Annotated in this window: 59 protein-coding genes (1 of these 59 cut by a window edge); 30 read left to right on the top strand and 29 right to left on the bottom strand. The window is 66.8% G+C overall.

Annotation, left to right across the window (positions count from 1 at the left end):
• Window positions 1-2,086, top strand: the 3' portion of a protein-coding gene (locus EXQ71_08365; protein ID MSO87520.1) for a methylmalonyl-CoA mutase. Its footprint begins 1,070 nt before the window's first position; the window shows 2,086 of its 3,156 coding nt (coding positions 1,071-3,156); the start codon falls outside the window, past its left edge; its stop codon occupies window positions 2,084-2,086.
• Between the two features lie 7 nt (window positions 2,087-2,093).
• Here the strand turns inward: EXQ71_08365 and EXQ71_08360 are convergent, their stop codons facing one another.
• Window positions 2,094-2,372, bottom strand: coding sequence for a hypothetical protein (locus EXQ71_08360; GenBank protein MSO87519.1), 279 nt, complete (start codon window positions 2,370-2,372; stop codon window positions 2,094-2,096).
• Window positions 2,373-2,457: 85 nt separating this feature from the next.
• Window positions 2,458-2,658 (bottom strand): cold-shock protein, encoded by a 201-nt coding sequence (locus tag EXQ71_08355; GenBank protein MSO87518.1) that lies wholly within the window; start codon window positions 2,656-2,658, stop codon window positions 2,458-2,460.
• 115 nt (window positions 2,659-2,773) lie between these two features.
• On the opposite strand from EXQ71_08355, the gene EXQ71_08350 reads away from it, so the two are divergent.
• Genes EXQ71_08350 through EXQ71_08330 form a run of 5 tightly spaced genes read left to right on the top strand, consistent with a single transcriptional unit; the run spans window position 2,774 to window position 7,956 of the window.
• Window positions 2,774-3,694 carry an ABC transporter ATP-binding protein gene (locus EXQ71_08350; protein ID MSO87517.1) on the top strand — a complete coding sequence of 307 codons (921 nt, stop codon included), beginning with the start codon at window positions 2,774-2,776 and terminating at the stop codon, window positions 3,692-3,694.
• Window positions 3,691-4,689 carry a hypothetical protein gene (locus EXQ71_08345; protein ID MSO87516.1) on the top strand — a complete coding sequence of 333 codons (999 nt, stop codon included), beginning with the start codon at window positions 3,691-3,693 and terminating at the stop codon, window positions 4,687-4,689. Before EXQ71_08350 ends, EXQ71_08345 begins: the two co-directional genes overlap by 4 nt.
• Entirely contained in the window at window positions 4,686-5,660 is a 975-nt protein-coding gene (locus EXQ71_08340; GenBank protein ID MSO87515.1) for an ABC transporter ATP-binding protein, read from the top strand. Before EXQ71_08345 ends, EXQ71_08340 begins: the two co-directional genes overlap by 4 nt.
• Window positions 5,657-6,415 carry a hypothetical protein gene (locus tag EXQ71_08335; GenBank protein MSO87514.1) on the top strand — a complete coding sequence of 253 codons (759 nt, stop codon included), beginning with the start codon at window positions 5,657-5,659 and terminating at the stop codon, window positions 6,413-6,415. The genes EXQ71_08340 and EXQ71_08335 overlap by 4 nt, the downstream gene beginning before the upstream one ends.
• Window positions 6,416-6,459: 44 nt before the next feature.
• Window positions 6,460-7,956, top strand: a complete 1,497-nt coding sequence (locus EXQ71_08330; GenBank protein MSO87513.1) for a carboxylesterase/lipase family protein — start codon at window positions 6,460-6,462, stop codon at window positions 7,954-7,956.
• 7 nt (window positions 7,957-7,963) lie between these two features.
• Here EXQ71_08330 and EXQ71_08325 read toward each other — a convergent pair whose 3' ends face one another.
• The 4 genes from EXQ71_08325 to EXQ71_08310 all read right to left on the bottom strand — a co-directional run bounded on the left by EXQ71_08325 (window position 7,964) and on the right by EXQ71_08310 (window position 13,558).
• Window positions 7,964-9,175 (bottom strand): alpha/beta fold hydrolase, encoded by a 1,212-nt coding sequence (locus tag EXQ71_08325; protein ID MSO87512.1) that lies wholly within the window; start codon window positions 9,173-9,175, stop codon window positions 7,964-7,966.
• A gap of 123 nt (window positions 9,176-9,298) precedes the next feature.
• The gene (locus EXQ71_08320; protein ID MSO87511.1) at window positions 9,299-9,787 is read right to left on the bottom strand and encodes a carboxymuconolactone decarboxylase family protein; all 489 of its coding nucleotides are present in this window, start codon (window positions 9,785-9,787) and stop codon (window positions 9,299-9,301) included.
• A 9-nt stretch (window positions 9,788-9,796) separates the two neighbouring features.
• Window positions 9,797-11,029: an MFS transporter gene (locus EXQ71_08315; GenBank protein ID MSO87510.1), complete on the bottom strand. Its 1,233-nt coding sequence runs from the start codon at window positions 11,027-11,029 to the stop codon at window positions 9,797-9,799.
• 39 nt (window positions 11,030-11,068) lie between these two features.
• Complete coding sequence (locus EXQ71_08310; protein MSO87509.1) at window positions 11,069-13,558, bottom strand: MMPL family transporter; 2,490 nt, start codon at window positions 13,556-13,558, stop codon at window positions 11,069-11,071.
• Between the two features lie 71 nt (window positions 13,559-13,629).
• Here EXQ71_08310 and EXQ71_08305 point away from each other — a divergent pair, with 71 nt between their 5' ends.
• The 4 genes from EXQ71_08305 (at window position 13,630) to EXQ71_08290 (ending at window position 15,637) form a co-directional block, all read left to right on the top strand.
• On the top strand, window positions 13,630-14,418 hold the full coding sequence (locus tag EXQ71_08305; GenBank protein MSO87508.1) for an SDR family oxidoreductase: 789 nt from the start codon (window positions 13,630-13,632) through the stop codon (window positions 14,416-14,418).
• Between the two features lie 96 nt (window positions 14,419-14,514).
• Window positions 14,515-14,838 (top strand): lycopene cyclase domain-containing protein, encoded by a 324-nt coding sequence (locus EXQ71_08300; GenBank protein ID MSO87507.1) that lies wholly within the window; start codon window positions 14,515-14,517, stop codon window positions 14,836-14,838.
• Window positions 14,838-15,179 carry a lycopene cyclase domain-containing protein gene (locus EXQ71_08295; protein MSO87506.1) on the top strand — a complete coding sequence of 114 codons (342 nt, stop codon included), beginning with the start codon at window positions 14,838-14,840 and terminating at the stop codon, window positions 15,177-15,179. The genes EXQ71_08300 and EXQ71_08295 overlap by 1 nt, the downstream gene beginning before the upstream one ends.
• Window positions 15,176-15,637, top strand: a complete 462-nt coding sequence (locus tag EXQ71_08290; protein ID MSO87505.1) for a hypothetical protein — start codon at window positions 15,176-15,178, stop codon at window positions 15,635-15,637. Before EXQ71_08295 ends, EXQ71_08290 begins: the two co-directional genes overlap by 4 nt.
• Before the next feature lie 36 nt (window positions 15,638-15,673).
• Here the strand turns inward: EXQ71_08290 and EXQ71_08285 are convergent, their stop codons facing one another.
• Genes EXQ71_08285 through EXQ71_08265 form a run of 5 tightly spaced genes read right to left on the bottom strand, consistent with a single transcriptional unit; the run spans window position 15,674 to window position 21,279 of the window.
• A complete protein-coding gene (locus EXQ71_08285; GenBank protein MSO87504.1) occupies window positions 15,674-16,162 on the bottom strand; it encodes a hypothetical protein in 489 nt (162 codons plus the stop codon).
• Window positions 16,162-17,223, bottom strand: a complete 1,062-nt coding sequence (locus EXQ71_08280; protein ID MSO87503.1) for a glycosyltransferase — start codon at window positions 17,221-17,223, stop codon at window positions 16,162-16,164. The genes EXQ71_08285 and EXQ71_08280 overlap by 1 nt, the downstream gene beginning before the upstream one ends.
• Window positions 17,220-18,062, bottom strand: a complete 843-nt coding sequence (locus EXQ71_08275) for a phytoene/squalene synthase family protein (GenBank protein MSO87502.1) — start codon at window positions 18,060-18,062, stop codon at window positions 17,220-17,222. Before EXQ71_08275 ends, EXQ71_08280 begins: the two co-directional genes overlap by 4 nt.
• Window positions 18,059-19,540 (bottom strand): phytoene desaturase, encoded by a 1,482-nt coding sequence (crtI, locus tag EXQ71_08270; GenBank protein MSO87501.1) that lies wholly within the window; start codon window positions 19,538-19,540, stop codon window positions 18,059-18,061. The genes EXQ71_08275 and crtI overlap by 4 nt, the downstream gene beginning before the upstream one ends.
• A complete protein-coding gene (locus tag EXQ71_08265) occupies window positions 19,537-21,279 on the bottom strand; it encodes an isopentenyl-diphosphate Delta-isomerase (protein MSO87500.1) in 1,743 nt (580 codons plus the stop codon). Before EXQ71_08265 ends, crtI begins: the two co-directional genes overlap by 4 nt.
• Here EXQ71_08265 and EXQ71_08260 point away from each other — a divergent pair.
• Entirely contained in the window at window positions 21,153-22,145 is a 993-nt protein-coding gene (locus EXQ71_08260; GenBank protein ID MSO87499.1) for a MerR family transcriptional regulator, read from the top strand. The two genes, EXQ71_08265 and EXQ71_08260, sit on opposite strands and share 127 nt — an antisense overlap.
• 28 nt (window positions 22,146-22,173) lie before the next feature.
• Here EXQ71_08260 and EXQ71_08255 read toward each other — a convergent pair whose 3' ends face one another.
• On the bottom strand, window positions 22,174-23,220 hold the full coding sequence (locus EXQ71_08255; protein MSO87498.1) for a diacylglycerol kinase: 1,047 nt from the start codon (window positions 23,218-23,220) through the stop codon (window positions 22,174-22,176).
• A 41-nt stretch (window positions 23,221-23,261) separates the two neighbouring features.
• Between EXQ71_08255 and EXQ71_08250 the strand changes: the two genes are divergently transcribed.
• Complete coding sequence (locus EXQ71_08250) at window positions 23,262-24,086, top strand: hypothetical protein (GenBank protein ID MSO87497.1); 825 nt, start codon at window positions 23,262-23,264, stop codon at window positions 24,084-24,086.
• 11 nt (window positions 24,087-24,097) lie between these two features.
• Here EXQ71_08250 and EXQ71_08245 read toward each other — a convergent pair whose 3' ends face one another.
• Complete coding sequence (locus EXQ71_08245) at window positions 24,098-24,742, bottom strand: pyridoxamine 5'-phosphate oxidase family protein (protein MSO87496.1); 645 nt, start codon at window positions 24,740-24,742, stop codon at window positions 24,098-24,100.
• 59 nt (window positions 24,743-24,801) lie between these two features.
• Between EXQ71_08245 and EXQ71_08240 the strand changes: the two genes are divergently transcribed.
• Window positions 24,802-25,107, top strand: a complete 306-nt coding sequence (locus EXQ71_08240; protein ID MSO87495.1) for an antibiotic biosynthesis monooxygenase — start codon at window positions 24,802-24,804, stop codon at window positions 25,105-25,107.
• An 80-nt stretch (window positions 25,108-25,187) separates the two neighbouring features.
• Window positions 25,188-25,523, top strand: coding sequence for a hypothetical protein (locus tag EXQ71_08235; GenBank protein MSO87494.1), 336 nt, complete (start codon window positions 25,188-25,190; stop codon window positions 25,521-25,523).
• A 263-nt stretch (window positions 25,524-25,786) separates the two neighbouring features.
• On the opposite strand, the gene EXQ71_08230 is transcribed toward EXQ71_08235, so the two are convergent.
• Window positions 25,787-26,953: an acyl-CoA dehydrogenase gene (locus EXQ71_08230; protein ID MSO87493.1), complete on the bottom strand. Its 1,167-nt coding sequence runs from the start codon at window positions 26,951-26,953 to the stop codon at window positions 25,787-25,789.
• Window positions 26,954-27,496 carry a cupin domain-containing protein gene (locus EXQ71_08225; protein MSO87492.1) on the bottom strand — a complete coding sequence of 181 codons (543 nt, stop codon included), beginning with the start codon at window positions 27,494-27,496 and terminating at the stop codon, window positions 26,954-26,956. It abuts the gene before it with no gap.
• Window positions 27,497-27,554: 58 nt separating this feature from the next.
• Between EXQ71_08225 and EXQ71_08220 the strand changes: the two genes are divergently transcribed.
• From EXQ71_08220 to EXQ71_08210, 3 genes are all read left to right on the top strand, one after another.
• A complete protein-coding gene (locus tag EXQ71_08220) occupies window positions 27,555-28,361 on the top strand; it encodes a methyltransferase domain-containing protein (GenBank protein ID MSO87491.1) in 807 nt (268 codons plus the stop codon).
• Window positions 28,362-28,385: 24 nt separating this feature from the next.
• A complete protein-coding gene (locus tag EXQ71_08215; GenBank protein MSO87490.1) occupies window positions 28,386-29,153 on the top strand; it encodes an enoyl-CoA hydratase in 768 nt (255 codons plus the stop codon).
• A 95-nt stretch (window positions 29,154-29,248) separates the two neighbouring features.
• Complete coding sequence (locus tag EXQ71_08210; GenBank protein MSO87489.1) at window positions 29,249-29,800, top strand: N-acetyltransferase; 552 nt, start codon at window positions 29,249-29,251, stop codon at window positions 29,798-29,800.
• Here EXQ71_08210 and EXQ71_08205 read toward each other — a convergent pair.
• From EXQ71_08205 to EXQ71_08190, 4 genes are read right to left on the bottom strand one after another with little or no spacing between them, the layout of a single operon-like run.
• Entirely contained in the window at window positions 29,751-30,299 is a 549-nt protein-coding gene (locus tag EXQ71_08205; GenBank protein MSO87488.1) for a phosphohydrolase, read from the bottom strand. The genes EXQ71_08210 and EXQ71_08205 overlap by 50 nt on opposite strands.
• Window positions 30,296-31,039 (bottom strand): phytanoyl-CoA dioxygenase family protein, encoded by a 744-nt coding sequence (locus tag EXQ71_08200; GenBank protein ID MSO87487.1) that lies wholly within the window; start codon window positions 31,037-31,039, stop codon window positions 30,296-30,298. The genes EXQ71_08205 and EXQ71_08200 overlap by 4 nt, the downstream gene beginning before the upstream one ends.
• Window positions 31,040-31,050: 11 nt before the next feature.
• Window positions 31,051-31,794, bottom strand: coding sequence for a ParA family protein (locus EXQ71_08195; GenBank protein MSO87486.1), 744 nt, complete (start codon window positions 31,792-31,794; stop codon window positions 31,051-31,053).
• Window positions 31,791-33,323 carry a CHAD domain-containing protein gene (locus EXQ71_08190; protein MSO87485.1) on the bottom strand — a complete coding sequence of 511 codons (1,533 nt, stop codon included), beginning with the start codon at window positions 33,321-33,323 and terminating at the stop codon, window positions 31,791-31,793. Before EXQ71_08190 ends, EXQ71_08195 begins: the two co-directional genes overlap by 4 nt.
• A 47-nt stretch (window positions 33,324-33,370) precedes the next feature.
• Between EXQ71_08190 and EXQ71_08185 the strand changes: the two genes are divergently transcribed.
• The 3 genes from EXQ71_08185 to EXQ71_08175 are packed head-to-tail and all read left to right on the top strand — an operon-like array spanning window position 33,371 to window position 34,956.
• Window positions 33,371-33,841 (top strand): CYTH domain-containing protein, encoded by a 471-nt coding sequence (locus EXQ71_08185; GenBank protein ID MSO87484.1) that lies wholly within the window; start codon window positions 33,371-33,373, stop codon window positions 33,839-33,841.
• Window positions 33,842-33,850: 9 nt separating this feature from the next.
• Window positions 33,851-34,240, top strand: a complete 390-nt coding sequence (locus EXQ71_08180) for an NUDIX hydrolase (protein ID MSO87483.1) — start codon at window positions 33,851-33,853, stop codon at window positions 34,238-34,240.
• Window positions 34,237-34,956, top strand: a complete 720-nt coding sequence (locus tag EXQ71_08175; GenBank protein ID MSO87482.1) for a spermidine synthase — start codon at window positions 34,237-34,239, stop codon at window positions 34,954-34,956. Before EXQ71_08180 ends, EXQ71_08175 begins: the two co-directional genes overlap by 4 nt.
• Before the next feature lie 9 nt (window positions 34,957-34,965).
• On the opposite strand, the gene EXQ71_08170 is transcribed toward EXQ71_08175, so the two are convergent.
• Window positions 34,966-35,724, bottom strand: coding sequence for a sulfite exporter TauE/SafE family protein (locus tag EXQ71_08170; protein MSO87481.1), 759 nt, complete (start codon window positions 35,722-35,724; stop codon window positions 34,966-34,968).
• Window positions 35,725-35,752: 28 nt separating this feature from the next.
• On the opposite strand from EXQ71_08170, the gene EXQ71_08165 reads away from it, so the two are divergent.
• Both EXQ71_08165 and EXQ71_08160 read left to right on the top strand, forming a co-directional pair.
• Window positions 35,753-35,977, top strand: coding sequence for a hypothetical protein (locus EXQ71_08165; GenBank protein ID MSO87480.1), 225 nt, complete (start codon window positions 35,753-35,755; stop codon window positions 35,975-35,977).
• Between the two features lie 92 nt (window positions 35,978-36,069).
• On the top strand, window positions 36,070-37,674 hold the full coding sequence (locus EXQ71_08160; GenBank protein ID MSO87479.1) for an NAD(P)/FAD-dependent oxidoreductase: 1,605 nt from the start codon (window positions 36,070-36,072) through the stop codon (window positions 37,672-37,674).
• Here the strand turns inward: EXQ71_08160 and EXQ71_08155 are convergent.
• A complete protein-coding gene (locus EXQ71_08155; protein MSO87478.1) occupies window positions 37,671-38,468 on the bottom strand; it encodes an LLM class F420-dependent oxidoreductase in 798 nt (265 codons plus the stop codon). The genes EXQ71_08160 and EXQ71_08155 overlap by 4 nt on opposite strands.
• A gap of 162 nt (window positions 38,469-38,630) precedes the next feature.
• Between EXQ71_08155 and EXQ71_08150 the strand changes: the two genes are divergently transcribed.
• Genes EXQ71_08150 through EXQ71_08140 form a run of 3 tightly spaced genes read left to right on the top strand, consistent with a single transcriptional unit; the run spans window position 38,631 to window position 39,932 of the window.
• Window positions 38,631-39,068, top strand: a complete 438-nt coding sequence (locus EXQ71_08150; protein ID MSO87477.1) for a hypothetical protein — start codon at window positions 38,631-38,633, stop codon at window positions 39,066-39,068.
• 57 nt (window positions 39,069-39,125) lie between these two features.
• A complete protein-coding gene (locus tag EXQ71_08145; GenBank protein MSO87476.1) occupies window positions 39,126-39,620 on the top strand; it encodes a cupin domain-containing protein in 495 nt (164 codons plus the stop codon).
• Window positions 39,621-39,638: 18 nt separating this feature from the next.
• Window positions 39,639-39,932, top strand: a complete 294-nt coding sequence (locus EXQ71_08140; GenBank protein MSO87475.1) for a hypothetical protein — start codon at window positions 39,639-39,641, stop codon at window positions 39,930-39,932.
• Between the two features lie 16 nt (window positions 39,933-39,948).
• Here EXQ71_08140 and EXQ71_08135 read toward each other — a convergent pair whose 3' ends face one another.
• Window positions 39,949-40,341, bottom strand: coding sequence for a DUF2237 domain-containing protein (locus EXQ71_08135; GenBank protein ID MSO87474.1), 393 nt, complete (start codon window positions 40,339-40,341; stop codon window positions 39,949-39,951).
• Window positions 40,342-40,381: 40 nt separating this feature from the next.
• Window positions 40,382-42,439, bottom strand: a complete 2,058-nt coding sequence (locus EXQ71_08130; protein ID MSO87473.1) for a RecQ family ATP-dependent DNA helicase — start codon at window positions 42,437-42,439, stop codon at window positions 40,382-40,384.
• Between the two features lie 100 nt (window positions 42,440-42,539).
• Between EXQ71_08130 and EXQ71_08125 the strand changes: the two genes are divergently transcribed.
• The 3 genes from EXQ71_08125 to EXQ71_08115 all read left to right on the top strand — a co-directional run bounded on the left by EXQ71_08125 (window position 42,540) and on the right by EXQ71_08115 (window position 46,772).
• Window positions 42,540-44,333 (top strand): NAD(P)/FAD-dependent oxidoreductase, encoded by a 1,794-nt coding sequence (locus tag EXQ71_08125; GenBank protein ID MSO87472.1) that lies wholly within the window; start codon window positions 42,540-42,542, stop codon window positions 44,331-44,333.
• Between the two features lie 170 nt (window positions 44,334-44,503).
• Window positions 44,504-45,220, top strand: a complete 717-nt coding sequence (locus EXQ71_08120; protein ID MSO87471.1) for a hypothetical protein — start codon at window positions 44,504-44,506, stop codon at window positions 45,218-45,220.
• Window positions 45,221-45,674: 454 nt separating this feature from the next.
• Window positions 45,675-46,772, top strand: a complete 1,098-nt coding sequence (locus tag EXQ71_08115; GenBank protein MSO87470.1) for an HNH endonuclease — start codon at window positions 45,675-45,677, stop codon at window positions 46,770-46,772.
• 9 nt (window positions 46,773-46,781) lie between these two features.
• Here the strand turns inward: EXQ71_08115 and EXQ71_08110 are convergent, their stop codons facing one another.
• The 4 genes from EXQ71_08110 to EXQ71_08095 form a co-directional block, all read right to left on the bottom strand.
• Window positions 46,782-47,216 (bottom strand): cupin domain-containing protein, encoded by a 435-nt coding sequence (locus tag EXQ71_08110; GenBank protein MSO87469.1) that lies wholly within the window; start codon window positions 47,214-47,216, stop codon window positions 46,782-46,784.
• A 95-nt stretch (window positions 47,217-47,311) separates the two neighbouring features.
• Entirely contained in the window at window positions 47,312-51,136 is a 3,825-nt protein-coding gene (locus EXQ71_08105) for a TM0106 family RecB-like putative nuclease (protein MSO87468.1), read from the bottom strand.
• A 69-nt stretch (window positions 51,137-51,205) separates the two neighbouring features.
• Window positions 51,206-51,592, bottom strand: a complete 387-nt coding sequence (locus tag EXQ71_08100) for a hypothetical protein (protein ID MSO87467.1) — start codon at window positions 51,590-51,592, stop codon at window positions 51,206-51,208.
• An 87-nt stretch (window positions 51,593-51,679) separates the two neighbouring features.
• Window positions 51,680-52,030 carry a cupin domain-containing protein gene (locus tag EXQ71_08095; protein ID MSO87466.1) on the bottom strand — a complete coding sequence of 117 codons (351 nt, stop codon included), beginning with the start codon at window positions 52,028-52,030 and terminating at the stop codon, window positions 51,680-51,682.
• 79 nt (window positions 52,031-52,109) lie between these two features.
• Between EXQ71_08095 and EXQ71_08090 the strand changes: the two genes are divergently transcribed.
• Window positions 52,110-52,664 carry a DUF1990 domain-containing protein gene (locus EXQ71_08090; protein MSO87465.1) on the top strand — a complete coding sequence of 185 codons (555 nt, stop codon included), beginning with the start codon at window positions 52,110-52,112 and terminating at the stop codon, window positions 52,662-52,664.
• A 563-nt stretch (window positions 52,665-53,227) separates the two neighbouring features.
• Here EXQ71_08090 and EXQ71_08085 read toward each other — a convergent pair.
• Window positions 53,228-54,397 (bottom strand): hypothetical protein, encoded by a 1,170-nt coding sequence (locus EXQ71_08085; GenBank protein MSO87464.1) that lies wholly within the window; start codon window positions 54,395-54,397, stop codon window positions 53,228-53,230.
• 30 nt (window positions 54,398-54,427) lie between these two features.
• Between EXQ71_08085 and EXQ71_08080 the strand changes: the two genes are divergently transcribed.
• A complete protein-coding gene (locus tag EXQ71_08080; protein MSO87463.1) occupies window positions 54,428-55,252 on the top strand; it encodes an LLM class flavin-dependent oxidoreductase in 825 nt (274 codons plus the stop codon).
• A 24-nt stretch (window positions 55,253-55,276) separates the two neighbouring features.
• On the opposite strand, the gene EXQ71_08075 is transcribed toward EXQ71_08080, so the two are convergent.
• Window positions 55,277-55,507: SDR family oxidoreductase (locus tag EXQ71_08075; GenBank protein MSO87462.1), on the bottom strand; the 231-nt coding region annotated here is incomplete at its 5' end.

The following is a 55,507-nucleotide window of genomic DNA, read 5'->3' as shown; positions in this document are numbered from 1 at the left end:
CAACCAGGAACGGTTCGACGCCCGCTCGGCCGACCTCCCGGTCTTCGGCACCATCGCATCGCGCTTCAACGACGACGGCGTGACCGCCCTTTACCACTACCTGCGCGACCGCCTTCGCCAGCATGGTCTGCCGGTGGTAGCCGACACTCTGGCCCCGGCCCCGGGCCGGACCAGTAGCCGCATCGCCGCCATCGTGCCCCCCGAGCGCACTCGCTATCTCGCCGAGATCGCCGAGGTCGTGCGGTCTTACCACGCCCACACCGAGACCCAGGCGGGAGCGGCGCGCACGATCGCCCATCTGGAAGGAGCGGCGGCCACCCTGGCCGAACAGGGCCGGGACACCGGGGAGGTCGACGCCGCCCGGCTGCACTCCACCGCCGCCCTCGATCCGGATTGTCGAGCCTTACTCGAGGCCTGGCCCGCCCGGGTGACCGAGATGACCGGCACCACCAACGCCGCCGGGGTGCCCCTGGTACGCGAATCTTTGTCGGGATCACTGGTACCCCGGGTGGCGCTCCCGCGCTATGCCGACCCCGGCGACGTGCTGCGCTTCCTGCGGGCGGAAAACCTCCCGGGTTCCTTTCCGTTCGCGGCGGGGGTTTTTCCTCTCAAGCGCGACGACGAAGACCCCGCCCGCATGTTCGCCGGCGAAGGCGACGCCTTCCGCACCAACCGGCGCTTCCACCTCCTCGCCGAGAACCAACCGGCCACTCGCCTGTCCACCGCTTTCGACTCAGTGACCCTCTACGGCTTCAACCCCGACGAACGGCCCGATATCTACGGCAAAGTGGGCAACGCTGGCGTCTCCATCGCCACCTTCGACGACATGCGAGCGCTCTACGAGGGCTTCGACCTGTGCGACCCCAGCACCTCGGTCTCCATGACCATCAACGGTCCTGCCCCCACCGTCTTGGCCATGTTCCTCAACGCCGCCATCGACCAGCACCCCGAACTCACCCCCGCCGAGGTGCTGCGACGGGTGCGGGGCACGGTGCAGGCCGACATCTTGAAGGAGGACCAGGGTCAGAACACTTGCATCTTCTCCACTGAGTTCAGCCTGGGGGTGATGGCCGATATCCAGGAGTGGTTTGTTGAGCATGAGGTGCGCAGTTTTTACAGCGTGTCGATCTCCGGCTACCACATCGCCGAAGCGGGCGCGAACCCGGTGAGCCAACTCGCCTTCACCCTGGCCAACGGCTTCACCTACGTGGAGAGTTACCTGGCCCGTGGGCTCGACATCGACGACTTCGCCCCCAACCTCTCGTTCTTCTTCTCCAACGGCATGGACCCGGAGTTCACGGTGCTGGGTCGGGTGGCCCGTCGCATCTGGGCCATCGCGATGCGGGATCGTTACGGAGCCGACGAACGCAGCCAGAAACTCAAGTACCACGTCCAAACATCCGGTCGATCGCTGCACGCCCAGGAGATGGACTTCAACGACATCCGCACCACCCTCCAGGCCCTCATCGCGCTCTACGACAACGCCAACAGCCTCCACACCAACGCCTACGACGAAGCGGTCACCACCCCCACCACCGAATCGGTGCGGCGGGCACTGGCTATCCAGATGATCATCAACCGCGAGTGGGGTCTTTCGATGAACGAGAACCCCAACCAGGGCAGCTTCATCATCGAACACCTCACCGAGCTCGTGGAAACCGCTGTTCTCGACGAACTCGAACGCATCTCCGAACGCGGCGGAGTGCTTGGCGCAATGGAGACGGGGTACCAGCGCGGCCGGATTCAGGATGAGTCGATGCGCTATGAACACGCCAAACACGACGGTTCACTGCCCATCGTGGGGGTGAACACGTTCCTAGCCCCCGGCGATGAGGTGGCGACGGCCCCCGTGGTGGAGTTGGCCCGCTCCACCGACGCCGAGAAACAGAGCCAACTCGCTCGCCTGCACGCCTTCCACGCCGCCCATGCCCACGAAGCGCCTCCCATGCTCGCTCGCCTGCAAGATGCGGCGCTCGCCGGCGACAATCTCTTTGCCGTGCTGATGGAGGCGGCGCGAGTGTGCAGCCTCGGACAGATTACCGACGCCCTCTTTGAGGTAGGCGGTCGCTACCGCCGCAACGTCTAGCCCGGGATCACTCCACCGAGATGCGGGCCATGAGGTCCGCTTTTTGCTCCTCGAAGTCTTCGAAGGACAACTTCTTGTCGTCGAACAGGCGGTGAATCTCTTCCACCCGGGCCAGCAGTTCACTGGCCGACATCTCCGTGCCGGGCTCGGCAGGAGCAAGCGGTTCGAGCGTGTCGCTCTCTTCGTCGGTGCCCTTATCGAGACGCTTCTCGCGCTTCGCGGCAGCCTTGGCTTTCTTGGCGCGATCACGCTGGAGCTTCTCGAAGCTCGTTCGCTGTGCAGCCATCGGTATTCCCTTTCCTCGATCTGGCCCGAAGCATGACGAAGCCGCCGGCACGAGTGCCGGCGGCTTCGATCAAACCAATGCGGGGTTAGACGACTCGAACGTTCTGGGCTTCTTCGCCCTTACGGCCCGGAGCGACGTCAAACTCAACGCGCTGACCCTCGTCGAGGGACTTATAGCCATCGCCTTGGATGTTGGAGAAGTGAACGAAGACATCGTCGCCTTGCTCACGTGAGATGAAGCCGAAGCCCTTCTCGTTGTTGAAGAACTTCACGGTTCCAGTTGCCACTGTGTTTCTACCTATCTGCATTGCAAGCAAGTCCGACTGACTTCCCTGTTCGAATCCCAAGCATACGTCCATTAGACCGTGTCTGCGCCATCTGCATCCTGTGTAGCCTGCGTTCATGGCCGACCCTCCACTTCTTCGGGCTACGGGCCTCACCAAGCGATACCCCGGGGTAGTAGCGGTAGAAGACCTCACGCTCGATGTCCCTCAAGGCCTAGTGGGCCTGGTAGGGGCCAACGGGGCCGGCAAAACCACCTTCTTCCGCATGATGCTGGGCCTCAGCCGACCGAGCCAAGGGACGCTCGAGATCTGTGGCATCGACGTCGCCGCCGACCCGGTCGGGGCGCGCGGCCGCATCGGCTACATGCCCGAACATGACTGCCTCCCGCTGGACCAGAGCGCCACCGACATCGTCGCCAGTTTCGGTGAACTCAGCGGCCTGCGCCCCCGCGCCGCCCGCCAGCGCGCCTCGGACATGCTCGATCTGGTCGGACTCGACGAAGCCCGTTTCCGACCCGTCGGGGGCTTCTCCACCGGGATGCGCCAGCGAACCAAGTTGGCCCAGGCTCTCGTGGCCGACCCCGAACTCGTCCTGCTCGATGAACCCACCGCCGGACTCGACCCCTCTGGCCGCGACGAAATGCTCACGTTGGTGGCCCGGCTCGGCACGTTCGGCATCTCGGTATTGCTCGCCACCCACCTGCTCGACGACGTGCAACGGGTGTGTGACCACGTCATCATGCTCGACGGGGGCCGACTCGTCATCTCCGGTTCCACCGAATCACTCCTCGAGCGCACCGGCGTGTTGAGTGTGGATGTGGGTACTGACCGGGCTCCGCTGCTGGCGTTGCTGGCCCAGCGCTCCCTCGTCGCGGTGGAATCGGCCGGACTGGTTGAGGTACAGATCGGAAGCGATGCCGATGCCGATGCGGATGCGGTGCGTGATGCCGTGGTGGAGTTGGGCCTGCCGCTCCACCGGATGATCAGCCGCCTCACCTCCCTCGACGATGTGTTCGTAGCCGAGGCCCGCCCAACATGACCGGAGCCATCTACGACCGGGGCTACCGCCCGTACGAGGGCGCCGTAGGGGGCCGCGCCAGCGCTCGTTCGGCTCTGTTTCGTACCTCGGTCCGCCGGGCCATGGGGTGGCGACGCTCGTGGCGTCAAAAAGTGGCGCCCCTTGGCTTGCTCGCCGTGGTCACGGTGCCCGCCATCGTGAACGTGGGCATCGTCTACATAACCGGCGGCGATTTCGAAAACCAGATCAGCATCATTACCTACCGAGAGTATGTGGGTGTTTCCAGCGCCTTGTTGCTGTTCGTGGCGCTCACCGCCCCCGACATCATGTGCCCCGACCGACGGCAGCGGGTGCTCCCGTTGATCTTTGCCCGTCCCCTCACCGGGGCCGACTACGTCATCGCCAAAGTAGCGGCGATGACCGCTCTCGTCTTCGGGTTTTCGCTCATACCCCAGGTGGTCCTCTTCCTGGGACAAATGCTGGTGAGTGCCGATGGTGCCCTGCGCTACGCCCGGGAGAACGCGGAGGTGCTCTGGCAGGTGCCGGTGGCCATCGCGGCGCTCTCGCTGTTCTACGCCGCGATCGGGGTGGCCATCTCTTCCCTTACGGGTCGGCGGATCATCGCCGGAGCGTGTATCGGCGGGCTGTTCCTGATCACCGCAGCAGTGTCGGGAATTCTCGTCGCCAACTCTTCCACCATCCTCACTAGAGAAGTGCCCCCAGAGCAAATGTTCCGCGATGATGTTGACCGTTTGCCACTCGCCGGTGAGCCGGGCAGCAACGAGAATCCTTTCGTGGAGAGATTCGCCGCGTACGACCCCACCCCGGCTCCGCTTGTCAATCTGGCCACGCTCCCCCTCGTGGTGCGTGACCTGGTCTTTTTAGGACAGGTTGAGGAGCGCACCCCACTGTCGGGAGTGGACAATGGCGGGCTCTACGCCATCGTTGTGTACCTCGCCATCGTCAGCGGTTCCTTCACCATCTTGTTTCTTCGCTACCGCGAGGTTGACCAGTGAGTGACCCCACCGTCCTCCCGCCGCCCCCGCCGCCGCCGCCGACCCTGGATCCTGCCTTCGCCGCCAATGCCTCGGTGGTCGTCACCAACGTGTCGGTGTGGTTTGGCCAGATGGTGGCCTTATCCGAACTCAGTTGCTCCTTCGGCCCGGGGATCACAGGTCTCCTCGGTCCCAATGGCGCCGGAAAGACCACCTTGATGCGGGTGATGACCGGTCTTCTTCCCGTCAATCAGGGCCAACTAACGATCGAGGGTCGACTTCCCCGCGCCGATCGCGAGGTGCACCGTCGGGTGGCCCTGGTGCCCGAAGACGAAGCGGTGCCCGCTGGCCTCACCCCCCGCCAACTGTGCACCTATGTGGCCGACCTCCACGGCATCGGCGAGCGGAGCGTGGTGGACTGGGCGCTCCAGATGGTGGACATGGTCCCGGTGGCGGATCGACGCATGGACGGGTTCAGCAAAGGGATGCGCCAACGCGCCAAGGTGGCCGCCGCCCTCGTCAAGAATCCCCTGGTGCTGATACTTGATGAGCCCCTCAACGGGGCCGATCCGCTGCAGCGCCACCGCCTCATCAACCTGTTCCGTCGCCTCGGCGATGAGGGCCGCACCATCATCGTGAGTTCCCACGTGCTCCACGAGGTGGAGTCCATGGCCGACCGGGTCATCGTGCTCGTGCGCGGCCGACTAGCGGCGGCCGGGGGCCACCGGGCCATTCGTGATGCGATGGACGGAGTACCCCGACAGATCCTGGTGCGGGCCGACGCGGTACGGCGCCTCGCCGTCGCCCTGCTGGCCGACGACCTCGTGGCGGGTATCACCATTGAGGGTGATGACCTGGTTGTCTCTACCACCAGTGCGCGCGACTTCGCGTTCCTCCTCCCCCAGGTGGCCAAGAACCAGGGAGTAGGCCTGCGCGAGGTGCGTCCCCTAGACGACTCGCTGGAAAGCCTCTTCCAGGAGCTGCTGCGATGACCGACACTCCTGTGCGCACCCGCCCGCAACCGGCGCTGCTGGCCATCATTCGCTACACCTTGCTCTCCGCCGCGGGAACCCGCCGCTGGCGAGGGATGGCTGTTGCGGCGATTGGCTCTGTGCTCTTCGGGATGCTGGCCGCCGCCCTCAGCGGCGGCGCTGGCCCTGCCCTGGCCAACGTGGCCCGGCAGGGCCTGTTCGCCCTGGTACTCCCCATCACTTGTCTGGTCATCGGTGATGCGGTACTCGGCTCCGAACTCCGCACCGGTGCCTTCACCTTCACGTGGCTCTCGCCCGTTTCACCCTGGCAGATCACCATGGGCCGGTGGTTCTCCGGATCGCTGATCACCGGTGCCACCCTCGGCCCGGCCTTCGCGCTGGTGGCCATCGTGGCCGGAGTGCCCGACCAGGCCGGGGCGATTGCCCTCGCGGGGGTCACCGGCGCGGCCGCTTATATCGCCGTGTTCATGGCCATCGGCTGCTTCACCCGTCGGGCGGCGGCGTGGTCGCTCGGCTTCGTCTTCCTCACCGAACGCCTGGTGGGTGGGGCGCTGAGCGCCGTGGCCCAGTGGTCACCATCGTGGGTCGCCGATGCGGTGTTTGTGGGCCTCACCAACGACGTCGCCGGCCACGCCCGGTCGGGGATCCCCCAGGGATGGGGGGCGGTCGTTCGCTTGATCCTCATCACCGTCGTGGCCCTAGTGATGGCCACCCGACGACTTCGATACCTCCGCTTCGGCGGGGCATCGGATTGAGCGGCGGCCCGTCGGCACCAGGAATCAACCGATAGGTTGCGCCTATGTCTGAATCCTGTATCGCCCACAGTGCCCTCGGTCCCCTCGCCGGCATGGCCCGCGACGGTGTTGAGGTGTACCTGGGCATCCCCTACGCCACCGCCGATCGTTTCGCTCCCCCCGTGGCGGCCGATGGTTGGGACGATGTGCGCGACGCCACCGCCTTCGGTCCGATCGCTCCGCAGAAGCCCGGTGCCCACTTCCAATCCCCCACCCTGGCGGTCGACGAGCAATGCCTGTCGGCCAACGTGTGGACCCCGGGAACCACCGGGGCGCGCCCGGTGATGGTCTGGATCCATGGAGGTTCCTTCCGCAACGGTTCGGGGGCGAGCCCGCTGTACGACGGTGCCGCCCTGGCCGCTCGCGGCGACGTCGTGGTCATCACCGTCAACTACCGCCTCGGTGTACTCGGTTTCCTCGCCCACCCCTCGTTGTCCACCAACGGCGGCCCGCCAGCCAACTGGGGAATGCTCGATCTGGTGGAGGCGCTCCGCTGGGTGCAGCGCAATGCCACCGCCTTTGGCGGCGACCCCGGCGACGTCACCGTTGCCGGGGAGTCGGCTGGTGCCTCGGCGGTATCGCTGCTGTGCACCATGCCCGCCGCCGCCGGACTCTTCCACAAGGCCATCGCCCAGAGCGGTTCCCCCCTCACCTCCTCGCTCTCTCGGGCCATCGCACTCGCCGAGCGCCTGGTGACCGCCACCGGCGTAGCCGATGTCTTGGCCCTGCGAGCACTGCCGGTCGAGCGTCTGCTCGCCGCCCAGTACGAGCTCGAGAGCCCCGTGCACGACCTCGGGTTCATCCCGGCCGTGGACGATCTCGTGATCCCCAACCTGCCCACCCTCGCGCTGGCCGACGGGGTGGCCGCCGGTATCCCCACGATGATCGGCTCGAACGTGGACGAGTTCAAACTCTGGGCGGGGGAAGACCCCCACAGCCGCGACCTTGACGATGCCCGACTGCGCACCCGTCTCGAACCCAACTTCCCGGCGGCCGAGATCGATGGGTTGATTCACACCGTACGTTCGGCCCGGAACCGCCGGGGTGAGCCCAGCGGTGCCAACGAGGTGTACTACGCCATTGAGTCCGAGCGCCTCTTCCGGGTACCGGCACTGCACATCGCCGATCACCAGGGCGCCCACGCCCCCACCTTCGTCTACCTGTTCGGGTGGGGCTCACCGATCATGAATGGATGGCTGGGCTCCTGCCACGGCCTGGAGATCGCCTTCATGTTTGGCAACCAGGGACGGGGCGACATCGCCGTGTTCACCGGGGCAGGCCCGGCTGCTGATGCCCTCGCCGAGGAGATGATGGATGCCTGGATCGCCTTCATCCACACCGGCAACCCCTCCACCGCCGCCCTGGCTTGGCCCGCCCATGATCCCGCCACGCGACCGACCATGGTGTTCGATCGCACCTCGCGCCTGGAACTTGCCCCGCGGGATGAGGAACGCATCGCCGTCGATACCAGTCTGCGGCAGGCGGAAACGACAGGGAACTAGGCGAGCATCACGGGCAAGACGTAATGGCTTCCTCACCCGCCAGTCGGGCATCGATCCACGTGAGCATGTCGGGCAGCGAGGGAGCGATGACTCCCGCGTGACTCTCGCCGGGATAGGTACGGCGCTCCACCGCTTGGCCGATGCCGCACATACGGTTCAGCAACAGTTGCGAACTCACTACCGGGATCTGCTCATCCTTCTCGCCATGAATGATGAGGATCGGTGACGAACCCTGAACGAACCCGGGGTCGTTGGCTACCAACAGATCCGACCACGGCGGCGTGGTGGCGGGATCGGCGATCACCAACTCTTCGTAGGGGAGGGTATTGAAGGCCTCGGCCGAGGCGCTCGTGCATCCTTCGTCCACGGTGTCGAGGAGCTCCACTCCCTTGGGCGACAACACCAGCGACGGGTCCGCTTCGGGGTAGGCGGCTTCCCAGCCGGCGGCCGTCATGGCCAGGTAGTACCGATACGGACTGTCGCGAAGCGCCTGGGCAATCAGGGACAACTGCGAGGGAGGAGCCCCCGCTATCGTGCCCACCACGTCGAGTTCGGGGGCCCACTCGGCGGCGATCTGATTGGCGAAGAGCGCGGCGTGACCGCCCTGGGAGTGACCCCAGATGACCGTCGTGTTCGAGGCGCCCGTGAGGGACTCGAGTTGCCGGGCCGCCCGAACAATGTCGAGCGTGCCACGGCCCTCGCTCACGCCGGCAATGTAGGGGTGACGACCGGGCGTACCGAGGCCTTCGTAATCCGTGGCCGCGAACACCATGCCCCGGTCGAGGAAGGGGGCGACGAGACCCACTCCGGCGCCAGCAGGGTCCTTGCTGGGCGCACATTCATCGGCGATGCCGGTGGTGCCGTGCGCCCAGGTGAGCACCGGACGACCGCCCTCGGGTACCGGTCCGGAGGGCACGATGATGATACCGCTCACGGCAATGTCCTCGCCCTGGATCGACTGCGAGTGGTAGAGCACTCGCCACACGGTGCCGTCCACCGCCAGCCCGGGCACTTCCTGCACGGCGATCACATCGCCGGGCGCGCCCGGCGTGAGGGGCCCCTCGGCGAGGGCGTAGAGGTCTCCGTCAGGGGCGACTTCCACGACCGCAGACCTCACGGTGGTGGACGTGGCGGCCGCCGGCTCGGCGCTGTCTCCGCCGGAGCAGGCCGTAAGGGACAGTGGAACCAGGAGAAGAAGCGCGACGCGATACTGGATCATAGGTAGTCAGCATGCCACCCAGCCGCTAGCCATCACCCCATCGCCAACCCTGTGGTCCCCGGCCACTCCACCCGCCGATGGGGATGCTCGGAGGCGCCGATCGTGGTGCGCCCCGCGATGACCTCAGAGAAGAATGCGGTTCGCCGGCGCCGGGACGCCCACCACCGCCATCGCCCGGCCGAGCCCCAGGAACATCCCGCAACAGATGATGAGATCGGCCACTTCGTCATCGGCGTAGGCGCCTCGCAGTCGCTCCCAAAAGGCGTCGTCCATGGCCTGATGATCCAACGCGAAACGTTGGGCGAACTCGGCCGCTAGTTTTTCTCGAACAGAGAGCCCATCGCTGGTGGCCCAAGAGGCCACCGCGCCGTAGAAGTCGTCGTCTACCTGATGAGCATCGGCGGCGGCGGCGCGTGTCTCTTGGCAGACCTCACACTGGTTGATCAGTGCGATGGTCCAGCGAGCCGCCTCCCGCTCCCGCAGGGGAAGGCGGCTATTGCCGTAGACGGCGGCGGAGAGCTGACCCATCCCCGTCGCCATTTCGGGACGGTGCAGCGACCAGTCGATGTGCTCACCGAGGCCGGACGGATCGGGAAGGGAGATGCGGGCCATGGCCAGACCTTACGTCGCTTCCCCCACGATCTCCTCGGGAGGACGAACATCGTGAAAGAGGGCGAGAAGGGTGAGGTCGTAGACGATCTTCACGCAACCGGCGATGATCAGCGGCCAGCCGAACGTGGAGTGTTGCAGCATCACCCCGGCCACCAGCGGCGGCAGGGCTGCGGCCAGACTGCGAGGAACGTTGGTGATAGTGGCCGCCGCCGTGCGTTCGGCGGGATCTACCACTGCCATCACGTAACTCGTGCGGGCGGGCACATCCATCTGTGACAGCAGAGAGCGCAGGAGCAGGCAGGCGATAGCCGGCCCAGCCGAGGGCATGAAGGCCGCCGCAATCAGCAGAAGGTTGGCGGGCACATGGGTGAACACCATCGTGCGCACCAATCCGATCCGGGCCGCCAACTTGGGGGCCAGGAGAGCGGAACTGGCCGAGCCCATTCCCACCCAGAAGAAGACGGCCCCGGCGGTGGCGGTGGACAGGTCGAACCGCAGCGACAGCCAGAGCACGAGGATCGACTGCACCACGAATCCGCCGCCGAAGGCGTCGACGCTGAAGAGCAGGGCGAGCCGCACCACGATTGCCCTGGAACGACCCAGCCCGCTGCGACCAAGCCCGGGGACGTCGAGCGGCGGACGCGGGGCAAGGCGGCGGTACTGGGCCAACAGCACCAATCCCACCAGCGCGTAGAGAAAGAACACCCCCCGCTGAGCATCCAACGGCGAGAGGCGGGTGTGGCCCGCGATCCACCCGGGCACCCCCGCCGCCAAGGACCCCACGGCCCCGGCCAGCGAGGCCACCAGGGCGTAGTGGGCAAAGACATGGGTACGTCGCTCGGGGGCGACGGTATCGGGGAGGAGGGCCTGCTCAATCGGGAGGAAGGCACTCACATCACCGGCCGAAGGATTGATGGTGCCGACGGCCGCCACCACCAGCAGGGCGCCGAAGGCCGCCACCATCCCAAAGGCCAGACCCGTAGCCACCATCAGGAGGCACATGAGTTGCAACAGGTGCACCCGGTCGAGATGACCACCGCGCAGACCGATGGTCATCGTGATCGCCGCCGAGCCCAGGAGGGTAGCGGTAACCACCGCACCCACCTGGGTGGGGCTGAAGCCCCGCGCCAGCAGAAACACCGGGAGCACCACGGCCACTAGTCCGTCCATCGAGGCCCGCAGGCCTCGTGTCCGCAATAGCCGCCGGGTATCGCCGCTCGCCGACGCCTCAGCCATCCCCATCGCCCCACCCTCCCATACCCCGCCCCGATTTATGGGGGGTCAGTCGGGCGTGCCCTCGATGTTGATCTTCGGCAGAAGCCTCTCCAGCCACTTCGGGAGCCACCAGTTCTTGTCGCCAAGAAGTTCCATGGTGGCCGGAACCAACAGCAAGCGCACGATGGTGGCGTCGAGGAAGATCGCCGAGGCCAGGCCGATCCCGAAGAGTTTTATCGTCCGGTCATTTTCCAGCACGAAACTCCCGAAGACAAACACCATGATCGCCGCCGCCGCCGTGATCACCCGGGCGGTGGCGGCGAGACCGTTGGCCACCGACGTATGGCTGTCCCCGGTGCGATGCCACTCCTCCTTGATCCGGGAGAGGAGGAACACCTCGTAGTCCATGGAGAGCCCAAACACGATGGCAAAAAACATGACCGGGGCGAAGGTCTCGATGGGGCCGGGCGAAAAGCCCGTCTGATCACCGAACCAACCCCACTGCACCACCATCACCGTGATGCCGTAGGCCGCTCCGATGGAGAGCAGGTTCATGATCACCGCCTTGAGCGGCACGAGCAGCGAACGGAACACGACCATCAGCAGGAGAAACGACACCAGCAGCACGACGCCAAAGAAGTAGGGCATGCGGGCACTGATCAGGTCAGAGAAGTCCACCGTGGCCGGCACCGAACCGGTGACCGCCACCTCGGCTCCCAGAGCCGCTTCCCCCGACACCAGCACCTCCTCGCGCAGTCGGTGCACCAGGGCGGTGGTCTCGGCGTCCTGCGGGGTGGTGGCGGGGGTAACCAACCACAGATAGGCCCGGGGCGACGTCGGATCGTCGGGTATGGCCGGCGATACGAACACGACCCCGGGATCGGCGGCCACGGCCTCGGTGATCCCGGCCAGCGTGGCCGCATCGGCGGCATTCTCCACACTCGCCGCCAAGAAGAACGGCCCGTTGAATCCGGGACCGAAGCCCTCCACCAGGAGGTCATAGGCCTGGCGGGTCGTGGTGTCGGCAGAGAAGCTGCTCTCATCGGAAAAACCCAGCCGCAGGGCCAGGACGGGGGTCGCCAGCAGCAACAAGACCACCGTTCCTGCCAACGCGACGGGCCAGGGACGACGCTGAATGACGCGGCTCCAGCGGTAGGCAAGGGTTTCCGATAAGGGTTTGGGCGAACGAACCCGCACCTCTTGTCGCAGGGGGGCCAGCCCAAGACTGACCAAGAGGGTGAGCCCGGCGAGGGCCAGGCCGGCGACGACCAGCGGCCGCACCTGCAGGCCCACTCCCCCCAGAGCGAGCGCCACGAACCCGGTGGCGATCAATCCCCGACGACGCGTCACCTCGATGCGTTCACCGACGAAGCCGAGGAGGGCCGGCAGCAACGTAAGCGATGCCACCACCGTGAGGGCCACCACCACCGCCGCGCTCACGGCCAGGCCCTGGATGAAACCGATGCCTATCAGCACCATCCCGAGAAACGACACCACCACGGCCACCCCCGCGAAGCCCACGGCCCGGCCGGCGGTGTCGGTGGCGATCGTGGCGGCCTCGTGTGGCGTGTGTCCGTGGTGGAGGTTCTCCCGGTAACGGGTGACAATGAACAAGGCGTAATCAATGCCCACACCGAGGCCGATCATGATGCCCAGAAACGGAGCAAACTCCGGCATCACCAGCAGGTTCGACAGAACGGTGACGATGATCAACCCCGCCGCGATCCCCGCTACGGCCACGCCAATCGGCAAGCCCATCGCCAGCACGGAGCCGAAGGCCAACACGAGGATCACAATGGCGAACGCCACTCCGAGAGCCTCGGTGGACGGCTCGGTAAAAGCCGCCAACTCGGCCCCACCGAGTTCCACCCGCAGCCCGTCGATCGACGGCAACATCTGCTCAATCACGCGACCCACCGCACTGGCCCCGTCGCCGGGCCGATTCGGAACCTCGATGGTGGCGAAGGCCACCTGACCCGCCGCCGCCCCCTTCGATGACACCTGCTGCGCCGCCCCCGGTGCGTAGGGACTCACCACTCTGATGCCCTTCAGGGGGGCGAGATCGGCCTTAGCTAAGCGTTGCCGCACATCAGCAGAAAGGGTCGCGGTGGCCGGATCGGTGTCGATCACAATGGTCGGGTTCGCGCCGATCGCGGTGATGGCTCCGAACAACGTTTCCATGACGGCCCGCACCTCGGGGTCGTCGATGCCCCGGTCGGATCGGAACACGATGGTGCCCCCATCCCCTGCCCCCTGCCCGCCGAACGCCTCCGTCAGCGTTTTGATGCCCCGAGTGCTCTCGAACCCGGGCGGCGTGAACCCTTGCCCGAAGCGACTTCCTACGGCTCCCGACAGGGCCCCCGCCACGACGATCCCCCCCACCCACAGCAGGGCCACGGTGCGGCGATGCCGGAAGCACCACGAGCCGAGACGAGCAAACATCGCATTCTCCAGAGGCAGGGAAACAGAGCGAGTGGGTGGCTCGCCTACCGAACCGCACCAGGCTAAGAGGTAGGTGGCCCAAACCCCCCGCCCGGTTCGGCCGGTGACCACCATCACACCGAGGTGCCATCGCTACCCGGCGGACCGGTCGAACCCGGCTCGCCTAAATCACTAGGGTCCACTCCATGATCCAAGATCGTTTCCGGCTCGACCATCAGGTTGCCATCGTCACCGGCGCCGGTCGAGGCATCGGGGCGGCGTGTGCCATCGCGTTGGCCGAAGCGGGGGCCGACGTGCTGCTGTCCTCGCGCACCGAAGCGCAACTCAACGAAGTAGCTGGACGCATCGAGGCCCTCGGCCGCCGGGCGGTGGTCGTGCCGGCGGATCTAAGTGACCTCCACGCCGTCGCCGGTCTGGCCGACACGGCCCAAGCGGAACTCGGCCGGGTGGACATTGTGGTGAACAACGTGGGTGGGTCGATGCCGCGCGCCTTCATGGACACCTCGCCCGAGCGACTGGTTCGGGAATTCTCCTGGAACGTCGCCACCGCTCATGCCCTCACCCGTGCCGCGGTGCCGCACATGCTGGCCGTCGGCGGCGGGGCCGTGGTGGGCATCTCGTCGATGATGGGGCGCACCTCCGGCCGGGGCTTCGTGGCCTACGGCACCGCCAAGGCGGGCCTATCCCACTGGACCCGCCTCGCCGCTCAAGACCTATCCCCCCGCATTCGGGTCAACGGCATCGCGGTGGGATCCATCGCCACTTCCGCCCTCGAAATCGTGCTCGAAGACGACGCCCTGCGCACCGCCATGGAGCAGAGCACCCCCCTCCAGCGCATCGGTGAGCCGGAGGAAATCGCCGCCACGGTGCTCTTCCTCGCCTCCCCGGCGGGGGGCTACATGACGGGCAAAATCGTGGAGGTAGACGGCGGCATCGAACAGCCCAATCTCGATATGGGACTCCCCGACCTGTAACCGGGCCGTGTCACTCGACGCGCTCGCCTTCGGTCGACGCGATCCTTGCGTGCACCAAAGGTTTGGTGGCGCCCTCCGGGCCGTAGGCTCATCCCCATGGATCGGCTCCAGTACCTGTTTCTTATGGGGTCCTGTGTGCTGATCACTCTGCCGCTCGAGTTCTACTTCGGGGTGCGGGTGTGGCGCCGTCCCCGTCGACTGTTCCTCTCGCTACTCCCCGCCTTCGCCCTGTTCGTAGTCTGGGATCTGTGGGCCTCCAACACGGGCACCTGGTCCTTTAGCCCTCGCTACACCGTGGGGATCACCCTCCCGGGAGGAATGGCGATTGAGGAACTGGTCTTCTTCACCATCATCCCGGTGTGCGGCCTCCTCACCCTCGAAACCGTGCGCAGCATCCTGCAGAGGCGAAGCCGGCCCTGATGCCCATCTACCCCACTCTGGCGGTCAGCGCAGCGCTCGTGGTGATCTTCATCGAGATTGTCGTACTCCGCTCCGGACTGTTCAAGGAGCCGGCCTATTGGATCGCCATGGCCATCTGTTACGGCTTCATGATCCCGGTGGATGGATGGCTCACCAAACAGTCGGCGGCGATCGTGATCTACCGGCCATCGGACACCAGTGGCCTCTATCCGATCTGGGACATTCCCCTCGAGGAGTACGCCTACGCCTTTGCGTTACTCACCGCCGTCATGCTCACCTGGGACTGGCTGGGTCGTTCCCGGGCCACCAACACCCCCATCGACGAGGAGGCCCACGCATGAATCCGGTCTGGCTGGTGCTGGGTTCCTTCGTGCTCATGGAGGGCGTGAGTTACGCCGGCCACCGATGGGTGATGCACGGATTCGCCATGAGTTGGCATCGCGGCCACCACCTCCCTCCGGTGAGCCGATTCGAGCGAAACGACCTCTTCCCTCTCGGCTTTTCGGGCGTGGGCGTGCTGCTCTTTGCGCTGGCCAGTGGGGGTTGGACGGCCATGTGGTGGGTGGGGTTGGGAGTGACGGCCTACGGCGCCGCCTACCTGTTCGTGCACGAGGTGTACATCCATCATCGGCTGCCGCTGCGGGTTCGGAACCTGGCCTACCTCGAGTGGCTCCGAGACTCCCACCGGATCCACCACCAGACGAGCGCCGAGCCCTACGGCATGTTGCTTCCCCTGCTGCGGTCCCGCCGCCGAGACCACACCCCCGCCCGCGATCCCCTCGAACGCTCGGTGCCCTGAACCTACCTGCGTCCCCTCGAGCGGGCTGGGTCAAGATCAGCGGCGAGAACGACGGGCCCTGCTCGTGAGCACGCCCTGGGCGCGTTGACGGTTGTACCGCTGCACCACAATGAACGGCGCGTTGGCCACCACGCCGTAACCAACCATCAGGGCCACCCCCAGCGGAGGGTTCCACAGGGCAAAGACGGGGCTGGCCGCCATCGCCATCCAATGACCGCGCTCGGCGCGACGGGTCTCCACCACGAAACGACCCAGATCTCCAGAGACGTGACGCTTACTGATCCCTCCCGCGAACAAGGCGCCCGCCTCGGGAAGATGGTCCTTCCAGCGGCGGATAGAAAACCAACGCTGGTAGATCGCCCCGCCCTGCTCCCACCGTCGCGACCGCAGCAGCCATCCGTCGCGCTGGAGCCGAGCCAGCGGCAACCGATGCACATAGAGCCCGGTCAGGGAGTGAACCACGACCGACCCCAGGATGTTGGCGACCAACAGGCCCGCCACGCTGAGACTGAACAAGATCGGCATCAGACGGGGATCTGCCGTCCCCGCCAGGTCACGCTGCGGCGCCCGACGCGCTGCAGTAACGACCAGGCGAAGAGCCCGATGAAGCCGGTGAGCGGAATCGGAAACAACGCCGCCACCCACCAACGGAACGACCCCACCCGCCGCAACATCCACCACAGTTGTGCCGCCCATGTGGCGTACACGACCGTCGACCACACGCTGCGAGTCGAAACCGCCTCGATGGAGGCTGATACGGCCCCGCACACCCAGGTAACCGCCCCCAGGAGCGGAAATAGTCGGGCGCGTCGGGCCCCCCCGCTGAGGTTCTTACCCCATCCCTCAATCAACGCGGCCGGCCCCTTCGGGTACATGCGGAAGCGCACCATGTCGCCGCCACCCAAACAGGTGACCGGCAACCCCGCTCGTTCAAACGAGCGGGCCAGTGCGATGTCCTCGATGGACTCTCCGGCCACCGAGGCGAAGCCCCCCGCCGCCCGCAGCTCGTCTGGAGTGGTGAGCAAACAAGGACCGAACGCGAGGCCTGGGTGCGACGAGGGCCGCAGGGTGGCGATCCCCGACGCCAGCAACGCCACCACGTTCGGGAAGGCGGAGAACTGCTCATAGGGCCGCTCCACCTCGTGGAAGGGTTGGACCGAGAGGAGGCCATTGTTGGCCGTTCCGAGCAGTCGGTCCACGGCATCAGACGCGAGGTGCACGTCGGCATCGAGGAACAAGAGAACGTCGCCCCTCGCCGCGTCCACCCCCGTCTGGCAGGCCCACGGTTTGCCCGCCCATCCCGCCGGAAGCGCCGGGGCCGAGATCACCGTGGCCCCGGCGGCGGAGGCCACTGCGGCCGTGGCATCAGTGGAGCCGTCGTCCACGACCAACACCTCCAAGGCGCGGTGGCTCTGGGCGGCGAGGCTGGCCAGTAGCTTCGTTAGATTGGCGGCTTCGTTGCGGGCGGGCACGATCACCGACACCCGACCCTTGCCCCGCTCCACCCCTACCAACGGCAGACGCCAGAGCAATACTGTACCGGCCAACAGACCCATCACCACGAAGCCCGTCGTGAGGATGGTCACCGCATCAGGCGGACCGCGAGGCTGGCTTTACGCCAGGTGGGTACGGTGGCTCGCTGGGTGAACACGTCGTAGTCGTTCGACTCGATCCGGTCGAGGATCTCCGAGTAAAGGGTGCGAGCGGCCTGGATACAACGCGACGACGAGATCGGCAGAAGATCCACCCCCATATCGGCTGACCGATACAGATCGCGGGCCCGCTCGATTTCGAAGGCCATCACCTGGCGCCAGGCGCGGTCTACCACCCGACGTCGGGGATCGGCTCCGAAGCGATCGAGGTCTTCCTGAGGTAGGTAGATGCGGGCCCGGTCGAGGTCTTCGCTCACATCACGCAAGAAGTTCGTCAGTTGGAAGGCATTCCCCAGATCCCGGGCGTGCTGAAGTGCTTCCGGCTGCAAGGGCTCGAGAATGGGAAGCATCATCTCGCCGATCACGGCGGCGGAGCCATCCATGTACACGAGGAGATCATCCCAGGTGGCGTAGCCAGCCACCGTGAGGTCCATGGCCATCGACCGCAGGAAGCGCCGGAAGCAGTTGGTGTCGATATCGAAGGCCCGCACGGTATGGACCACCGCTTTCAGCACTGGATCCACCGACGCGCCAGCGGCCAGATCGGCGAAGAAACGGTCACCGAAATCGGTGAGCGCCCGCTCCCGTGCCTCCACCGAGGCCGGACCGAGGTCGTCCACGATGTCGTCGGCGTGGCGACAGAAGGCGTAGAGAGCCCACACATGGTGTCGCTTCACTCGCGGTAGCGCAAAGGTCGACCAGTAGTAGGTGGTGCCGTACCGCTTGTTCAGTTCACGGCAGCGGGCGTAGCTCTCGTCGAGCGTTACCGTCATGCTGTCCCCATGGCCTCCACTCGTTGGGCTGCCAGCATGCCCGACACCAGCACCATCGGCACGCCGACACCCGGAAGTGTGCTCGATCCGGTGAATACCAACCCCGGGGCCCGCTTCTCGAGGTTGCCGGGTCGGAACGGGCCGGTCTGGCGGAATTTGTGCGACAACGCAAAGGGCGTACCTCGCTCCATGCCCTGCGCCTCCCAATCCAGCGGGTCCAGCAGTTGCTCGGTGACGATGTCGGTCGGGTAGCCAAGGCGGTCCAAGTGCCCGAGGAGGCCCTCACGCAATCGGGGGCGCTCGGCGATCCAGTCGACCTTGCCATCGAGGTTGGGGGTGGGCTCGAGCACGTAGATGGCGTGGGATCCGGCCGGGGCCATCGTGGGTTCGTGGAGCGAAGGCACGCTCACCAGCAGCGACGGATCCGGCATCCGGATGCCATCCTTCAGAATCGCCCGGAAGGCGCCGTCCCAGTCCTGACCGAAGTGAATGTTGTGATGCTCAGTACCCGGGGGAAGATCGCCGCGCACCCCCACGTGCCACACGATCGCCGACGGCGAGTAGTCGCCCCGGCGGGCCATGAGCGGCATCGGAGTACCCGGCAGCAAACTGCGATAGGCCACCGGAAGATCCGGGTTAGCCACGACCACCTCGGCTTCCACCACCTCGCCGTCGGCCAGGCGCACCCCCGTGACACGACCCGAGGTGCCTTCCGCCAACAAAATGCGATCGGCTCGGGTGTCGTAACGGAAGGTGGCCCCCGCCTGCTCGGCCGCCTCCGCCAACGCCACCGGGAGGGCATGCATACCGCCTTCCGGGATGAATACGCCATTCACGCTGTCCATGTAGGTGATGACGGCGTAGATAGCCAGGGCCTCATAGGGCGCCAGACCGGCGTACATGGCCTGGAAGGTGAAGATCCTCCGAAGGCGCTCGTCGTCGAAGTAACTAGACACCACCTTGGCAAGCCGACGGAACCCTCCGAGACGCACCAGTTCGAGAGCCGGCGCGATCGGGTGGGCAAGATCGAGCGGCGAATCGAAATTGCGCTCGATGAAGGTGGGCATCTCGATCCGGTAGAGCGTGGAAAGCCAATCGCAGAAACGGCCGAATGCCGCCGCCTCGCGCGCACCGCATACCGAGGCGATCTCCTGGGTCATCGCCTCGCGCCCGTGACGAACCCGCAATTCGGATCCGTCGGCGTAACAGGCCCGATACATCGGGTCGACAGGCCGCAACTTCAGCAGCGCCGAGCCGTCTACCCCGGCGGCCTCGAAACAGCGGTCAATGAGGTGGGGCATGGTGAGCACTGATGGGCCGGTGTCGAAGCGGAAGCCCTCACTCGCCAACGACCCGGCCCGACCGCCGGGAATAGAAGCCGCCTCGATCACCGTCACCTCGTGCCCAGAGCCCGCCAGATGGCAGGCGGCGGAAAGCCCGCCCAGACCAGCCCCGATAATCACCACGCGCTTCGTCATGTGCAGCGTTGGATGGCGAGGTCAGCCATTTCGATGAGGGCGGCGCGGGCTGGGTTGGGGAGGTCGGCGACCGCCTCCACGGCGGCTCCGTACTCGGCTCGCAGGAGCATCTCCACGCTGGCAAGAGCCCCGGTGCTCGCCACGATGGACCGCACCTTCTCGGCATCTTCGGGGATGAGTGCGGGGTCACCGAGGTGGGTGAGCAGATAGGACCGCTCACGGGGGTTCGCCATGCGCAGGGCACGCAACATCAGCAAGGTGCGCTTGCCCTCACGGAGGTCATCGAGGGTGCTCTTTCCCGTCACCGACGGATCGCCATAGAGGCCGAGGATGTCGTCACGCATCTGGAAAGCCATGCCCACCGCATCGCCGTAGCGGGTAAGAGCCGGCGCCACCCGTTCGGCATCGCGGGCGGGGCCGAGGGCGGCCCCCAGTAGCAGCGGGCGGGTCACGGTGTATCGGGCCGACTTGAGCAGGGCGACGCGACGGGCGCCTTCTTCGTCGGCCTGATTGTCGGCGGCTAAGACAAGATCGAGGTACTGCCCGGCGATGACCTCGCTCCGCAACGTGGTGAACACGACCCGGGCCCGGGCCAACGCGTCGGGCGCCATCGCGGTGCCATCGAACAACTCGTCGGCCCATACATAGGTGAGGTCGCCGGCCAGGATGGCGGCGCTGCAGCCAAACCAATCCGGATCGCCCAGGCGGGCCGCCTCGCTATGGCTGGCCGCAAACGACGCATAGGCGCTCGGCCGACCGCGACGGGTGGCGGAGCGATCCATCACATCGTCGTGCAGAAGGGCGAAGGTATGAAGCAGTTCCACCGCGGCGGCGGATTGCACCACGGCATGGTCCTCCGGCGCGCCAGTGGCCCGATGGCCCCACCATACAAAGGCCGGCCTCAGCCGCTTGCCGCCGGCGTCCACCAGCGCTCGCACCTCGGCCACAATCTCGGCCAAGCGGAGGTCGATGGCGGCCATCTCGCCGGCCTGGCGATCGAGGAAATGCTCAAGCAACTCCCGCAACGGACCTTGCACTGCCGTTAGGGCACCCCCCTCGGGGGGGTGGGTGGAGGACCGATCGGAGGCCTGTCCCCAAGCCGAATCAACGCTCACCGGAGTATCCAGCAGGCCCCGGTCGGCCACCGAGGCCGACGCGCTAAGCCACTCGAGTGGTTGGCGCGCTCGTGCCGATAACTCCCGTACCTGTTCGACCGACCACGGGCTCAGCGACTCAGGGGCCGAGGCAACCCGCTCCTGCAACTCCTCCCAGGAGAGCCACGCCAGATTGTCGACCTCCGCCGAGTCTGGGTGGGGCTCGCCCGCCACCTCAGCCACCACGATGGGACAGAGTTCGTGCTCGATCGTGCCATCGGACATCACGGCCCGGTAAACGAAATCGGGCACCGCGATGGCGAGGCGACCGATCTCTAGACCCAGTTCCTCAGCCACACGACGCCTGACGGCCTCCCGCAGTGTCTCGCCCATCTGGGGGTGACCGCAGCAGCTGTTGGTCCACTCACCCGGCCAGGTTGGCTTGATGAGGGACCGGCGGGTGAGCAGCACCGCCCCGTCGGCCCGCACCAGATAACAGGAGAAGGCGAGGTGAAAGGGTGTGGCGGCGGAATGGACGGTTGCTTTGGCCGCCGTCCCCCGTGGAATTCCTCGCTCGTCAAGCAACACCACATGTTCGGCGATCCGATCGGCGGCGACCGGAAGAGGTTGGATGTCAAGGGACACTTGGAAAGGATACCGGTAGTGGAGTTATTCTCAGCACAGTGCCGAACATTCACCCCGCCGATCTGACCATCTCGGCGGTGGCCACCCGAACCGGAGTGACGATTTCTGTCCTTCAGGATTGGGAACGGCGATTCGACTTCCCGCACCCCACGCCACTCTCCCGAGAACCCCAGCGCTACAGCGCAGATGACGTGACCACCATCAGGGAGATGCTCCAGCAACGAGGCTTCGGGCTCTCGCTAGAGACCGCCATCGCCGTCGCCCAACAGGAACGTCTCTACCGAAACCAAGACAAAGACGAGCGCTCGCTGTTCAGCGGCATCCGCCGGACCCGGCCCGACCTGCCGGTCCACGTCTTCACCCGCCGCACGATGCTCGCCATCAGCCATGCCATCGAAGACGAGTGCATAACGGGAGCCGATCGTCCGGTGCTCACCGCCTCCTTTCAGACGACACGCGCCTTCGCCACCGCCTTCCACCGCTGGGAGACGTTCCTTGGCACTAGCGACGAAGCCACGGTTTTCGCCAACTTCGCTGCGATACGTCGCGTAGGAGGCTGTCTCGAGGTGCCAATCCCCCGTGGCGGCCCCCTCAACTGCGAGTGGTCGGTTGTATGCGATGCCACCGCGGCCGGCCTCCTGGTGGGCTGCGAGCGGCCCGACCATCGGTGGGATGCAATTTGGAGCGTCAATGCCGAAGTGGTTCGCCTCGCCACGGAGATCGGCCAGCGCCTCTTGGCTATCCATGCCCCTGGCCTGCGCACTCATCGACCGTTACCCCCGCTTGACACCAACGGGAGCCAGGACGCTGAGATTGGTCGCAACGCGGCACTCACCAGCCGAATCATCTCCTACCTCGACCGGTAAGAGTCCGACGTCGATCAACGTCGAGTCCTCAGCCCACCGTCGCGCTGTAGACGGGAAGATCCAGCATGGTGAGTACACCCGGGTCGGCACGCACCACGTGGGGGATGGCGTTCACTACATACATGGCGGTGGCCAGACAACCGGCGTGATTGTGATCGCCAAGGTCAGACGACAGTTCCAACTCGATCTTCAAATGCGGCTCACCTTCCACGTGGATCCGGTACCCGCTGCCCTGGGGCCAATCGGGGGCATCATCATCACGGAGGCGCGTCACATGCTCCACCACGATTCGTTCCTCGCCGTCGACCATGCCGATGATTTCGAATCGCATGCCGGAGATCGTGCCCTTGGCCACGGTGCCCGAGGCGATCGTGATGTCTTCATCGGCGCGGAGAATCTCATGGGTCTCCTCCACCGAGTCCAGCGAAAGACCAATGGCCTCGGCCACGAGGTGCAACACCGGCCCCCAGGCGAGCCCGATCGAGCCGGGCGAAAGCAGGAGCGACTGCGACGGTTCCTGCTTCCCGAACCCCATGATCTCGAACATGGTGAAGGGGTTATCCCAGGTGGCGTAGTTCACGATCTCCAGCATTCGAACCTTGCGCACCTCCTTGCACAGGGCGAGAGCATGCATGGTGATGCCCGCGTTGCCGAAGCCCGGATCGATACCGGAGGTGTAGAAGCTCGTGCCGCCTTCAAGGCAAGCCGCCTGAAGGCGGTCGTACACGCCCTCGCCCGCCGCCTTCGGGTACAGCAAGGGCACGTAGGAGGTATTCACCACGTTCAGGCCCGCGGCGAGCATCCCCACGATGTCGTCGATCACCCCATCGGGCCGCAGGTCAGAGTTGGCGGTGTAGCAAATACAGTCAGCACCGGAGGCGAGCAGCGCCGCCGCATCTTGGGTGGCGAGCACGCCGAGCGGTGGTCCACCGCACAGTTCGCCGGCGTCGTGGCCGGCCTTGCTGTCGGAGTGCACCCAGAGGCCCGCCAGCTCGAGGTCGGGGTGGGCGGCGATGGCGGGGGCAGCGTGGATGCCCACGGTGCCCGTCGCCCACTGGATCACTCGGTAGGTCATGGCGTCGCAAGATAGCCGGTTCCTCGGTTACGTTGCGCTTCATGGAGCCGCACCCATGGAACACGGGCTTCACGTGGACCGATCATTCGCCTCCCCACGGCGCGCTCACCGCTGACCAGGTGCACCAGTTCGACCAACAGGGCTACGTCGTGGTCCCGGATCTGATCGATCCCGCCACCCTCACCACGCTGCGGACAGACCTCGACGCGCTGGAAGCCGAGGTGGACGCGTTCCTGCGCACGCAGGAGAACGATCGCTTCTCCATCGCCGAGTCGGGTGCCCTCACCGTGGCGCTCCACGCCGTCACGCGGTCAGCCACCGCTCGGGCCGTGAGCACCCATCCCGGGGTCCTCGGCCTGTGCGCCGATCTCATCGGGCCCGACGTGCGCCTCTACTGGGACCAGGCCGTGTACAAGAAGACAGAGAAGCCCCGCCGGGTTCCCTGGCACCAGGACAACGGCTACACCTACGTCGAACCCCAGGCCTACCTGACCGTGTGGCTGGCCCTCACCGATGCCACCCTCGACAACGGATGCCCAGAGGTGGCGCCGGGACACCACCGTCTCGGCACGCTGGCCCACCGCTACGTCGACCCCCTCGGCTGGGAGTGCCTGCCGGAGGGCACCAACGCCATCGCCGCCCCCGTCGCCGCCGGCGGGGCGGTGATGTTCTCGTCGCTCACGCCCCACCGAACCGGCCCGAACCACACCGACTCGGTGCGCAAGGCCTACATCCTCCAGTACTGCCCATCGGACGCGGCCGTCCTCCAGGGCGACCCCAGCGGTGGCGAGCCCACCGCCCGCGTTCCCTGCACCGCGGCGGGCCGCCAGTACGAGGTGCTGCGAGGCGGCCACCCCGTCGTCTGATCGAACCGGTCCTACGGGCGGGCCGGGACGGGAACGGGCAGGCCCGAGATCGTCTGCGCGGGGTCCTGGACCGGCTCGCCGGCGGTGAGCCGCAACGGCACGACCCCGGCCCACACCGCCAGGTCCATGTCCTCGTCGTCGTCGATGGGTCCGCCGGTGCGCACCTTGGCCGAGGCCTCCTCGATGGGCAGGCGCAGGACGAGCGTCGTGCGCAGTTCCTCGTCGTTGCTGGGGCGGGCGACCACGCTGCGACTCGGGAGCACGTGGTCGACGATCACGCCGAAGGCCCGGCGCTTCTCCGCCTCGTCGGCAACCGTCGTGGCCACCCCCAGGAGCACCGCCGAGCGGTAGTTCATCGAGTGGTGAAAGGCAGAACGAGCGAGCACCAGCCCATCGAGCAGCGTGACGGTGACGCACACCTCGGCATCGACCACCGCCCGCAGCATGGCGTTGCCCACCGCGCCGTGGAGGTAGAGCACCTCACCATCGCGGCCGTAGGTCATCGGCAGCACCCTGGGCTGACCATCGACCACGAAACCGACGTGGGCGATGTACGCCTCGTCGAGGATGTCATTGATCGTCGAGCGCTCGTAGCGGCCACGATCGGCGTGGCGCCGAACGGTGGTCCTGCCGATCGGGGTCAGCGGGTCCTTGATGACGTCATCGTAGCGTGCCCGACAGGCCGCCAGCCGGCGATTTCGGCTAGAAACTCGCCATGACCATTCTCGTGACCGGCACCATCGACTTCGACCCCGCCAAGCGCGACGACGCCATCGCAGCCATCAACGACTGCATGGTGGCGTCGCGGAAGGACGACGGCTGCGAGGCCTACGTCTTCTCCGGCGACTTCGGCGATCCGGGCCGCGTCCACGTGTCCGAGCAGTGGACCTCCCAGGAGCAGATGGACGCCCACATGGCCACGCCGCACATGGCCGCGTTCATGGGCCAGATGGGCGCCTTCGGCGTCACCGGCGCCAGCCTCACCAAGTGGGACGGCGCCACCCCCTCCAAGCTGATGTAGCCCATTGGGCCTGCGGCCCTTACGAGCCGGGAAAGAGACCGGCGTCTACCGGCCATCGGAGACCGAAAAGGGCCAGCGCGGTGGGCATGATCGAACTCACCGACAAGCAGGCCGCGCGGTGCGAGTCGAACACCACCCACTTCACCAGCCTTGACCTTCTTCCTCAGCTGCACCCTGAAGCGCTCGCCGGCGGTGTCGAACACCGAGGGACTGGCGAAGATCTCGATGGAGATCATGCGCCGGAGCGAGGCAAAGGTCCGGCCGTACCTGCCGCCACCACCTGTTCGAGCAGCATGCAGTCCACGAAACCACCGGTCCGGATGGAAGCGGCTCCAGAGGTGCTCGAGCTGGTCGATGCGCGTCCGGGCCACCTCAGCGAGGTGGCCCGGACCTTCGACGATGACGTGGGCGTCTGAGCCCATGGCGGCAAAGCGGAGGTCAGCTCCCATGGCTCGCCGTGGTGGCGACCCAGGCGGGACGAGCGGGAGTCGGTGCGGCGGCCCCGCTCGCGGCGCCCATCACCTTGCGAGCCCGAAGAGCGGGGTGCGGACGCTTCCGACGCGGGGAGGTGCTGCGGTGGTGGACATGCGGGGGACTCCGATCTCTCGTTGTGGAGCCCATCATCGCCGTCGATCCTGGGAGGTCCCTGAAGCACCAGCCGGGGAGTCGACCGGAGCCCTCAGTACGAGCGGGGGAGGCCCAGGACGTGCTCGGCGACGTAGTTCAGGACCATCTCCTGGGGGATCGGCGCCAGCCGCATGAGGCGGGCCTCCTTCCAGTAGCGCTCGATGTCGTACTCCGTGGCGTAGCCGAAGCCGCCGTGGGTCTGCATGGCGCGGTCGGCCGCCGTGAAGGCCGCGTCGGCCGCCAGCAGCTTGGCCAGGTTGGCCTGCTCACCACACGGGAGACCGTGGTCGTAGCGCCAGCCGGCCTCCCGCACGACCAGGCCGGCCGCGTGCAGGTGCGCATACGCCTCGGCTAGGGGGAAGGCGATGCCCTGATTCTGGCCGATGGGGCGGCCGTAGACGACCCGCTCGTTGGCGTAGGCCACGGCCCGCTCGATGGCCACCCGGCCGATGCCGAGGGCTTCGGCCGCGATGAGGATGCGCTCTGGGTTGAGCCCGTCGAGCAGGTAGGTGAAGCCCTGGCCCTCCTCGCCGACCCGATGGTCGACCGGCACCTCGAGGTCGTCGAAGCTCACCTCACAGGACACCACCGCGTTGCGACCCACCTTGGGGATCGGCGTGATCGTAACCCTCGGATCCTGGAGGTCGGCGAGGAGGAGCGTGAGCCCGTGCGTCTTGCGCTCGACCTCTTCGAGCGGCGTGGTGCGCACCAGGAGGAGCACCTTCTGGCAGTACGGCGCCTTCGTCATCCACACCTTGCGCCCGCGCACCACATACCGATCGCCATCGAGCCGCGCCCTGGTGGTGATGGCAGTGGTATCGGTGCCGGCGTCGGGCTCCGTCACCCCAAAGGCCACGTGCAACTGCCCGGAAACCACCTCTGGCAGGTAGCGATCGCGCAGCGCATCGCTCCCGTGCTTCACAACGGGGTTCATGCCGAAGATCGACGTGTGCAGGGCGCTGCACCCGTTCATGGCGGCGCCACTGGCCGCCACCTCCTCTAGCACGATGGACGCCTCGGTGATCCCGAGGCCGCCACCGCCGTAGGCCTCCGGGAGGGCGATGCCGATCCACCCACCGTGCGCCATGGCGTCATAGAACGCCCACGGGAACTCGTGCCGACTGTCGAGGTCGCGCCAGTAAGCGTCGGGGAAGTCCGAACAGACCCGCCGCACCCCCTCGCGGAGGTCGCGATGTGGGTCGTCCTCGTCGACGTGCACTCAGCCCACGCGGTCGTGATGGGCGCCGCAGATGAACACGGCCAGCACGGCCGGCTCCGCGCCGGGGTTGCTCCAACGGTGACGGGTGCCGTTCTGGACGACGGTGTCGCCGACGCCCAGGCTGACCTTGGCGCCGTCGTCGAGCTCGAGGGTCACCGATCCCTGCAGCACCACCTCGAAGTCGACGGTGGCCGTGGTGTGCATGCCAGGGTCGGCCGGTTCCATGTGGCTGGCCAGACCCGGGAGCTTCTCCTCGATCTCGGCCATGGCGGCCTCGAAGTCGAGATCGGGTGGCGCGCCGACGCCGCCGTCCGGTGGGATGGTGAAGAGACCGAACCGGAACCCGCCCACCGGCGGGAAGTAGGCGTGATCATCGGGGCGGGCGCCGTCGTCGGGAAAGTGGGGCGGGGTGTCGCCACCCCACAGCCGGTGGAACTCGCTGCCCGGGAGCATGGTCGGTGCCACGGGGGCCACCGCCTCATCGCTCACGAACACCGCTTTGCCAGCAGCGTCGTGACCCGTAACCACCCTGCGCATGTCCATGCTTGCTCCCCCTGGAATCGTCGGCCCGATCGACCGGAGCGTAGTGAGAGAATGCAACATGGACCCGACCGAGACCTACACCCATGGCCACGACGAGAGCGTGCTGCAGTCGCACCGCTGGCGCACGGTCGAAAACTCGGCCGCGTACCTGCTCCCCCACCTCATCCCGGGAGCCATCGTGCTGGATGTCGGATGCGGGCCCGGCACCATCACGATCGACATCGCTCGCCGCGTGGGGCCCGGTCTCGTGCGGGGCATCGATGCATCAGCCGACGTCATTGCAGCCGCCACCGAGTCCGCCGCCGACGTCGGAGCCACCAACGTCGCGTTCGCCACCGGCGACGTCTACGCCCTCGACCTCACGGATGACGCCGCCGACGTCGTGCACGCGCACCAGGTGCTACAGCACCTGGCCGACCCGGTGGCCGCGCTGCGCGAGATGCAGAGAGTGTGTCGCCCCGGCGGCGTGGTGGCGGCGCGGGACGCCGTCTACCGCGCCATGACCTGGTATCCGCTCAATGACGGGCTGGATCGCTGGCTGGAGCTGTACTGCCAGGTGACCGAGGCCAACCGCGGGGAGCCCGACGCGGGCAGCCACCTTCTCGCCTGGGCGCGGGCGGCCGGGTTCTCCGCCGTGACGACCTCGGCCAGCGCATGGTGCTATGCCACGCCCGCCGAGCGATCCTGGTGGGGCGGGCTCTGGGCCGACCGCATCTCCAGCACCACCCTCGGTACCCGCGCCGTCGAGCTCGGCCTGGCCGAGCCCGGCGAGTTGCGGGAGCTGGCCGGGGCGTGGCGGGCCTGGGCCGAGGCGGACAATGCCTGGTTCGGCGTCCTCCACGGCGAGATCCTCGCCACTCCCTGACCCACCCACAGTACGGTCGATCGGGTGAGCACCTGGCCGCACCTCCTCGTCGACGACTCCCCGCCGATCACGCGCATCACCCTCAACCGACCCGAGCGGCGCAACGCGCTGTCGCTCGAGGTGATGAGGGAGCTGCAGGCCGCGCTGCTGGCCGTGCAAGGACGGGTCGTGGTGATCGCCGGCAACGGTCCCGTGTTCTCGGCTGGTCACGATCTGGCCGAGATGGTTCAGTGCGATACGCCAGCCGCCGCCGAGCTGTTCGCCACCTGCACTGAGCTGATGACCACCGTGCAGTCGATCCCCCAGCCCGTGATCGCCCGCGTGCACGGCGTCGCCACCGCCGCCGGTTGTCAGCTCGTCGCGTCATGCGACCTGGCCGTTGCTGAGGAAGGGGCGCGCTTCGCCACCCCCGGGGTGCGCATCGGTCTCTTCTGTTCCACCCCGATGGTGCCGTTGAGCCGCGCCATCGGTCCGAAGCGAGCGATGCAGATGCTGCTGACCGGCGACCTGATCGACGCGCCCACCGCGGCCGACTGGGGTCTGGTGAACGAGGTGGTACCGCTCGATGACCTCGACGTTGCCGTCACCGCACTAGCCACGCGCATCGCCGAGGCCAGCCCGCTCGTGCTGGCCCTCGGCAAGCAGGCCTTCTATGCCCAGGCCGGCCTCCCCCAGGCCGAGGCCTACGAGCTGGCTCGCGCCACGATGACCGTCAACGCCGGTACGGCTGATGCTCACGAGGGCATCAGTGCGTTCCTCGAGAAGCGCTCCCCCACCTGGACCGGTCGGTAGTGGTGTGGGCCATCCGACCCTACGAGCCCACCGACCTCGACGCGCTCTACGACATCTGTCTCCGCACGGGCGCGGCCGGGAAGGACGCTACGGGAATGCTCGACGACCCGACGCTCTTCGGCGAGATCTTCGCGGCGCCCTACGGCGTACTCGAGCCCACACACGCGTTGATCCTCGCTGCCGGCAACGGCCGGGCGGTGGGGTACGTCTTGGGCGCGCTGGACACCGGCGCCTTCGAGGCCCAGTGCGCGCTCCACTGGTGGCCCGCCGCCCGGGCCCGCCACCCACTCGCCGCCGATGGTCAACCCCTGGACGACCTCCTCGTCGCGATGATCCACCAGCCGCATGCCGCGGACGATGCCGTGCTGGAGCGCTACCCGTCCCACCTTCACATCGATCTGCTGCCTGAGGCGCAGGGCCAGGGGTGGGGGCGCCGCATGATGGAGGCGCTCCTCACCCTCCTGGCCGACGATGGCTCTCCCGGCGTGCACTGGGGCGTCAACCACGACAACCACGACGCCCTCGGCTTCTACCGTCACCTCGGTGCCACCGAACTCGGCCACGACTCGATGACCCACCACTTCGGCTGGACCTTCGCTAGAGGAGGAGAGAATGCAACAGGGGCCGGTAGCTGGCGAGGGGCATGACCGTAAGCGTGAGGTCTTTGGCATGGTCGTCCCAGCCGCGCAGGGTGACCGCGTCCTCCCAGCCGGGGTTGGCCTCGAAGGCGGCGACCTCCTCGGGGGCGAGCGCGCCGCCCTGTCGTTCGAGGCTGGCCACCGAGCCCGGCGACAGCACCGCTCGATAGGCGGGGTCGACGGCGACTCGATAGCGCTTCGCACGCACGTGCAGCGCTATCGGTGCCGTAACGGTGGGCGGGAACAGGGTGGCCAGCCAGGCCGACCCGCGCGCCTCATGGCGCGGGTCCGTGGTGCGATCGCTCAAGCCGTCGCGCTCGGCCAGCTCGAGCAAGTGCCCGATGTCATGCAACACAGCGGCGGCCACCAGCGCGTCCGAGGCCCCCGCCGAACGGGCCAGCGCGCCGGTCTGCTCGGCATGGGACAACTGCATCAGCTCCTCGTCGTAGTGCTGCGTTCCGTATTGCTCGTACAGCGCGAACACATCGTCGAGCGTGAGTGCCTTCACGCCACCGGCCGGCCTTGGAAGTCGCCGATGAGCGATACCGCCGCGCCATCGCCCAGTTCGACGCGTTTCTGGTCGTAGTAGGCGGCGCGCAGGTCGCCCTCGGCGAGTGCGTTGTAGGTGGGGTAGAGCGCCCGGCGCGGTGTCGGCCCCAGATTTGGACCACTGCGGTGGGGCGTACGCGAATGAAACCACAGCGTTTCGCCCGCCTTCACCTCCACGGGAACCCAGGTCAGAGCGGCCACCACGTCGGGGCGGATACAGCCCACCTCGTCGACCGGCAACAGGTCCTGGTGATAGCCCGAGACCACCTCCAGGCAGCCGTTGTCCGGCAGGGCATCGTCCACTGCCACCATGCAAGATACGTGGGTGGCCACGAAGCGGTACGCGGGGGCATCTTGGTGCGGCGCGTAACCCGCCCCTCCGGGGAGTTTGTAGTTGATCTTCTCCTTGTAGAGCACGGCGGGCTCCCCCAACAGCGCCGAGGCGGTGGCCAACATGGTTCCGGTGGTGAGCATTGCTCTCAGATCCGCATGGAACGGCACGAAGTTTTCGGTGCGACACAACTGTGGGCCGGTGTCGGTGAGTTCACGATGGTGAAGCCACTCACCACCGTCTTGGGGCCACGCCGCCACCTCGCCTACCCATCTCTGTACGGCACCGACATCGTCATGGCTGCGGGTGAGCACCCACCCCTGTTCACAGAAGTGCGCAACATCGGCAGCCAGCACAGGAACGGGCACGGAAGTGCACCTTAGGCCCACAGTCGCGCCGATACTTCAGCCCACAGCGACCGGTAGGCACGGGTGGCCGGCGACGATGGGGCGGACACGCCTACCGGGGCTCGCTCGAGGCCCATGCGTTCGATGACGGCGGCAGCCGGGATGGCCGTGGTCAGCAGTTCGGGCCAGTCGGCGGCCAACGATTCCGCCAGTTCCTTGTGGAGTCGTCGGCGCCGGTCCACCATCGAAAGAATCGGCAGCACCAACGGAGCATCCTCTTGGTCGTCGAGGAAGTCGACTAGTTGGGTGAGCGTGCGCGTCGCCAGGGTGGCGGGCACCACCGGCACCAGGAGGGCCTCGGCGGCTCCGAATACGCTCTCGCTGGCTAGGGAGATGCTCGGGGGACAGTCGAGCAGAGCGATGTCGTAGAGATCCTGCACCGGGGCGAGCAGGTCGGCGAGGCGCCGGCTGGGCCGAGCACTCTTCTTCAGATGCAGGTCGAGGTGGCGCAGGGAAAAATCGGCTGGTACGACGTGCACCGGGGAGAGGTTCGAGCCCCGGATGTTTGGGGCCAACTCGCCTCGGGCACCCACCATCCGACGACTGCCGCCCCGCACCTTGGGGCGCACCCGAAAGAGAAACGTGGCCGCCCCTTGGGGGTCGAGGTCCCACACGAGAACACGGGCCCCCTCGCGCGCCGCCTCGAAGGCAAGATTGACGGCGGTGCTGGTCTTCCCCACTCCCCCCTTGATGCTGTAGGTGGCGGCGATCTTCATCCGTGCTCCACTGCATCGAGCATGGCGGTCAACATGAGGGCATTGGCCTCCGTGTCATAGCTCGCGAAGCGCTCCACGAACAGTTCGCGCTGCTCACGACGGCGACGATCGAGGAGATCACTCAACCGACCCATGGCCAACAGAGCATCGGTATCCACCCGCGCCCGAGCGTGAAGGTCGTGAGCCAACATGCGCAACTCGGCCAGTTGCACCTCGGCGTCTTGGTGGTCGCCGAGGTTATCCTGCAACACCTTGAGCTGGCCCACGAAGGCCTTACGCCCTTTCCGCGGCAACAACCCTCCAAAGCACTCCAGCAGGTATCGCAACTTCTTGGCGTCCTTGCGAAGGTCGTGCAATGCCTCCGGCGGCGAAGCGGGGGTGATGGCCCGACCGTGGGCCACGACCCTGGCGTGCGCCTTGGCGATACGGCGCGCCATCCACGGACCAATCGGCTTGGGTTTGGGCTGCGCCCCCTCTGTCCCGGCCAACCAACCGCTCCAGTCTTCCAAGGTCTGGCGGCAAGCCTCACCGCCAAGTTCCACACTCAAGATGGCATGAGCGGCCCTGCGACGGCGTTCGATCTCGCCTCGCACCCTCACCAGCACCCGAGGATCGGGCAGGCGCAGGGGCGCCACCATGAGGTCCCACCCCATCACGTACACGTCGAGATCGCGAGCCGGGCCGGTGAGGGTGCCCAGTTGCCCGAAGGCAGTGGCGAACTGGAGCCGGACGTCCTCGGGGAGTACGCCGCGGCCCTGACTAAGCACCGACCGGGTGCGGCGCACGGCCACCCGTAGTTCGTGGAGAAACTCTGGGTCCGTGTTGGCCAGAGTCCCCGGCAGGTTGACGCGCATGGTGGACACCAGGTTCAGGAGAACCGCCCGATACGCGGAGAGCGCGTCCTGTTTCGCATCGAGGGCGACGGTGGGCACGCTCGTATGACCCTCCAGCGAAATTTCCAGGGCCCGGGCGACCACGTCGGCCACCGTCCCGTTGGTGGGCACCAGGCCGAGCCGGGCCAGCCGATCAAAAGCCTCGGCCCGCTCGGCGTCGTGACCAACCACGCCAACCACCTCAGCCACCCACGATGGCAGTTCCACCTCCGCACCATCCACGCTGGGCCGTTCGTGGAGCAGCACCGAAACAACGACCTTGCCGCGACGATCCCGCTGGGATGCCACCCTCGTGTGGGTGGTGAAGGCCACTCCCGGGATCAGCGCCCGCTCCTCGGACAGCGAGGCCACCCGCTGACCGAAAGGCCCGGTGGGGAAATCGCTGCCAAAGCGCGGCAGTTCCTTCGCCCAGGCCAGGTACGCCGTAGGGGTACCAGCAGGGCCCGCGAGCACCAGTTTGCCTACTTCCCCGCCTCGATGTTCCAGCCGCAACCCCGCGCGATGCAGACGAGCATCGAAGGTATCGAGCAAGACGCAGGTAGCCGCCACCGGCAGCTCCACCTGGAAGCCAATGGCGGTCAACGACCTGAGCACCGATGAAGCGGCGCGGTCTGGATGCGTAAAAGAAGATTGCATACCTACCCTGTCCGGCAAAAATTCCTGGTTGCCTCCATGATGGTGTCATGGCCAGTGAGATCGAGAGAAAATTCCTGGTGCCAGAAACCCCCGAGCCTGGCGTACTCGGCTCCGGCACCGTAATCCGCCAAGGCTACTTGGCCGTCGACAGGGGGGTGGAAGTGCGCCTCCGACTCACCGAGGGTGCCGCCACCTTGACGGTGAAAGCAGGGACGGGCTTGCGGCGTTGCGAAGTGGAGGTATCCCTCGCCGCAGCCGACGCCCGAGAACTTTGGCCCCATACCGATGGGCGCCGCGTGGAGAAGACCCGACACCCGGTGGCCCTCGGCGGCGAACGGGTCGCCGAGGTCGACCTCTACGACGGGTCGCTAGTAGGTCTGTGTACTGTCGAGGTGGAGTTCCCCACCGAGTCGGCCGCCGTCGCGTTCTCACCCCCGGGGTGGTTCGGCCAGGAACTCACGGGTGATCCGGGCTGGTCAAATGCGGCCCTGTCGCTCAACGGGCGCCCCCCTTCCTAGGCTGGGGGGATGATCGAAGCCGCCGGCGGAGTCGTATGGAGAAGGACCGACGAGGGCGGCTTGGAAGTGCTGCTCGTCCACCGGCCCCGCTACCACGACTGGTCCTTACCCAAGGGCAAGCTGGAGCCGGGCGAGACGCACCCCGCCGCCGCCGTGCGCGAGGTGGCCGAGGAGACCGGACTGATCTGTAGCACCGGTGCCGAACTGCCGGAGGTGTCGTATCGGGATCGCAAGGACCGACCAAAGCGGGTGCGCTACTGGGCCATGGAGGTGCGCAGCGGCACCTTCGCCATCAACGACGAGGTGGACGAGGTGCGCTGGCTGTCGCTCGACGCCGCCATCAGCCTCCTCACCTACCAACATGACGAGGCCGTGGTGTTGGCCCTGGAGTCACCATGAGCGCCTCCTTCGAGGAGATCGATCGCCGCCCTACCGCCATGGGCGAGATCAGCCTGCGTCGCCGCTGGGAACCCACGCTGTTGGTAGACGTATACGAGGTGAAACTCCAAGAAGAGTTCCTTATGTCCAGCCTGTTCACCGCCGCCGAGGTTGCACTGGCCGAAGTGGGACTGGCGGCCGTGGCCGGGCACGATCTCGACGTGGTGGTGGGCGGCCTCGGCCTCGGCTACACCGCCCGGGCCGTCCTGGGCCAGGAACGAGTGGCGTCGCTGCGGGTGGTCGAGGCTCTGGGTGAGGTAATCGACTGGCATGAACGGGGGCTCCTCCCACTCTCGGCAGAGATCACCGCCGACCCCCGGTGCCTCCTGGTCCCCGGCGACTTCTTCGCCATGGTGGCGGCCGAAGACCCCTTTGGTTCGGGCGCCCCTGATCGCTGTCACGCCATCTTGGTAGACATCGATCACACGCCCCATCACCTTCTGCACCCGAGCCACGCCGCCTTCTATGAGGTAGCCGGGCTGCGGCGGCTCGCCACCCGACTGCACCCCGGTGGTGTCTTTGCCCTGTGGTCCGACGACCCCCCCGATGCCGGGTACGTCGCCGTGGTTAACGAAGCCATCGGTCCCTGCACGGCCCACGATATTCGCTTTCCGAATCCCTTCACGGGCGGGGAAGCGGGCAACACCGTGTACGTCGCGGCGCGAGCACCCCTCTGACCGGCCGGGTCAGTTCGTCACCAGCAGGACAATGCCGATCACAGTGGCAAAAGACACCACTACCAGCCGGAGGTAGCCGCTGCCGATCCCTCGGGCCAGGTGCACCCCGATCTGACCACCCACAAAACTTCCGATCCCCATCACCGCCACGATGGACCAGGCAATGTCAACAACGAAGACGAAGACACACACGGCGGTGGCGTTGATCACCAACGACAACACGACCTTGAGCACGTTCACGCGAGCCAGGTCATCGCCGAGCGTGATACCCAACGCCGCCAACAGAATCACCCCGAGCGCGCCCCCGAAATAGGCGCCGTAGATCCCGCCCAGGAACGTGATCACCACCAGCATGCCCGGCACCCCCACCTTCTCAGCGTCCCGGTGAGCCGCGATGCGCGCCGCCACACGCGGCTGCGCTGCCAGGAGCGCAGCCGAACCCAGGATGAGGAAGGGCACCACCGCATCGAACGACCCCTCCGGGCTCACCAGTAGGAGCCATGCCCCCACCACGGCCCCGACCATGGCGGGGCCAATCAACACACGTGCCCGATGACGCTGGAGATGGACCTCGGACCGGTAGGCGTAGGCGCTTCCGAAATATCCGGGCAACAAACCAGCCGTATTGGTGATGCTGGCCGAGATTGGATCGATCCCGATCGCCAACAGCACGGGGAAGGTGAGCAAGGAACCTCCGCCCGCCATGGCGTTCACAGCCCCCGCCAGAACCGCGACAACCAGCATCACGCCATGATCCAAGATCGTCATCAGATGATTCTGCTCCTAGGGTGCCGGCATGGCGAAGGACCCGGAGCGAATCAAACGACGCACAGCCGAGGCAGACAAGTTGGGGATCACCGAAGACCAACTCCGCCAGCAGCGCCTCGATGCTGATGCCGCCAACCTGGCCCGCAAGGCGAAAGAGGCCGGAGTGTCGGTGGAGCGCTACCTCGACGAGCGACGTCGCCAACGCAACCAGAGCCAGCGGGCCCGGCGGGCCAAACAGCGCGAGAAGTCATGACGGTCACCGCCCCACCCCCCGATGCCGACTCTTCCGCGATGCCCACTTGGCCCGCCGGACGCGCTCGGCTCTGGTCGCTTCATTAGGACGAGATGTCTTCAACCCGACGCGTCGACGCAGTGGTGGTAGGGGCGGGATTCGCAGGGCTGTACATGCTCCACAAACTTCGCTCCGAGGGGTTCAGCGCGGTGGTGTTCGAAGCCGGCGACGACGTGGGCGGCACGTGGTACTGGAACCGCTATCCCGGCGCCCGCTGCGACGTGGAGAGTATGGAGTATTCCTACGGCTTCGACGAAGAGCTTGAACAGGCCTGGGAGTGGACCGAGCGGTACGCCTCCCAGCCCGAGATCCTCCGCTATGCCAACCATGTGGCCGATCGGTTCGATCTGCGCCGTGACATCCAGTTCCAGACCCGCGTCGCCGCCGCCACCTTCGTGGAAGCGAGCAGCACGTGGCGTGTCCGTACCGACCGGGGCCACGACGTGGTGGGCCAGTTCCTGGTGATGGCCACCGGCTGTCTGTCCTCGGCCAACATTCCCGAGATCAGCGGCGCCGCCACCTTTGCTGGTTCCAGTTTCCACACCGGTACGTGGCCGCATGAGGGGGTGGACTTCACCGGACAACGAGTGGGCGTGATCGGCACGGGGTCCTCGGCCGTCCAATCGATTCCCATCATCGCCGAGCAGGCCCGTGAACTCACCGTGTTTCAGCGCACCGCGTCGTTTGCAGTACCGGCCTGGAACCAGGCCCTTGATCCCGGTGCGGTGAAGGAACTGAAGGCGGAGTACCAGACGCTTCGGGCGGAGCAACGCCAGATGGCTACCGGCTTCGGATCACGCATTGATCGCGGCGACGGTTCGGCGCTCGACGCCACCCCGGATGAACTCAGCCGCGAACTACAGCGGCGCTGGGAGTACGGCGGGCTCAGTTTCCTGGGCGCCTACAACGACCTCCTCATCGACAACCAGGCCAACGATCTCGCCGCCCACTTCGTGCGCGCCAAACTTCGCGAGATCGTCGACGACCCCGCCGTAGCCGACAAGCTCGCCCCCACCCAGGTGATTGGATGCAAACGTCTCTGCGTCGACACCGGCTACTGGGCCACCTTCAACCGTCCCAATGTGCATCTGGTGGACCTGCAGGACGATCCGATCGAGGCCATCACGCCGGCCGGCATTCGCACCACCACCGGTGAGCACCCCCTCGAGGCCATCGTGTACGCCACCGGGTTCGATGCCATGACCGGTGCCCTGTTGCGGATCGAGATCACCGGCCGGGGCGGCGTCAGCCTGCGGGAGGCGTGGGCGGCGGGCCCGCGCACGTACCTGGGCCTCGGCGTGGCGGGCTTCCCGAATCTGTTCACGATTACCGGACCGGGCAGTCCGTCGGTGCTCACCAACATGCTCGTGAGCATCCAGCACCACGTGGAGTGGATCGCCGAGTGCATCGGCCATCTCCGCCAGAACCATTTCGCCGCCATCGAGGCCACCGAACCGGCCCAGGAGGCCTGGGTCGACTACGTGAACACGGTGGCGAGCTTCACCCTTTTCCCTACCTGTAATTCCTGGTATCTCGGCGCCAACGTGCCCGGGAAGACCCGAGTGTTCATGCCACTACCGGGGTTCCCGCCCTATGCCGAGCACTGCGCTCATGTGGCGCGATCGGGGTACGAAGGTTTTGCCCTCACCACGCCCTAACCCCGCGTTACGCCGGGGATCGTCTCGGCCGAGGGGGCGCGCACCAGATCGATGAGGCGGGCGAGGGGGTCGAGGTCGAAGGGGGGACCGGACATGATGATGAGGTGGTCGGCCCCCGCCGCCACGTAGTCCTCCCAGGCCTCGACCTCGTCGGGCCGGATGGCCACCGTGCGCTCCACCTCGGCGGGATCGCGACCAACCTTGTCGCACCACTCATTGAGTATCGCGTTCTTCGCTGCGAAATTCTCGGGCGGGCCGAAGGCGTTCCACCCGTCGGCGTATTCCGCCACCAATCGCAGCGTGACCTTCTCGCCCGAACCGCCGATCAGGATCGGCATTGGCCCGACCGGCGGCGGCACCAGTTTCCCCAGACGTTCTTTGATCCGGGGCAGGGCCGCATCGAGCACCTTCAACCGACCCGGGGCCGTACCGAACTCGTAGCCGTATTCCTCATAGTCGCGCTCAAACCATCCCGATCCGATCCCGAGGGTGAAGCGACCGCCGGAGAGGTGATCAATGGTGCCGGCCATGTAGGCCAGCAGGTCCGGGTTTCGGTACGAGTTACACGTGACCATCGCCCCGATGCGGGCGGTAGTGGTCTCCACCGCCATCGCCGCCAGCAGACCATAGGCCTCAAAATGGGCGGCTTCAGGGTCGCCGTAGAGCGGATAGAAGTGGTCCCAGACCCAGATCGAGTCGGCGCCGAGAGCATCGGCGGACCGCCAGGCCGCTCGCAATTGATCAGTGGTGGTGGCCTGTGGGTGCAATTGCACCCCGATCTTGGGAGGAGGCATCTCTGAACGATAGGGATGAATGAGGGCAATCCCACGGAAAATCCCTAAAAAACTGGGGTTCGGCGGGTCCCTCGCCGCCGGGCGGCCCCGGGCCCCACCAACTCTTCCGCCGGCGAGGCCATTGAGCAGGCGCGGCCGACGATCGGCCATTAGCCTCGCCGGGTGCGCAAGATCGGAATCGCTATCACCTTGGTCGGCATCGCCGTGCTCGTGTGGTTTGCGGTGCTGTCGAGCCCTCAGCCGGCATCCACTTGCGGAAATGATCCCAATGTCGTGGTGGCCTGGCAGAGTCTCGACGGTTTACCTGACGGCAGCGACCAGCTCGAGTGCCGACGATTGGCCCTGGTGGGCTTAGCCAAGGGGTTGGGCCTGAGTGCACCGCTGATCACCGTCGGCTTGCTCATCGCGGTGAGCGCCGGCGCCAGCGACCGCAGCCGCCAGCGCGAAGAGCGTGAACACACCGCCACCGTGGCCGCCGCCACCCGCCAGCGACCCTCGAGTGACGGGACCAAATGGTGGGATGGCTACCGCTGGCAAACCACGACCCGTAAAACCCGCGACGTCCAACCGCCCGTCGACGTGGACGTCGACGCCCCCTAGTCCTCACGCCGGAGCATCGGCGGGAGAGGACCTCCTGCTCGTGGCCAGGCGACCCGCATGATGCGCGCCCTCACCCCCCTGCTCGCCATTGTCCTCGCTGGTGCTGCGACTCTGATCGTGGCCTGCGGCAGCGCGGAGAGACCCCGGACCACGATCGAGCGCCGGTCGATGCAAATGGCCACGACCATCAACGGCGAGGCACTGCCGAATCAGGCGACCATGGCGTTCAAGTCGAGAGAGCTGTCACGCGAGCCTTCCGCGCCGGGCATGGAGACGGTGATCGTCGAGACGATCCGCAAGGCCGGCACGCGCTCCCCGATCCACACGCACGTTTTCGGAGGTGCCACCTGCCTCGTGTCGGGTGAGATGACGCTCTACCTCGAAGGCGCCGAGCCCGCCATGGCAACCGCTGGCACCTGCTACTTCATGCCGCCCGACCGCCTGATGTCCGGGGTCAACTCAGGCACGCAGACGGCTGTGATGCATGACATCTTCACCCTTCCGACCGGCGATCCGGTCTGGACAATCGACGAACCCGGCTTCGACCAGTAGGGCGCCGGAGCACCAGATGTGACGAAGGGGTCTGACCCCTTCGTCACATCTACGCGATCCCGCGGGCCGCTCGGCCTCACCCGGCGCCAAGCGGGCGGCCAGTTCACCCGTGACGAGGCGTCCTTGTTGATCGACCAACTCCTGCAGGCCGACCCCCTCCGCGAAACCCCGATCGGGGCGGATCCGTCGCTGGAGCAGCGTTCCGCCCGCGATCGCCGCGAAGCAGAACGGGTGCAGTCACTGCGGGGCATGCCCACCGATCTTCTCGCCGACGAACTCCGCCGTCGGGGCTGGTCGGTGACCGAACCGTAACCCTCGGTCTCGGTGATCAGCCCTGGAGATCGCGGGGATCCAACGGCACATCCACGGCGTGGACTCGAAGCGCCTCCAGCGGCACCACCTCCAAGGCCCGTTCATGGGTGCACGCCAACACCACCGCCGCCGCGCAACCGTCATGGTGGGCCTGCAACCAGTTGGCGGCGGTCACACACCACCGGTCACCGGGTACCAGGCCCGGAAACCGGTACTGGGGCATCGGCGTGGCCAAGTCGTTGCCGATACGGCGCTGGTGTTCGAGGAACTCTGCGCTCACCACCGCACAGATCGTGTGGCTGCCGTGGTCGTCGGGGCCGGTACTGCAACAGCCATCCCGGTAGAAGCCGGTGAGAGGATCGGTACCGCAAGGCTCCAGTTCCCCTCCCAGTACGTTGCGCTCGGCCATGGACGCAGTATGGCCGCTGCGACCATGCCGGGGGGTTTGGTCAGGTTCTCCACTGGGCGAGGGCGAAGGGATGCACCACGCCGGCGCCGGCCCGCCGAAGCAGCGCACCCCCCATGGTCATCGTCCAGCGGGAGTCCACTAGGTCGTCGACGAGCAACACCGGGCCCGAGGGCACATCGCCGATGACCACCAAGGCATCGTGCACGTTGGCGAGTTGCTGGCTGCTGTTGGCCATGCTGCTCTGGGGGGGCCGGGGCCCCACCCGCCGCAGGACCGGGTGCACCCGCAGGTCGAGCACTACCGCCAGCGCGGTAGCAAGATCAGCCGACATGGTGCGGGAGAAAGACGGTACGAAGGCGATCCATTCCGGCCACGGATCGGGCCGCCAGCGCCGGATGAGTTCCTCGGCCGCCTGCAGCAGTTCGATCGGGGCCACGCCGCTGGCGCGCGCCTCGCGCACCACCGTTCCCCATCCCCCGTCGCCTTCTGAAGCGAGTATTCGCCCCGGTAAGAGGCGTTCGGCAGCAGCAATGTTTCCCGACGGCAGGCCGGGCGCGCCACCGGCCCAGCGGGCTCGGGGCTCGAGCACCTGATCACCGCGACGAAGGTGCGTAATGGCAGCGGCCACCAGGGCCACCGGTAACTCCACATCCCACCCCGTCCCTGCGCACACATCGCACCGGCCACAGGGCGTCGCAGCCGGGTCGTCGAGTTGTTGACGCAACTGCACCATCCGACATGACCAGGACGCCGCGTAGGACGCCATGGCGGCCTGCTCCTGGCGGCGGTGGGCTGTGACGCGCCTCACTCGGTCGCCGTCGTAGGCCCAGGGCTCAGCGGTGCGCCGCCAGCGACCACCGGCGCGGGCCACCGCGCCGTCTACCTCCAGCACTTTGAGCAACAGGGTGAGCCGGCCGCGCGGCAGGTTCACGGCCGCTTCAATTTCAGCGATCGAGCGCGAGCCAGAGGCCGAAGACAACTGCTCCATCACTGCCTCCGTCTGCGCCTGATCCGGGAAGGCAGTAACGATGAAGTGATCGTGGATGTCTCGGTCTTCGCGCCCGCGTAACAGCACGCCAAAGGCCTCGTCGAGGGCGCGACCGGCCCGGCCCACCTGCTGGTAATAGGCGATCGGCGAACCGGGCGACTGGTAATGGATCACGAAGCCCAAGTCCGGCTTGTCGAACCCCATACCCAATGCCGAAGTGGCCACCAACGCCTTCACTTCGTTGCGCAGGAGAGCATCTTCGAGGCCAACGCGCACGGCGGGATCGTCGCTTCCGCTGTAGGCCCGCCCATCTATTCCCTGGGCCCGGAGCCACTCAGCCACCCGCCGGGTGTCGTTGATGGTGAGGCAATAGATGATCCCCGAGCCGGGGAGATCGGGGACCACGGTGGCCAGCCACGCCAGACGATCAGCGGGGGCGGGAAGATCCACCACCGCCAGCCGGAGCGACTCGCGATCGAGGGGGCCACGCTGTACGTCGAGAGAATCACCGAGTTGAGCCACGACGTCGGCGATCACCCGGTCATTGGCGGTGGCGGTGGTGCACAGCACAGGAACCTCGGCCGGCAGAGCGGCGAGCACCTGCGCAATGCGGCGGTAGTCGGGCCGGAAGTCGTGACCCCAATCGCTGATGCAGTGGGCCTCGTCGACCACCAACAGGCCAAGTTCGGCGATGAGTTGTGGGAGGACGTCGTCACGGAAACGCTCGTTCTGTAACCGCTCCGGAGAGATGAGAACGAGGTCAATCACCCCGGTGCGGATCTGGTCTTCGATGGCCGGCCAATCGTCCTGGTTAGAACTGTTGATCGTGACGGCGGTCACCCCGGCGCGTTCAGCCGCCGCTAACTGGTTGCGCATGAGGGCCAGCAACGGGGATACGAGCACCGTGGGCCCGGCCCCGGCATCACGCAACAACCGCGTGGCGATGAAGTACACCGCGCTCTTACCCCATCCGGTGCGCTGCACCACCAGGGTGCGGCCATGCGCCTCCACCAGGCGCGTGATCGCCTCCAGTTGCCCATCGCGGAAGGTGGCATCGGGGTTGCCCGTGAGTTGCTGCAGCAAAGCCAGGGCGGGAGCGGCCACGGTCACGGCCCCTAGCCTAGATAACGGCTTTACCGTCTCCCTGGGCCGTCGCACCACGGCCACTGGCTTCTTGACTGTCCGGCTAAAAACCGTCTTGACTCCCCCTATGGCTGCGCTGGAGAAGGAAGCCCTCAGGCAGAAGTACGCCCTGGAGCGAGACAAGCGCCGTCGCCCCGATGGTAACGATCAGTATCTGGAACTGAAGGGCCAACTGGCCCACTACGCCCAGGACCCGTACATGCCATTGGTGCCGCGAGCCCCCCGCACGGACCACGTAACCGTGGCCTTCATCGGTGGAGGCTTCGCCGGCTTGGTGACGGGGGCGCGGCTCACCGAAGCGGGCGTCGGGGACGTGCGCATCATCGAGAAAGGCGGCGACTTCGGCGGCACGTGGTACTGGAATCGTTACCCCGGAGCGCAGTGCGACACGGCCAGTTTCGTCTACCTGCCCCTTCTTGAGGCCACCGGGCACATGCCCACCGAGAAGTACGCCCACGGCCCGGAGATCCTCGAGCACTGCCAGCGGATCGGCACCCAGTTCAACCTCTACGGCAACTCGCTCTTCCATACCGAGGTCACCCACGTGGAGTGGGATGGCGAGCGTTCCGTGTGGATCATCCGCACCAATCGCGACGACGACTTCACCGCCCAGTTCCTCGGTATGGGCACTGGCCCGCTGCACGTTCCCAAACTGCCCGGCATCCCCGGCATCGAAGACTTCGAGGGCCACTCGTTCCATACCAGCCGGTGGGACTACGACTACACCGGCGGCGATCCTTCCGGTTCCCTGATGACCAACTTGGCCGACCAGCGAGTGGCGATCATCGGCACCGGCGCCACCTCCGTGCAGTGTGTCCCCCACCTGGCCAAGGCGTGCCGGGAGCTGCGGGTGGTCCAGCGCACGCCATCGTCGGTGGATGTAAGGGCCAACCACCCGATCGATCCGGCATGGTTCGCCACCATCAACACCCCTGGATGGCAAGACCGTTGGCTCCACAACTTCACCGCCAACCAGACCGGCGGCATGGTGGAGGAGGACCTCGTGATGGACGGATGGACCGACCTCGCCCGCCGCGTGCGCAGCAAGATGATGAGCCTTCCCGCCGAGGAGTTCACCCCCGAGGGAATGCTGGCGGCCTACGAAGACTCCGACTTCGAGAAGATGAGCGAAATTCGCAACCGGGTGGACGAGATCGTGCAGGATCCGGAAACCGCCCAGCAGCTGAAGGCCTGGTACGGACAATTGTGCAAGCGGCCGTGCTTTCACGACGACTATCTCGCCGCCTTCAACGAGCCCGGCACCCACCTGCTCGACACCGACGGCCAGGGTGTGGAGCGCATCACCGCCGGCGGCGTGGTGGTGAGCGGGGTGGAATATCCGGTGGACTGCATCATTTACGCCTCGGGTTTCGAGGTGGGTCGCGACCACACCCGTCGGGCCGGCTACGACATCATCGGTCGCGATGGCCTCCGGCTCTCGGACTATTGGGCCGATGGCATGCGCACGATGCACGGAACCCATGTGCATGGCTTTCCCAACGCCTTTTTCGTGCAGCCCACGCAGGGAGCCAACCTGATCTCGAACGTGCCCCACAACCTCACCGAGGCGGGCCAGACCATCGCCCTGATCGTGGCTCAGGCTCTGGCGGGGGGCCATGACGAGGTGGAGGTAACCCAGGCGGCCGAGGACAGCTGGATTGAACTCCTCCTTTCGGGCCCGGGGGGCTTCGGCATCCTTGGTTCCCCCGACTGCACCCCGGGCTATTACAACAACGAGGGGCAGCCGCGGGCGCAAGACGCCCAACTGTTAGTGGGCTACCCCCTGGGGGCCAGCGCCTACTTCGAGTATCTCGAGCAATGGCGCACCACCGGTACCTTCGAGGGCCTCGAGTTCCGTTAGAGGTTCCGACCGCCCGGGCCCAGGCGGAAAGCTCTCAGCAGTGTAGAAAACAAACGTGGAAACATGGATTGGCCCCTCGCGCCTCATCGGTCTTGCCCCTCATGGCTAGGCGATCAGCCCCGGCACGGGGCGGGCAGCGACGTCGGGGCGCGCCCGCAGCATGGCTATTCATGACCCTCGTTGGCCTGCTCCTTCTGGCCACACCAGCATTTGCCCACCAACCAGTCTTTCTCACTGACCAGGATGCCGATCCCGCCCATGGGCCAATCCTCGAGAACGGCAAGGTCTCATTCGCTGTCTACTCCACGCTCGACCGGCCCCAGGCGACCCGCGGGCTACGAGCCAACCTCACTAGTGGCGACCCGCTCGTTGCGGAATTGTTGATCCCCGCGCTCGAACCCGAGACATCGCTCAAGGCCACCGAGCTACCTACGTTGACCCTGATCCTGCCGGACGGCACCAAACGGCGGATCCCATCCTCGCTCCGGGAGCGCTTCGACGAACCGTTCTCGAAGACCAGCTACTTCCGCATCGCGTCAGTACGCGAGATCGCACCGACCACAGGTATCTATCGCTATCTCGTGACCGGCGGCGCGCCCGCACGGTTCACGCTCGCAATCGGAACCGACGAGGTGGCCGGCACCGTCGCTGACGCCGAGCCGGTTCCGGTCGGAGGACTGGCGGCGTGGTACTCAACTCCACCCCCCACGACGCCGGTGAGCGCGGCCGCCCGTTCCGAGCCAGGCCCGCCGCGTAGCAGTTCCGCCGATAAAGCCGACGAAGGCGTTTCACCGTTCATTCCCGGAGCAGTAGCCGTCATGGTTGGTGCCGTGGCCGTTGCGATCGCCGTCGTGTGGTTCCGCCGACGACGAACGCCGGCCGGTTGATCCGCCACGTTGACCTGCGGCTTCACACTCACCCTCTGTCCGGACCCCATAAATCGGTCCACCAGTTCTGAGGCGAACCCGCTGTTTTCCTGGTGCGCGCCGCTTCGGCTAGGGCCTGTAGGTCCCACCCGGCGCCGCCTTCACCAGCGGCGAGGCGCTCCATAACTCCGGCCCCCTGGGCCTCCCGATCCCGGCCCCGGGGCGTTGGTGTCGGTCTCGATCCTCGGCTCCATTCTCCTCGCCGGGTGGCGGCGCGGGCAGGGCGCGATGGACCGAGTCGACCGGGTGACCGCTCGCCTGCTCGGCGATCCGGGGCGGAAGCCGTTACGGTCACCTGCGTGAGCTCCACGCCTCCTCGCCGTGCCTGCGGTAACCGGCGTCGCCGGTCGCCACGGCTCGTTCGAGCGCCATCGGTTCGAGGATCAGCCGCAACTCATGGCTACTCGGAGCCGAGATGCTCCCGGCCGGGCCGGGACGCATGGCAATGACAGACCCCCAAGCGCGCACCCGAGCGATCTGGGGTTCGGTGGCGGCGGTGGTGGCGCTCGTGGCGGCGGCAGTGGTGCTGAGCACAAACGGCAATGACAGCACCGTGCAGGCCAACCCCAGCAACACCAGCGTTAGCCCGGCCAACCCGACCACCACCCACGAGCGGATCAGGAGCACCACCAGCACCGAAGCGAGGGCGGTGGAACCGGAGCGCCCGGCCATTCCTGGCGCGTTCGCCGTGCGCCCCGCCGTCACCGGCGGGCTCACCACCTTCGGCTTGGGGGTCTTCAGCATCGACACCCTGCTGGCCACCTTGTCGGTGGCTCCGGCGGGCCCGGAGACCGGCTACGAGCGGAGCCTGTTCGACCACTGGATCGACGCCGACGGCAACGGCTGCGACACCCGTGGCGAGGTACTGCGGGCCGAATCGATCACCCCGGCCCAGATCGATCCGGTGGGTTGCTTCGTGCTCGCTGGCGACTGGCTGTCCATCTACGACCGCTATACCACCGACGATGCCTCTGAATTGGACGTGGACCACATGGTGCCGCTGTTTGAGGCGTGGCAATCAGGGGCAGCAACGTGGTCGTCGGAGCGTCGTCAGGCCTTTGCCAACGACCTGGACCACCCCGGGGCCCTCGTGGCGGTGACCCAGGCCACCAACCGGTCCAAGGGGGCCGACGACCCGGCCCGGTGGCAACCGCCCAACCGCAATGCGTGGTGCATGTACGCCGCCGACTGGATCACGGTGAAGGCGCGGTGGCAACTCACCGCCGACGCGGCCGAAATCAGCGCGCTGCGCAACATGCTGCGGGGCTGCGGCACCGGCACCGCAGCACCGACGAGCCTGCCGGTGCCCGTTCCCATTCCGGCTCCTGCGCCCATGGCCGCTCCCCCTGCCGCCGGAGGCGGGTGCGATCCGTCCTACCCCACGGTGTGCATCCCCCCGGCGCCCCCGGACTTGGATTGCGGCGACATCACCTTCCGGCGTTTCGTGGTGCGCCCACCGGACCCTCACCGCTTCGATGGACGCGACAAGGACGGCATCGGCTGTGAGTCCTAGCCCCGCCGATCAGCCGTCTTCGCGCCGGGTTTGTCCGTGACGAGCCGCCGTTTCAATGTAGAGACTTTTATCCGGCGATTCGATGGCGGCCAGATCCCGATACATCGGCGCGGCAGATGTTCCGGAAGTGACCGATACGAACGACCCTGTCTCCGGACCAAACCGATACCAATGAATGGCATCGCCGGGCACGTTGAGGAACGTTCCCGACTCCGCCACGATCTCCTCCTGGCCTACCCCGAAGGTAACCGGGCCGTTGAGGACATAGAACGTCTCGTCCCAGGGATGCGAGTGCGGGCTGGGACCGGTGCCAGCCGGGCCCTCGGTATGGAACATTTCGTAGCCTTGCGTATCGTGGCCGCTGGCGAGCACGGCAACGGTGAACCCACCGATCTTTAGCGACTCAGGACGTTCCTCGGGCCCCAGGATCACGCGCTTCGACATTGCCCAGCCCACCTTTTGCAGAGAAACCTGACTCGGCCACCCTACGCCGGGTTCCGTTTGAGCGCGTGGGTGAGCGGCCAAGGTTCGCCGGCGGTTCAGATCGGTGCCGGGGGGAGAGAAATCTCCTCGGCCAGTTCGACGTAGCGGCACAGGGCATTCACCAGGCGCATCTGTTCCAGGCTACGGCACGGCGCGGCGAGCAGGGCCGGGCTGCCCACCATGATGCAGAGCGCTTGGGCCCGAGACACGGCCACGTTGATCCGGTGCCGCGAATAGAGGAATTCCATGCCGCGGGGCACGGCCTGGGCGCTCGACGCCGTGAGAGACACCACCACCACGGCGGCTTCCTGGCCTTGGAAGCGGTCGACCGTGCCCACTCGCGCCCCGGGGGGGAGCGTGTGACTAAGAAGTCGGACCTGAGCGTTGTAGGGGGCCACCACCAGGATGTCGGTCAGCGTGAGGGGTTGGCGGGTGCCGTGCTCGTCGGTCCAGGGGCGCCCCAGGAGTTCCCCCACGATGCGGGCCACGGCAACGGCTTCATCCGGGGCGGAGACACGGTTGCCTTCGTGCCCTACTGGTGCCCAGCGGAGACCGGTGCCGCCCACTACGGGGCCGTCGTCGACTGAACGGGTGGCACAGTGATCCTTGGGCGCCAGGCGCTGGTCGTAGAACTGTTCGGAGATGAAGGTGCAAATGCCGGGATGGAGACGCCAGGTGCGGTCGAGGAAGAGTCCGAGATGCTCGGGAACGGTGGCCTCGCCCGCCAGGAGGTGATCCAGGCCCGAAGCCTCGGCGCCGAGCGGGTGCACGCCCTGGGAGGGCTGGGCCAGTTGGCAGGGGTCGCCCACCAGCACGAGGTTTTCGGCGGCAGGCGCCACGGCGATCACATTCGCCAGTGATAGTTGGCCGGCTTCGTCGACCACCAGCGTGTGGACCGAGTTGGCCATTGCCTGGCGAGCGAACAGCCAGCCGGTACCGGCCACCACATCCACGGTTTCGGCCGCCAGTGCCTGCTCCACATCGGCGATGTGGAAGGCGGCGATGACGCCGTCTCTGGTGGAGCGAATGGCACCGTTTGTCGTGCGCTGCATCGCCCGCACCTTGATGCCCTGTTCGGCGGCCTCATCCATCACACGGTCGAGGAGGTGACTGATCACGCTGTGGCTGTGGGCGGTGATCCCCACCGTCCGGCCTGCTGCCACGAGCGCCACGACAGCCTGGGCGGCGGTGAAGGTTTTACCGGCGCCGGGCGGCCCCTGGATCGGCAGGTGGGATTGATCTAGGCCAGCCACCAGCCGAACGGCGGCATCCTCGGCGGACTCACCGACGGCGCGAAGGGCCTGGGCGGGCGGTTGGCGCTCGATGCGGGGCGCGAGGCGACCGAGAAGCCGCCGACCGGCGGCCACGGGACCGGGGCCGTGGACACCGTGGTTGAGCAGCGCAACGGCCACTCGCTGCAACGAGGCTCGTTGCTCATTGGTAGAGATCGGCTTGCCGGGGATCAGGGCCCGGGGATGGGGAGCGATGGAGTTCACGCCGCGTCGGAGGCACAGCAGCCCGTCGACTGAATCCAGCGACACGAGCCTCCCCGGGCCCGGCACCCGTACGACCGAGCTCATGTTTTGGCGCTCCACCTCGGGATCCAGGACCGCCGAGCCGACGTCGAGTTTGTGCTCCTGATCGGCGTCGAACTTGTAGGTCCAGATGAACGACTGCCCATCGTGTTGCGGTGAGCCCACCACCGTGAGCCCGGCGATGGCTTCGGTGTCGGCCCGCAGGTCGGCGTCGTCGCTGTACTGCACGCGATCGAAATAGTTCCACCAAGCGGGCTTGGCCTCGCGCTGGTGCCACCGCAACAGGTGCGCCATCAGCCCGCGGGCCGCCCGATCAGCCACGGTGACATCACTGGTGACGGCGGTGGCCGCCGTGCCGCTGCGGGGCGGATCGGCAATGCCGTCGAGCAGTTGGTCGATGAGTTGGGCGGTGGTGGCTTCCGCATCGCGAGCACGGGGGTCACCGGCGTCGTCGGGTTGGTGTTGTTCCTGAATCTCGAGGTGTTCGAGCGTGTCGCCGCCCGCCACGGCCTCGGCGCGGCGGGCTTCCAGCCAACGGTGCAGAAGCCACGTGGATTCCACATCGTCGCGGTTGTAGGCCTCGATGTTGTCGAGGATCTGCTGATCGCCGGTCTGGAGCCAGCGTTCGTACTCGACGATGCTCGAGCCCGCGTTCGTGATCGCCCCGGTGCGGGCGGGCATGTAGAGCGGCTCGAGTTTCTTCAGCGAATACGACGGCGAGCCGATCACCAGTCCCTGGCGCACAACCCGGTAGAGGTCCACGAACACGTTGCCGCGCAAAAGGTCGTCTACTTCCGCTTCCCGGGTGCCGTACCGGCCCATCAGCTTGCGCAAAGCGGTGATCTCGTAGGGGGCGTAGTGGTACACGTGCAGGTTCGGAGAAAGACGACGGCGCTCAACAATGAAGTCCACGAGTTGTTCGAAGGCATGGCGTTCTCCGGCGGGGTCGTGGCCCCAGAACGGTTGGAACGCGAGGGCATCGTTCTGGATCGTGGCGATCCCGTGGAGGTATTCGATTCCGCCGTGCCCCACGAAGGGGTCGCCTTCGATGTCGTAGTACAAATCGCCGGGGTTGGGAGTGGGCAACAGAGCGAGGCCGCGCGCTGGCTCGAGCGGCCGCGCCAGTTCCACCGGAGGCGGCTGGCCCTCGACGCGGGCGGCCTGTAGGCGGGCCTGCTGCTGCAATCGGGCCAGGGTGCCCACGCCGATGCCGGCGATGCGCAGGCCCACGGGGCTCGCCGCTAACGCCGCCCCGGTGGTGATGCCGGCGGCCTCGAGGCGGCGGGCTTGCTCGTTGCGGAGCCCGGCCACGCCCGAGAGGTGATCGTCGGTGTGCCAACGCGTCTCACACACCTCGATCCAACGGCACACGTCGCAATGGCTGACCGGAAGCGGATAGGTGACCCGGGCTTCCGCCAGTGCCCGCAGAAACCGCTCCCGGGCGGCTCGGTAGTAGGCGGCCACGTCGGCGAGGCGAATCGTCTCGCGGTTCTGGCCACCGAGCACCACATGGATGTGTTGGGCGGCCACGCCCTGGATGCGTTCCACCTGTTCGGCGTAGTGGCACAACTGCAGGACCGCGGAAGGTTTCACGTGACGGGCGAGTTTGGTGTCTTCCGGTTCGTAGCCGAACGCGCCGAGATCACTCGGTCGCTCCACTCGGCGGAGGAAGTCGACGTGCCCGCGCCATGCCACCGTTGCGGTGTCGTCGAGGAAGGTTCCCTGGAAGACCACGTCGGCGCCGTCCCTCATCGCCGCCACGGTGGCGGCCTCGCGTTCGCGCAGTGCGGCGAGGTGGTCGGGGTTCTGGGTGGGTTCGGCGATCTCCACCACCCCCAATCCCTCGGCGTGTAGGTGGGCGAGGTAGGCGGCTTCGTGGGCGAGGCCGCGTTGTTGCAGCAAGTCGAGGTCGGGGTCGGCGCGAAGGGGGGCGCGGCGGGAGTCGGCGAGGACCTTGAGGTTCAATTCGGTGAGGTGGCCGCAGGCGAGGTGGCCCACCAGGTCAGAGGCGTTCACCACCAGTATCCCGTTGGGGTTATCCATCAGGACTCCGGTTGGTGTGGGGTCGTCACCGGCGGGTCTCTGCAAGAGCGACGGAGCCGGAGGGGAGTTGGATGACCGTGGCGTTGCCCAGATCGCTGTACCGCTCGGGAGCGCCGGCGTACCACACGCGCTTGGTGCCCCCCGCTTCGGTAGTGGAATGCCGATCACCGAGGGCGACATAGTGGATTCGGCCATCGGCGATGCTGGCCTCCACATCGGCGAGCACAATGAGGGCCGGGTCGTTTGGATTGGGCGCAAGCGTGTCGATGGCCCCGTGGCCCACCGCCACCCGGAGGGTGCCATCAGCCCGTAGCGGAGCGACCGCCGCGGTGACGAGATCGCTGAGGGGCCGCTTGTTCGGCCACGGTGCACTCACGATGGTGACGCCCTCAGCGACGGGGATTTCGGTGCCGCCATCGAGGGTGACGACATTGGGGGGACAGTGCGCCAGGAAGGTTTCCGACCGGAAAATCGACGCGGCGTCGAGCGGGCCGTGACTGCCAGGGAGGAGGTAGAAGACGACATTGGGGTGGCCTTCATCGCATCGAGGGAGCGGACCAGTACCTGACGCGCAAGTTGGTTGGACCCGAACACGTCGCCACTGATCACCACGAAGGAACAGCCTGCGGCCTCGGCGAGCAGCCCGATGGCGGTGATGGCATCGATGCGAGCAGCCGTAAAGCGCGCCTGGGCATCCACTGAGAGGAGGTGGCGGGTCATCTCCAGTTGCCAATCGGCGGAGTGCACAAAGCGCGTCACCCCCGGATCGTAGAGGCGGCCTGTGACAGGGGCGGGAAATCTTCCCAATCCCAGCATGGAGTGGGTAGGGCCGGTCGACGAGCCGGGTCAGAGGCGGACGACCGCGATCACCGTGTCGTCCAGAATGGTGGTGCCGTGGCCCGGGAAGGCGGTGTCTTCGAGGAGGATGGCGTCGCCGGCGTGCCACGAGCGGGTCTCATCACCGGCGGTGGTCTCACCGCGCCCGGAGAGCACGACCATCCATTGCCGGGCCGGTGAGGGGTGCGACGGATCGCTCCAACCGGCCGGAAACTGGATGAACAACATCTCCCGGGCCGGGAAGGCCGCCGAGACCCCCAGCGGAGGGGCGGGCGGGGCGAACACGGCATCGTGGAAGGTGATGTCTTCGTCGGAGAATCGGGTGGTATCACCGTCGTTGAACACACGGAGATAGCGCATCGCTCAACTATCTCAGGCACCCGGAAGTTCGGCAAGAGACATCGCCGGTACCGGGGGTGGAGCCCTAGCCTGGGGAGCCATGCTCTCGCTCCGCCGCCCTGATGATGCCGCCATCGATGCCTATCGCCGGAACCGGCTGGGGATGGCGGTCACCGGCGTGGTGGCGGACCAACCAGCCCCAGGGTTCCGGCAGGAGCGCAGCACTCGCGTGGTGGGAGCAGGACCCGACGCGTTCGAGCGCGGCCGGGCCGGGCTGGAACAGTGGGTGGCCCACCGCAATTCGGGCGTCGAAGTGTTTCCGGCAGAGGTGGGGATCACCGTAGGAGAGACGGTGGTCGTGGTGACGCGTCAAGGGGGCGTGTGGGTGACGGCGGCATGTCGAATCGAGCGGGTGATCAACGAACCGGCCACATTCGGATTCGTGTACGCCACGCTGCCGGGCCACCCCGAGTGCGGGTACGAGTCCTTCATCGTCGCCCAGGAAGACGGCGTGGTGCGGTTCCACATCGACGCGGTGTCGAAGCCCGGCATGCTCCTCGTGCGGCTGGGTGGCCCCGTGACGCGTTGGCTCCAACGCCGGGCCACCACCGGATACCTCGATGCCATCGAAGAGTGGGCCCAACCGGCGGGCTAACCACCGCTGCCGTCGCACACCGGCGGCCGCGCGCCAATGGCCCCCCCGGAGCCGGTTTGCTCCTCGGAACCAGCGAAAACGTGCCGCCGGAGCAATTGCGGCGGGATGCAGGACATGGGTCAACTCGTGCCGGATGATTTCCCACTAACATCGTTGGCCACCTTCACCACCTCGGTGCGTGACGCTCTGCGTTCGTGCTCGAAGCGATCAGGGCGAGAGAGGAAAGACCCAGGGCCAACCGGCATTCCTGGTGGTGCTTACTGCGCTGGTATTTCTCACTGAGGTAGTCATTACTGGAGACCTTGAGGAACAAAAGGCCGCTTTTTGCGGCGACCTGCAGCTAGAGGCCCGACCGCCGTCATCGTCATCCGCCCTGGACTCCAACGTGATCAACAGGAGTTCGTCTTCTTCCATTGGCTCCAGTGCGGCGGTCAGGACTCCCTGGAAGTGGGTCCAGACATTGGCGGTCGTCTGATCTAGACCACCGCTGTTGAAGCGGCACATCGTGCTCGGAGGTGTGGACCAGCGGTGACCCGTCGAGAGCGGTGGGGCGTGTCGCGCCGCTAGAGCGGGATGGCGATAGGGCCCTCTGCCGCTACGAAGATGCCCCGGCTCACCCACAACGGCGTGCCAGCCGGTACGTGCTCATAAGTGCTGCGGATCAGTGCCCGGCTGCGGGTTGGGTCCGTCACCCAGCGGGCCGACGCGGCCAGATCCGCCAGCCCCTCGGATCGGCCCACCAGGCGCTGCGACCATCGGGCCAGATGTTCACTCGCGGCGAGGTGATTGCTCTTGGACCCATTGCAGGTGTCGGCCAGCACCAGGTTCTCCACGGCATCGTTCGGCCAACGTGACCAGGCCAGGAAGTGGTCCACCTGTGTTACCGACGAAAGACGATCGCCGCAGTAGAAGCACGCCCCGTCCTGGAGGTCGGCCAGGCCCGAACGGAGAACCCTCGACATCGCCACTCGATCCGTGCCAAACAGATGCGCCCGTAGGCGGTCGTCCTCGGTGGCAACGCCGGTCCAGCGCGACACATCACGAGTCCAGTGCAACTCCACCAGCGGTCGAAGCAGTGGCCCCAGCACCACCAGGCGATCGGCCACTCCCGCCAAGAAGGACACGCCATCGCGGCCCTCGCGCCGCAAGCGGGCCACCGAGGTTCCTTCGGGCCAGTCCATGGCGTAGAGAAACGGGATCGTCGTGGTCCCGACCTTCTGAAGCAGCGGGATCGGATAGCGCACAAAAGTGTCTTCAACCGCGTCCAGCGCGCGCGCGTACTCCTCGGGTATCCGCGCCTTGGCTTCGGTGATGTTGCGACAACCGGCAGCGTCTCCCTTCAGGCGCAACCGGAGTGCGGCCCGTAACGGAGGCGACCCCTTCGTGTTGATCTGGCGCAGTTCTCGTTCCACCCCGTCGTTGGCGACATAGATGCGGGTTTGCGGGTAATAACTGGCCAGCACCAGCGCGGCGAGTTCGCGGGTGGGAATCGTGCTGGCCCCGGGGAAGAGGGCCGCCGCGTCGATGAGGGCCAGCAGCAACGCCAACTTGTAGGTAGCGCTTCGGCGGCCCTCGTCAATCACGCGTAGCAGTCGCTCGGTCAGCAGATCGGTTCCGTTCACCCGATCAGTCTCGCCGAACCGCACCCGGGATGGCTCCCAAAGGCGCATGACCGGGAGGCCGACGGGGCCAGGAGTGGGGGCGGGGCGGGCACCGGGTACGGTCGGGCTCATGTACCTCGTCACCGGAACCCACTGAGAGCCATGCGCTTCGGGATCGATGTGGCCCAACAGCGGATGCCCTGGGATGAGGTGGTGTCTCGGGTGCGCTTCGCCGAGGATCTCGGCTTCGACGGAGCCTGGGGGTTCGACCACTTCCAGCCCATGTACGGCGAGGGCCCGGGGGAAGCCTTCGATGGTGTGACCACCCTGGCTGCCCTCAGCGGGCTCACCTCACGCATCCGGCTGGGGCTGCTCGTCACCGGCGTCACCTACCGACACCCGTCGATCTTTGCCACGCAGATGGTCACCATCGACCACGCGTCGCACGGGCGGCTCGAGTTGTCGCTGGGCGCGGCCTGGCACGACAAGGAGCACATCGAGCTCGGCATCCCGTTCCCGAGCACGAGCGAGCGCTTCGACCTGCTCGAGGACACGCTGGAGATCACCACGCGGTTGATGACCGGCGAGGTCGTGTCCTACGACGGCAAGCTCGTGTCGCTGCGCGACGCCCAGGTGCTCCCCCGCCCGGTGCAGGCGCCCCACCCGCCGATCTGGATCGGCGGCAACGGACCGAGGCGCACCCTGCCCCTGGTGGCTCGCTACGCGGACGTGTGGCACGGCTTCGGCACGCCGAACAGCATGCAGGACGCCTCCCGCCGGATCGACGAACTGGCCACGGCGGCGGGACGCGACCCCGCCACCATTCTGCGGGCCGGCTCACTATCGCTCGACGACCTCGACACCGCTGGTCGCCACGCCGCCAAGTGGCGCGACGCCGGCTACGGCTACCTGGTGTGCGGCTGGCCCGCGGGCGGCCGAAATCAAGTTGAGGCGTTCGTGCGCCAGGTGCTGCCCACCATCACGTAACCAACGCCCCGGGACGCGTCGCTCTCAGGTGGCCGAGTAACCGCCGTCGACGTTCCAGGTCTGGCCGGTGACAAACGCCGCCGCTGACGACGCCAGAAAGGCCACGACCGGCTGAACATCCTCCGGGCTTCCCCAGCGGGCCATCGGGGTGCGGGCCAGGTAGGGATCGGCCAGTCCGTCGAACTGGGTCATCACCTCAGTCATGCGGGTGAGGATCAGCCCCGGTGCCACCGCATTCACCCGAATCCCCTCCGG

It is taken from the genome of Acidimicrobiia bacterium (assembly GCA_009694375.1).
GTDB lineage: Bacteria > Actinomycetota > Acidimicrobiia > Acidimicrobiales > VFJN01 > VFJN01.
Note: the sequence above shows the minus strand (reverse complement) of the source record. Positions and strands in the feature narration are given on the sequence as shown.

What these genes read in the sequence shown, in the direction of transcription:
- EXQ71_08195 (MSO87486.1), bottom strand. Translation starts at nt 31,794, where the DNA reads ATGAAGATCGCCGCCACCTACAGCATCAAGGGGGGAGTGGGGAAGACC.
- EXQ71_08145 (MSO87476.1), top strand. Translation starts at nt 39,126, where the DNA reads ATGATGCGCGCCCTCACCCCCCTGCTCGCCATTGTCCTCGCTGGTGCT.
- EXQ71_08210 (MSO87489.1), top strand. Translation starts at nt 29,249, where the DNA reads ATGCTCGACGACCCGACGCTCTTCGGCGAGATCTTCGCGGCGCCCTAC.
- EXQ71_08250 (MSO87497.1), top strand. Translation starts at nt 23,262, where the DNA reads ATGGAGCCGCACCCATGGAACACGGGCTTCACGTGGACCGATCATTCG.
- EXQ71_08115 (MSO87470.1), top strand. Translation starts at nt 45,675, where the DNA reads ATGCTCCCGGCCGGGCCGGGACGCATGGCAATGACAGACCCCCAAGCG.
- EXQ71_08190 (MSO87485.1), bottom strand. Translation starts at nt 33,323, where the DNA reads ATGCAATCTTCTTTTACGCATCCAGACCGCGCCGCTTCATCGGTGCTC.
- EXQ71_08120 (MSO87471.1), top strand. Translation starts at nt 44,504, where the DNA reads ATGACCCTCGTTGGCCTGCTCCTTCTGGCCACACCAGCATTTGCCCAC.
- EXQ71_08095 (MSO87466.1), bottom strand. Translation starts at nt 52,030, where the DNA reads ATGCGCTATCTCCGTGTGTTCAACGACGGTGATACCACCCGATTCTCC.
- EXQ71_08315 (MSO87510.1), bottom strand. Translation starts at nt 11,029, where the DNA reads ATGGGGATGGCTGAGGCGTCGGCGAGCGGCGATACCCGGCGGCTATTG.
- EXQ71_08090 (MSO87465.1), top strand. Translation starts at nt 52,110, where the DNA reads ATGCTCTCGCTCCGCCGCCCTGATGATGCCGCCATCGATGCCTATCGC.
- EXQ71_08160 (MSO87479.1), top strand. Translation starts at nt 36,070, where the DNA reads ATGTCTTCAACCCGACGCGTCGACGCAGTGGTGGTAGGGGCGGGATTC.
- EXQ71_08305 (MSO87508.1), top strand. Translation starts at nt 13,630, where the DNA reads ATGATCCAAGATCGTTTCCGGCTCGACCATCAGGTTGCCATCGTCACC.
- EXQ71_08225 (MSO87492.1), bottom strand. Translation starts at nt 27,496, where the DNA reads ATGGACATGCGCAGGGTGGTTACGGGTCACGACGCTGCTGGCAAAGCG.
- EXQ71_08170 (MSO87481.1), bottom strand. Translation starts at nt 35,724, where the DNA reads ATGACGATCTTGGATCATGGCGTGATGCTGGTTGTCGCGGTTCTGGCG.
- EXQ71_08180 (MSO87483.1), top strand. Translation starts at nt 33,851, where the DNA reads ATGATCGAAGCCGCCGGCGGAGTCGTATGGAGAAGGACCGACGAGGGC.
- EXQ71_08320 (MSO87511.1), bottom strand. Translation starts at nt 9,787, where the DNA reads ATGGCCCGCATCTCCCTTCCCGATCCGTCCGGCCTCGGTGAGCACATC.
- EXQ71_08080 (MSO87463.1), top strand. Translation starts at nt 54,428, where the DNA reads ATGCGCTTCGGGATCGATGTGGCCCAACAGCGGATGCCCTGGGATGAG.
- EXQ71_08105 (MSO87468.1), bottom strand. Translation starts at nt 51,136, where the DNA reads ATGGCACCCTCCGGGTGGCGGTGGGCCACGGGGCCATCGACACGCTTG.
- EXQ71_08175 (MSO87482.1), top strand. Translation starts at nt 34,237, where the DNA reads ATGAGCGCCTCCTTCGAGGAGATCGATCGCCGCCCTACCGCCATGGGC.
- EXQ71_08285 (MSO87504.1), bottom strand. Translation starts at nt 16,162, where the DNA reads ATGCCGATCTTGTTCAGTCTCAGCGTGGCGGGCCTGTTGGTCGCCAAC.
- EXQ71_08295 (MSO87506.1), top strand. Translation starts at nt 14,838, where the DNA reads ATGCCCATCTACCCCACTCTGGCGGTCAGCGCAGCGCTCGTGGTGATC.
- EXQ71_08185 (MSO87484.1), top strand. Translation starts at nt 33,371, where the DNA reads ATGGCCAGTGAGATCGAGAGAAAATTCCTGGTGCCAGAAACCCCCGAG.
- EXQ71_08350 (MSO87517.1), top strand. Translation starts at nt 2,774, where the DNA reads ATGGCCGACCCTCCACTTCTTCGGGCTACGGGCCTCACCAAGCGATAC.
- EXQ71_08360 (MSO87519.1), bottom strand. Translation starts at nt 2,372, where the DNA reads ATGGCTGCACAGCGAACGAGCTTCGAGAAGCTCCAGCGTGATCGCGCC.
- EXQ71_08300 (MSO87507.1), top strand. Translation starts at nt 14,515, where the DNA reads ATGGATCGGCTCCAGTACCTGTTTCTTATGGGGTCCTGTGTGCTGATC.
- EXQ71_08220 (MSO87491.1), top strand. Translation starts at nt 27,555, where the DNA reads ATGGACCCGACCGAGACCTACACCCATGGCCACGACGAGAGCGTGCTG.
- EXQ71_08110 (MSO87469.1), bottom strand. Translation starts at nt 47,216, where the DNA reads ATGTCGAAGCGCGTGATCCTGGGGCCCGAGGAACGTCCTGAGTCGCTA.
- EXQ71_08155 (MSO87478.1), bottom strand. Translation starts at nt 38,468, where the DNA reads ATGCCTCCTCCCAAGATCGGGGTGCAATTGCACCCACAGGCCACCACC.
- EXQ71_08165 (MSO87480.1), top strand. Translation starts at nt 35,753, where the DNA reads ATGGCGAAGGACCCGGAGCGAATCAAACGACGCACAGCCGAGGCAGAC.
- crtI (MSO87501.1), bottom strand. Translation starts at nt 19,540, where the DNA reads ATGACGAAGCGCGTGGTGATTATCGGGGCTGGTCTGGGCGGGCTTTCC.
- EXQ71_08275 (MSO87502.1), bottom strand. Translation starts at nt 18,062, where the DNA reads ATGACGGTAACGCTCGACGAGAGCTACGCCCGCTGCCGTGAACTGAAC.
- EXQ71_08085 (MSO87464.1), bottom strand. Translation starts at nt 54,397, where the DNA reads ATGAGCCCGACCGTACCCGGTGCCCGCCCCGCCCCCACTCCTGGCCCC.
- EXQ71_08135 (MSO87474.1), bottom strand. Translation starts at nt 40,341, where the DNA reads ATGGCCGAGCGCAACGTACTGGGAGGGGAACTGGAGCCTTGCGGTACC.
- EXQ71_08240 (MSO87495.1), top strand. Translation starts at nt 24,802, where the DNA reads ATGACCATTCTCGTGACCGGCACCATCGACTTCGACCCCGCCAAGCGC.
- EXQ71_08255 (MSO87498.1), bottom strand. Translation starts at nt 23,220, where the DNA reads ATGACCTACCGAGTGATCCAGTGGGCGACGGGCACCGTGGGCATCCAC.
- EXQ71_08310 (MSO87509.1), bottom strand. Translation starts at nt 13,558, where the DNA reads ATGGTGGTCACCGGCCGAACCGGGCGGGGGGTTTGGGCCACCTACCTC.
- EXQ71_08290 (MSO87505.1), top strand. Translation starts at nt 15,176, where the DNA reads ATGAATCCGGTCTGGCTGGTGCTGGGTTCCTTCGTGCTCATGGAGGGC.
- EXQ71_08325 (MSO87512.1), bottom strand. Translation starts at nt 9,175, where the DNA reads ATGATCCAGTATCGCGTCGCGCTTCTTCTCCTGGTTCCACTGTCCCTT.
- EXQ71_08345 (MSO87516.1), top strand. Translation starts at nt 3,691, where the DNA reads ATGACCGGAGCCATCTACGACCGGGGCTACCGCCCGTACGAGGGCGCC.
- EXQ71_08125 (MSO87472.1), top strand. Translation starts at nt 42,540, where the DNA reads ATGGCTGCGCTGGAGAAGGAAGCCCTCAGGCAGAAGTACGCCCTGGAG.
- EXQ71_08330 (MSO87513.1), top strand. Translation starts at nt 6,460, where the DNA reads ATGTCTGAATCCTGTATCGCCCACAGTGCCCTCGGTCCCCTCGCCGGC.
- EXQ71_08335 (MSO87514.1), top strand. Translation starts at nt 5,657, where the DNA reads ATGACCGACACTCCTGTGCGCACCCGCCCGCAACCGGCGCTGCTGGCC.